The organism is Gilliamella sp. Gris3-2 (assembly GCF_001690345.1).
GTDB lineage: Bacteria > Pseudomonadota > Gammaproteobacteria > Enterobacterales > Orbaceae > Gilliamella > Gilliamella bombi.
The window spans coordinates 1-57,671 of the sequence record NZ_LZHB01000072.1 but is presented as its reverse complement, the minus strand read 5'-3'; the positions used below and the strand labels follow the sequence as shown (position 1 = coordinate 57,671).

Below are 57,671 nucleotides of genomic sequence, written 5' to 3'. Positions count from 1 at the left end.
AGGCATTTTTTATAATACCATCTTCAAGTAACCAGTTTTCATAATAACCAGATAGAAAATACAAATCACCAAAATCAATTTCCCTTGAGCTCAACATATCAAGCAAATGCGAAAGATCTTGTTGGTTTAGATTATTTGGGTTGAGCAGTCGTTCACTCACTTGAGTTACTATCATAAATTCCTTAAATTCTAATTGTTAACAGAAGTTTTTTGATAATCGATTATAACTAGTTGATCATAATAATTATTTAACTTTCATCATTTTTATACTGAAACGTATAGTTACCTGAAACTTTTTTACAAGATATTGCTTCTACATTAATACAACATCATATTGTTCTTGAATATAAAGTGGTTCAACTTTTACTTCAACACGTTTACCCACAAACACCTCAACTTCAGCTAAAGCATGGGACTCATCATTAGTTAAAGCATTAGCCACAGCAGCCGAGGCATAAACCAAAAAGTATTCTGAATGATGCGCTTTATAAACACGAACTATATCACGTAATATTTCGTTGCAAACTGTTTCTACCGATTTGACCATACCACGACCTTTACATGCTGGACATTCTTCACACAGAATATGCCCTATACTTTCACGTGTTCGCTTGCGAGTCATTTCGACTAATCCTAAACTCGAAAATAAATTAACAGTTGTTCTAGCTCTATCTTTAGATAAAGAATCATGCAGCGATTGTAACACCCGTTCACGATGCAAATCTTCTTGCATATCAATAAAATCAATAATAATAATGCCCCCCAAATTACGCAAACGTAATTGACGGGCAATTGCTATTGTTGCCTCAATATTAGTATTAAAAATCGTTTCTTCTAAATTTCGATGACCTACAAATGCACCAGTATTGATATCAATAGTAGTCATGGCTTCGGTTTGATCAATAATTAAATACCCACCAGACTTTAATTTCACTTTACGATCTAATGCTCTTTGAATCTCATTTTCGGTATCATAAAGATCGAAAATAGGAATATTACCACGATAAAGAGATAGTTTATTGGTTACCTCAGGCATAAATTCTTTTGTAAATTCAACCAATAAATCATAAGTTAATTTTGAATCTACTAAAATTCGTTCAATTGGATCACCAACAAAATCGCGCAATACTCGTTGGGATAATGCCAATTCCCCATAAACTAGATTCTTACTTACTGGGCGAGCCATGCGTTCTTGAATTTTAGTCCAAAGTCGTTTTAAAAAATTGGCATCTTGTTCTAACTCATGCGCACTTGCCCCTTCTGCGGCTGTTCTAACAATAAAGCCAGCTTCTGTTGTCACATATTGCTCAACAATATTTTTTAACCTTTCACGTTCTTGTTCACTTTCTATGCGTTGTGATGTGGCAACATGCGCAGAATTTGATCCAGGCATTAATACCAAATAACGTGATGGCAAAGTAATATCGGTTGTAAGCCTAGCTCCTTTAGTTCCCAATGGATCTTTAACCACTTGTACCATTAAGTCCTGTCCTTGGCGGACAAGTTCAGAGATATCTTTTACTTGAAATTGTTCTTGCTCTGTATCTGATACGCACTCAGTATGAGGCATAATATCTGATGCATGCAAAAAGGCAGCTTTATCAAGACCAATATCTACAAAAGCGGCTTGCATACCAGGCAAAATACGAATTATCTTACCTTTATAAATATTTCCAACAATACCGCGTCTAGACTCACGATCAACATGGATTTCTTGCAATACACCATCTTCGATATAAGCAACTCGAGTTTCAGATGGCGTTACATTCATTAATAATTCAACAGACATAGATTTCCTTTTAATTGATAGCAAAGCTTCGTCTTATTAGTCGTAAAAATAAATAGATACCAATCCATAATAGACTATCTATACAGCTTGATATAAAAATCAATGGCGATATTGTTATAGTATGATAAATACAGACTTGAAATAAAAATACCAGTAAATTATAACATATCGATATCCCAAAGATGATAAACGACTGTTGCCATAACGCTAAATTACGTATCAATTGGAATTTAAAAACAAATAAATAAGCAATAAATGAATAAATAAAGGCATGGATTCCTAAAATAGAACCAGTACATAGATCCATTATAGTTCCAAAAACAAATGCAGTACCAATCCCAACTCGATGAGGAAGCGCTATCAACCAATAAGCAAAAATTAAGATCAGTATATGTGGTTTAAATATACTATATGATGGAGACCACGGAATGATTTGTAAACATAAGCCTATTAATAGCGTTATCCAAATAATTATTATTCGATTACGACCCCTCATGTTTTACTCCTTGATTTCCCCACAATAACAATAAATAACGTAAACGCTTCAAATCCGCTGTTGGTGTTGCTGAAATAATTGGGGTTGAATCTGTAATATCAAGTTTTACTGAACTAACTACGGCTACCGGATATCCTTCTGGAAAACGGCCATCAAGCCCTGAAGTAACTAAAACATCGCCGACTTTTACATCAACGTTATTAGGCATAAATTCTAATGTTAAGTCATTACTACACCCGTTTCCCACAGCAATCATACCAATGTCGTTTCTTAATACTTGTACGGGTATCGCATGTTGATAATCGCACAATAAAATTGCACGACTAGTAGATTGGGCTGTTTCATAAATTTGCCCTACAATCCCTTTTTCATCAACAACAGGTTGCCCAACATAAACACCATCTTGTTTACCTTTATTTACAACAAATTGATAGATATAAGGATCAGTGTCTATAAGCAATACTTGTGCAGCCATCTTTTGTTCATCATGCCTTAAAGGTGAACCTAACAATTCGCGAAGTCTATCATTTTCATGTTTTAGATGCTCAAGTAACAATAGATCGTTTTTTTGTTGTAATAAATCTGCATGCAAATTTGCATTTTCATTTATTAATGTTTCTCGTGTTTTGGACATCTCGTAGAGAGAATCAAACGACGACTTTGGTGCATTTGAAACATAATATAGAGGAGAAATAAGGGTATCTAAATAATAACGAATTTCTTTAAATGGACGATAATTGATATCTAATACAATTAGAACCAAGGCTAACGCCAGAGAAGTAAATAATTGTACACTAAGAGGGGAGCGTTTAGAAAAAAGTAATTTCATTGCCGGTACTTACCTGTTTAAAGCTCAAGATCTAATTATTTCAAAATATGACTCCGCCGACACGATTGTCGGCGGGGAAAATATGATATGCATGCTTACTTATTGTTTTATAAAAATAAAACTAATCAACAATAACTTATTAATTACTCTTCACTAAATAGATCACCACCATGCATATCAACCATATCTAGCGCCTTGCCGCCACCTCTGGCAACGCACGTTAATGGATCTTCAGCTACTACTACATGAATACCTGTTTCAGCCGATAATAACTTATCAATATTACGTAATAGAGCACCACCACCGGTTAAAACCATACCATGTTCTGAAATATCAGAAGCAAGCTCAGGAGGGCACTGCTCTAATGCAACTTTTACCGCACTAACAATACCGCTTAATGGTTCTTGTAATGCTTCTAAAATTTCATTAGAGTTTAAAGTAAAGCTACGCGGCACACCTTCAGCAAGATTGCGCCCACGCACTTCAATTTCGAGAACTTCATCACCAGGATAAGCACTACCAATAAAATGTTTGATTTTTTCGGCTGTTGCCTCGCCAATTAAAGCGCCATAATTGCGACGAACGTAGTTAATAATCGCTTCATCAAATCGGTCACCACCAATACGAGCAGATGCAGAATAAACAACACCATTTAGCGAAATGACAGCTACTTCGGTAGTTCCACCACCAATATCAACAACCATTGAACCAGTAGGCGCAGATACAGGTAAATCAGCACCAATAGCTGCTGCCATTGGTTCTTCAATTAAATACACTTCACGAGCACCTGCGCCTAAGGCTGACTCTCGGATAGCTCGACGTTCAACTTGTGTAGCACCTACAGGAACACAAACAAGTACGCGAGGACTTGGTCTTAAAAAACTATGGCTATGAACTTGACGGATAAAGTGCTGCAACATTTCTTCAGTAACAGAAAAATCAGCAATAACGCCATCTTTCATCGGTCTAATGGCTGCTATATTACCTGGTGTTCGCCCTAACATTAGTTTCGCAGCATGCCCAACAGCAGCAACACTTTTTCGAGTACCTGTGCGATGATCTTGGCGAATCGCTACAACAGAAGGTTCGTTTAATACTATACCTTGCCCTTTTACATAAATAAGTGTATTCGCTGTACCTAAATCGATTGATAAATCATTTGAAAACAAGCCACGAACTTTTTTGAACATAATAAAAACTCTTCCTAGAATTAATCTTGTTTAAGTATATTTCAGTATTAAAAACCACCATGGAATCAAAAAATAAATATTTCAAATTTATCAAGGCTAAATGGAGTATTATTTAATCCTTTCAAACCATAGCAAATCTCAATAGTAATTAACGGTCGATATTGTATCGCAATTATAAAATAATACCTAGAAAATAGTATAACAAGTGATTGTAAAGGAGATATATAATGACAAAATCTGTTTTACAGTGTATTCTTCCGCGTTAATGTTGAGTTACAACTTTATTACCGACTAAAAAACAGCTTTAGTCGATAATAAGGATGCATTTAAATAATTGTTACTTATATCAAATAAACACGGTGTAATTCATGGATATACGCAAAATTAAAAAGTTAATTGAATTAGTTGAAGAGTCAGGTATTTCAGAGCTTGAAATTTCTGAAGGTGAGGAATCAGTTCGAATTAGTCGAGCTGCTCCTACTACAAACTATTCTGCGCCAGTACAAAATATTCAAATTCCTCAACCAGCTCCTGTTGTAGTTGCTCCAACCGTTCAAACAGAAGTTGTAACTGATAATGTGGTAACTGATGATACAACAATTAAATCCCCAATGGTTGGAACTTTTTATCGTACACCGAGCCCAGAATCAAAAGCTTTTGTTGAAATTGGCCAAACAGTAAATGTTGGCGATGTGCTTTGCATCGTTGAAGCGATGAAAATGATGAACCAAATTGAGTCAGAAAAAGCTGGTACAATAAAAGCCATATTGGTTGAAAATGGTCAACCAGTTGAATTTGATCAGCCACTATTCATTATTGAATAATCTGAATTTATTATTGACAATACGATTAAGAGATTGAATATGCTTGATAAAATTCTTATTGCGAATCGTGGAGAAATAGCTCTACGTATCTTACGAGCATGTAAAGAACTTGGAATAAAAACTGTCGCTGTTCATTCTACGGCAGATAAAGATTTAAAACATGTATTACTTGCAGACGAAACCGTCTGTATTGGCTCAGCAGCTTCGGTAAAAAGTTACCTTAACGTTCCTGCATTAATTTCAGCTGCGGAAGTAACCGGAGCAGCTGCAATTCATCCTGGTTATGGTTTCTTATCTGAAAATGCAGATTTTGCTGAACAAGTTGAGCGATCTGGATTTATTTTTGTTGGTCCTAAACCAGATACTATTCGCCTTATGGGTGATAAAGTATCAGCAATTCACGCCATGAAAAAAGCAGGTGTTCCTTGTGTACCTGGTTCAGATGGTCCTCTAAGTAGCGATATTGAAATTAATAAACAAATTGCCAAGCAAATTGGCTATCCTGTTATCATTAAAGCTTCTGGCGGCGGTGGCGGTCGTGGTATGCGTATTGTTCGTGAAGAAAAAGATCTTGAACAATCAATTAAAATGACTAAGTTAGAAGCCAAAACTGCTTTCAACAATGATATGGTTTACATGGAAAAATTCCTTGAAAATCCACGTCATATTGAAATTCAGGTACTTTCTGATGGTCAAGGAAATGCTGTGTATTTGGGTGAACGAGACTGCTCAATGCAAAGACGACATCAGAAAGTTGTTGAAGAGGCACCAGCTATTGGTATTACGCCAAAAATGCGCAAATTCATCGGTGAACGTTGCGTTAATGCATGTATCGAGATTGGCTACCGAGGAGCTGGCACATTCGAATTTTTATTTGAAAATGGCGAGTTTTATTTCATTGAAATGAATACCCGTATTCAAGTAGAACATCCTGTTACTGAAATGATAACCGGTGTTGATCTAATTAGGGAACAAATTTTAATTGCAGCTGGCAAACCACTTTCAATTAAACAAAGTGATATTGAAATTAAAGGTCATGCGATTGAATGTAGAATTAATGCTGAAGATCCCAAATCGTTTATGCCATCACCAGGGAAAATCACTCGCTTCCATGCACCAGGTGGCTTCGGCATTCGTTGGGAATCGCATATTTATGCTGGTTATAGTGTCCCACCTTACTATGACTCAATGATTGGTAAATTAATTGCTTATGGTGAAACTCGTGAGGTTGCTATAGCACGTATGAAAAATGCGTTAGCCGAACTGGTTATTGATGGGATCAAAACCAATATTGATCTTCATATTGATATTATGAACGATAAGGGCTTCCAAAAAGGTGGCACAAATATCCATTATTTAGAAAAGAAATTAGGTATTTATGAATAACAAAATAATCCCTATTTATTAGGGATTATTGCTTTATAGTATCAATAAGGTATGGGTAGAAACAAATGAAAAAATGGAAACGAAGTGCTGAAGAAATTTTAACTATGGGACCAGTGGTTCCGGTTATCGTTATTGAACGAATTGGGGATGCTGTACCTCTAGCTAAAGCTCTTATTGCTGGTGGAGTGAAGGTACTAGAAGTAACGTTAAGAACAGCTTGTGCGATTGAAGCAATTAAGAAAATCATCAAAGAGGTTCCTGAAGCAATTGTAGGAGCAGGAACAGTAACTAGTGTTGAACAACTAAAACAGGTTACTGAAGCTGGTGTAGAGTTTGTTATTACACCAGGAATTACCGATGCTATTTTAGAAGCTGCAGTTGCAGGCCCTATTCCTGTTATTCCTGGTATTGCAACTATTTCTGAATTATTAAAAGCCCAAGAATATGGTTTAACGGCATTAAAATTCTTCCCAGCTGAAATCAATGGCGGAGTTGCTGCATTAAAGGCATTTTCTGGCCCTTGCGGATACATGAAGTTTTGCCCTACAGGCGGTGTGAATCCTAAAAACTACCGCGATTATTTGGCACTTAATAATGTACTATGTGTTGGTGGAACTTGGTTTATTCCAACGGATGCCATAGCAAAAGGTGATTTTACTAAAATCACTGAGATGGCTAAGGAAGCTGTTGCTGGTGCACAGTAGTTAATTATTATTCCGCCGATACAATATCGGCGGTTAATTATTATTTCCTAGCTTTAATTAACTTCTCAATCCTAGTCCACTATCAATCAGTCGCCATGCAATTACATAAAGTACAGTTACAAATAAAATAAGCATTGAAAATGTGATCCATAATGGCACATCTGACACTCCCAAAAATCCATAACGAAAACCATTAATCATATAAACAATGGGATTAATTTTCGATACCCATTGCCAAAATGTTGGTAACATAGTAATTGAGTAAAAAACACCACCAAGATAAGTTAATGGTGTTAACACAAATGTTGGAATAATACTTATATCATCAAACGTTTTGGCAAATACTGCATTAAGTAGACCAGCTAATGAAAATAAAATCGAGGTCAATAGCAATGTAAAAATAATAAACAACCAAGAATGTACATCGAAGCGAACAAAGAATAGCGATACAATAGTAACCAAAATACCCGTTAAAATACCGCGCATCACACCACCACCGACATATCCTAGAATAAGAATATTTGTTGATACTGGCGCCACCAATATTTCTTCAATGTTACGTTGAAATTTAGCACTAAAAAAGGATGAACAAACATTGGTATAGGAATTAGTAATTACTGACATCATTATTAAGCCTGGAACAATAAATTCCATATAGCTAAAACCGCCCATATCGCCAACACGAGAGCCAATTAAATTACCAAAGATAATAAAATAAAGCGACATGGTAATAACAGGTGGAATTAAGGTTTGAATCCAAATTCTTAAAAATCGGGTTACTTCTTTACGCCAAATACTTTTTAAGGCAATCCAATATAAATTATTCATTAATGCCACCTTTTTGTTTAGTATCACTATGCAACAGCTCAACAAATAACTCTTCTAATCGATTCGCTTTATTTCGTACGCTGATAACTTTAATATTTTGTTTATTTAATTGTTCAAATAATTGATTTAATCCATTTTGTTTATCTACTTTCACTTCCAACATCCCAGGCTCAACATCGAAATAATTATAGCCATTTAACTCAATCGGCTTAGGCGTCGCCACATAATCAATAACAATTGTTTCAGATTGGCTTTTCGCCAATAGCTCACGCATTGATGAGTTTGCTATCAATTTGCCGCTCTGAATAATACCAATATTTCTACAGAGCATTTCTGCCTCTTCTAAATAATGTGTGGTTAAAATAATTGTGATACCTTGACGATTGATTTCACGTAAAAAATCCCACATAGAACGGCGTAATTCAATATCAACGCCTGCAGTCGGCTCATCAAGAATTAATAATTTAGGTTCATGCACGAGAGCTCTGGCTATCATTAATCGCCTTTTCATTCCACCTGATAGCATGTTAGCTCGACTATGACGTTTATCCCACAAATCTAAAACTCGCAAATATTTTTCGGCTCGCTCTAATGCGATTTTTCGGGGCAATCCATAATAACCACCTTGATTAGTGACTATTTGTAACACTTCTTCAAATTGGTTAAAATTGAATTCTTGCGGTACAATCCCTAATTGTCTTTTAGCATTTACAATATCGGTATCTAAGTCGTAACCAAAGATTTTTACTTGCCCGCAAGTTTTAGTCACTAATGAACTAATAATACCTATTGTTGTTGATTTACCAGCGCCATTTGGTCCCAGCAAAGCATAAAAATCGCCTGCTTGTACAGTTAAATCGATACCTTTTAATGCTTCTACACCGTTTTTATAGATTTTCTTGAGTGAGATTAACTCAAGTGCAGGAATTGATAGCATGAATATATCCTAAGTGAATCAATTGTTATTTTAATAATATGATATCATGTTTAATGAATCGACAATATAATCAATCATTGTAAAGAGCTTTTTAGTTTTATTTATATCAATATAAATAAATTATAATTTCTAAAATAAAACACATATTATTAATTAAATACTAATAACGTATCTTTAATTATCATTCTGCGTCTAAGTTATTGCTTAAGGAATAAGTATCATGTTTAAGATTGGATTAGTTTCAGTGTCAGATAGAGCATCAAGTGGCATTTATCAAGATGAAGGCATACCATCATTAATATCATGGTTGCAAACAGCACTGAAAACACCATTTACAACCGAAAACCATATTATTCCAGATGAACAAGTTGTTATTGAACAAACATTATGTGAACTTGTTGATAGTCAACATTGCCATTTAATTTTAACTACTGGTGGCACAGGCCCTGCGACTAGAGACGTAACGCCTGATGCAACATTAGCAATCGCTGATCGTGTAATGCCCGGTTATGGTGAGCAGATGCGTCAGATCAGTTTACATTTTGTACCAACTGCTATTTTATCTAGGCAAGTTGGTGTTATTCGCAAAAAATGTCTAATCATCAACCTACCTGGAAGGCCAAAATCAATTAAAGAAACACTTGAGGGTGTTAAAGATGATCAAGGTAATGTTATTGTGAGTGGCATATTTGCTAGTATCCCTTATTGTATACAACTACTAGAAGGACCTTATATTGAAACCTATGACCAAATAGTGAAATCTTATAGACCTAAGGATGCAATTAAATCAACGCTTTAATTTTATGCATATTTAACGCATAATTATGTATATAATAATTGCTACTGATACATTAAAATTGGTAGTAGTTGTTTTGGTTTAAATATCAGTTAGACTTTATTATCAGTCTTATAACTACATTTATTAGTAGTAAAGAGTAACAAATTAGAAGCCAAGGAACATTATGAAACAAGCTAATCTCACAAAAACATTTAAAGAGATGCTTCGTCAAGAGAAGTTTAGTTCACAAGTAGAAATCGTACAAGCATTACAAGAACAAGGATTTGATAACATTAATCAATCAAAAGTTTCACGTATGCTAACCAAATTTGGTGCGGTAAGAACCAGAAATGCAAAATCCGAAATGGTCTATTGTTTACCTGCAGAAATAAGCGTACCAACAACTAGTAGCCCATTAAAAAATTTAGTGATTGATATTGATTTCAATAGCTCAATGGTGGTGATACGTACTAGCCCAGGCGCAGCTCAACTCATTGCTCGATTACTAGACTCAATTGGTAAATCGGAAGGTATTTTAGGTTCAATTGCTGGTGATGATACAATCTTTAGTACACCAACTAAAGATTGTACTGTAAAAGAATTATATCAAACCATTATTGAATTGTTTGAACGAGAGCTATAGATCTTTCCATTTTGCCATATTACAACTAAATAATTTTTAACTTTTAACCTATTGACACAATTAATAAAATCGTTAATCCTATATAGTGCTGATTTCGTAACAGAAGTTGCAAAACGAAGAGGCGCATTACTCAGGTAAGTCATTTTAGGGACTGGAACCACTAATAAATGATCGAGGGGACGTAATGCCGAGGTTTGATTACCCATCCAGAAGTAATTAAATCGACTGCAAGGGCTGAATCCCTTGGGTTGTCACCTTAACAGGTGGAGCGCTTCATGGTTTGTACTTTTTAATTGTAAATAGAACATGCCCGCTCTAACTCTGTTAAAAATAAAAATTTTTAATATGAGGAATCCATGGAAACATCATTTGTAATAGCTAAATTTGGTGGTACTAGTGTTGCCGATTATCCAGCAATGGTTAATAGTGCCAATATTGTAATAGCTAACCCTAACGTAAAGGTTGTTGTATTATCAGCCTCCGCTGGCGTAACAAATTTGTTAGTTGCATTAGCAGAAGGACGTGACGCTGAAGTAAGATCTCAACATATTGCGAAAATTCAATCTATCCAATACAACATTCTAGAACAATTACCTGAAAATCCAAAACTACGTGCTGAAATAGACCAAATCATTGCCAATATAGCCTCATTGTCAGAAGCGGCAAGCTTAGCAACATCACCTGCGTTAACCGATGAGCTTGTTAGCCACGGTGAAATTATGTCTTCAAAACTGTTTGTCGAAATATTAAAAGAAAAACAGAAAAAAGCCATGTGGTTTGACGTACGAAAAGTTATGCGCACCAATAATAACTTTGGTAAAGCAACACCTAAAATTGAAGATATTAAACAGCTTTGTTGTGCCCATTTAAAGTCACTAGACAATAGTTGTGTCATTGTAACACAAGGGTTTATTGGCAGTGAAAGTTCTGGAAAAACCACTACTTTAGGACGAGGTGGAAGTGACTATACAGCAGCTTTACTAGGTGAAGCATTGGGTGCAACTCAAATTGATATTTGGACTGATGTTGCTGGAATTTATACTAACGACCCTCGCATTACTCCAGCAGCTAAACGCATTGATGAAATATCTTTTGCGGAGGCGACCGAAATGGCAACGTTTGGAGCAAAAGTACTACACCCAGCAACCCTAGTCCCAGCTGTACGTAGCAATATACCAGTCTTTGTTGGTTCAAGTAAAGCACCACAAGATGGAGGAACTATTGTTTATAGCACTAATAGCATCACATCTAAATTACCTGTTTTCAGAGCATTGGCGTTACGTCGTAAACAAACCTTACTAACACTAACCAGTTTAAATATGCTACATGCACAAGGCTTTCTTGCAAATGTGTTTACGATATTAGCTAAGCATAACATTTCGGTTGATTTAGTAACTACATCAGAAGTAAGTATTGCACTCACTATCGACACTACAGGTACCAATACCAACGGAAACAGTTTATTAACAAAAGAATTATTTGATGAATTATCAACCGTTTGTCATGTCGATATTGAGGAAGATTTAGCTCTCATTGCTATTATTGGTAATAACCTAACCTCAACCAGAGGTATTGCAAAAGAAGTGTTTGGTGTATTAGATGAATTTATTATTAGGCTTTGCTGTTATGGGGCAAGTACTCACAATCTTTGTTTATTAGCAAAAAGCAATGATGCCGAGTCAATTATTAAAATTCTACATAAAACAATTTTCGAACAATAATATATAAAGGGAGATTAAACCTCCCTTTTAATTACGTTTAGTTATCTTCCTATATTCATCAAGTATATGTCCATAGTTGGAAACATGGTCAAATACTTTAATTTTAATTAAAAAAATCATAAGATAACAAATTACCAACAGCATTTACCTACCAAATCCTTATTCATTGATTATTAAAAAATTTACCGTCATTTATTATTTTTAATCAATTGATTAAAACTATTACATTGAGCATCAACATCTGTTAGATTTTTTAATTAATTTGAGTAAACTAAAATTAATTTCAATAAAAGAAGGAAATTATCATGGCTATTATAAGTTGGGTTATTCTAGGATTAATTGCCGGCTGGATTGCAAAGTTTTTTATGCCACTAGGACGTGTAGGGGTTTTTAAAACTATTTTATTAGGCATAGCAGGAGCCTTAGTGGGTGGGTATATTAGCACCTTCTTTGGTTGGGGTAGTGTAACTGGATTTAATTTCCCTAGTTTGTTAATTTCAGTACTTGGGTCGATTATACTCATTTATATCTATCGCCATTTAAAACAATAAGTTATTTTAATTTAAATTGGCGGGTAAACCGCCAATTTAAATTAGATTAAGGTTTATAGTACATCATATTTCTCATCGTCAGTCTTAAAAACATCTATACGAACTCAACAAATTTAATTCAGTTATATTGGTATATACATTTTCTCAATTTTGCTTGCAAAGTTCTCAATAAGTAATTTCGTCATATCCAGAATTTTGTTATATTATCTAGCAAAATCCATCAATTTTACCCTGTAAATTATAATGTTAAAAATATTCAATACATTAACACGCGAAAAAGAAATATTTCAACCAATTACCCCTAATAAAGTTGGACTCTATGTTTGTGGAGTGACAATTTACGATCTTTGTCATATTGGTCACGGACGTACTTTCGTTGCTTTCGATGTTGTCGCACGTTATTTACGTTTTTTAGGTTACGATTTAACTTATGTTCGTAATATTACTGATGTTGATGACAAAATCATTAGACGTGCGTTCGAAAATGGTGAAACCTGTGATCAACTTACAGATAGAATGCTACAAGAAATGTATGCCGATTTTGATGCACTAAATATTCGTCGGCCTGATATAGAGCCTCGTGCAACTCATCATATGCCACAAATTATTAAATTAGTTGAAGAGCTTCTCGAAAAAAAACATGCATATATTGCCAATAATGGTGATGTCATGTTTTCGGTAGACAGCGATCCGAATTACGGTATTTTATCTCGCCAAAATTTAGAACAATTACAAGCTGGTGCTCGAGTTGAAGTTGTTGATGTTAAACAAAATCCAATGGATTTTGTATTATGGAAAATGTCAAAACCTAACGAACCAAGTTGGGATTCACCATGGGGTAAAGGTCGCCCTGGTTGGCACATTGAATGTTCAGCAATGAACAGCTATCAATTAGGCAATCACTTTGATATTCACGGTGGTGGTTCAGATTTAATGTTTCCGCATCATGAAAACGAAATTGCCCAATCAACTTGTGCGCATAACGGTCAATATGTAAATTACTGGATGCACTCTGGTATGGTAATGATCGACCAAGAAAAAATGTCAAAATCACTCAATAATTTTTTCACTATTCGCGATGTATTAAAGCATTATGATGCTGAAACAGTACGTTATTTTTTACTATCCGGTCATTATCGTAGTCAGTTAAATTATAGTGAAGATAATTTAAAACAAGCAAGAATGGCACTTGAGCGACTATATACAGCCTTGCGTGATACTGATGCGAATCATCCACATACGACACCTGACAGTAATTATTATCGCCAGTTTTGTAACGCAATGGATGATGACTTTAATACACCAGAAGCTTATTCAACGCTTTTTGATCTGGCTCGTGAAATAAACAAAGCCAAAGCCGATAATAATATGCAGCTCGCTAATGAATTAGCAGCTGAGTTACGTTATTTATCAGCAGTACTTGGATTATTAGAGCAAGATCCTGTTAAATTTTTACAAGGTAATAAGCAAGATGATGTTGATGTGGCATTAGTCGAAGCATTAATAAAACAACGTAACGAAGCAAGAGCAAGCAAAAATTGGTCTCAGGCCGATGAAGCTCGTGACAAACTAAATGCAATGAATATTGTTCTTGAAGATAGTGCAAACGGCACAACATGGCGCAAAAAAACTAATGGCTAACATACTTAGAATTAATTTTTTGATTAATAGATAAGGTACTATATTAAACAGTATCAACCTTAAAATAGCACCCACAAATCTGTGGGTGTTTCTATTTGACATCAATGTAAAATTTTATTAATCGAAGTTAAAATGCCACGCAAAATATTTAGTTCCTGTTGTTCAATACGTGCACGTGTAAATAATCGACGCAAACGCCCCATAATTTGTCCTGGATGATTGGCATTAATAAAGCCTGTCTGTAATAAAGTTTGTTCTAAATGCTGGTAAAAGCGCTCTATATCAGCATCTATAGGAAACTCAGTTTCAGCCATATTCTCATTTTCCCACCCTGATTGCTTATCTTCAAGATTGAGCATTGACATGCGAATTTCATAACACAAAACCTGTACCGACATAGCAAGATTTAAAGAACTATAACTAGGGTTAGCTGGAATTCCAACATGATAATGGCACTTTTGCAATTCTTCATTAGTTAAACCAACACGCTCACGCCCAAATACCAAAGCGACTTGAGTATGGAGATTTGAGGCTTCTTGAATAATCTTATCGCCACACTTTTTGGGAGTTAAATATGGCCACTGTAAACTACGAGAACGCGCACTAGTACCAATCACTAAAGTACAATCGGCAATGGCTTGTTCAAGTGAAGAAAAGATTTGTGCATTTTTTATAATATCACTGGCACCTGCAGCTAACGAAATCGATTGAGAATCAGGCTTGATGACCGGATTAACTAAACAAAGGTTAGTTAATCCCATGGTTTTCATTGCTCTCGCAGCAGAGCCCATATTGCCTGTATGAGATGTTTCAACCAAAACAATCTTCACATTATCTAAATAACTCACATTGTCCTCATTATTGAAAATTACCTATAACATAGGATAAACTAAATAATTATTAATACAGTATATATTAAATTCATGGTAAAATCAGTGTCAGCCCCTCCACCATGTTATGCAATATTCAGTCAATGGAATTTATTTCAAAATTAAATTAATAAAAATTAGGCAAAACAAAGATCTTATTGACGAGACTAAAATAATTTGCCAATGTAATAACAACATTAAGATTAACTTTGTTGATAAAAAATGAGGAGGTCAATTATGACTTTAAGTATTACCAGTAAACAAATGGAAGTTACCCCTGCTATTCGTAGCTATCTAGAAGATAAATTTTCGAAGTTAGATAAATGGAGAGCACTGTTAATCAACCCTCATTTTATTTTATCGAAAGAACCAGATGGATTTATTGTTGATGCAACAATTGCCACCAAAGGAACTTCATTAGTTGCCTCTGCCAAACATATTGATATGTATGCTGCAATAAATGACCTTATTGATAAGCTTGAAAAACAACTTAATAAACTACAACACAAGAATGAATCTCGGCGTGCGGTTAACAGCATAAAAGACGCAGTATTAGAAGAAGAAATTTAATTTGTTAATTTTCTTGATTGAATAAAAAGGCACTTTGATGGTGCCTTTATTTTTTTGCTTGTTATAATACAAACTATCTTTTTTAAATAACTAATAAAAAATGGCTACAAATCCTTTATTATCTTTGCGAGATAAAATTAATAAATTAGATAAAACATTGTTAGAGCTTATTGCCCAGAGGCGCCAACTTTCAACACAAGTAATTCATACGAAAATTGAAGCAAACATTCCTGTGCGCGACATTGATCGTGAGCGTTCACTTATCAGAGCCTTAATCAATGAAGGCAAAGACTATCATCTTGATGATATTTTCATTAAACGCTTATATCAATTAATTATTGAAGATTCTGTACTATTACAACAAAAAATCTTGCAAGAAAAGCTTAATCTCAGCACAATCATCACAGCCAAAGTTGCCTTTTTAGGCCCCAAAGGATCTTATTCGCATTCTGCTGCCCGCCGTTATGCTAGCGCTCACTTAGATGAAATGATTGAATTAAGCTGTTCAACCTTTAAAGAGATTTTTGAACAAGTCGAAAATGGTGCTGTAGATTATGGAATCTTACCAATAGAAAATTCAAGTTCCGGCTCAATTAATGAAGTTTATGATTTATTGCAAAAAACTAACCTGCATATTATTGGTGAGCTCTCTTTACCTATTGATCATTGTATTCTTGCTATACAAAATTCCCAGCTAGAGCAAATCGATACTATTTATAGCCATCCACAACCATTCCAGCAATGTAGTAACTTCTTAGAGAACTATCCTCATTGGAAAATCATATACTGCGATAGTACTTCATCAGCAATGGAAACTGTAGCTAAATTGAATCAACCTAATGTTGCAGCTATGGGTAATAAAGATGGTGGTGAATTATATGGGCTACAAGTCCTTGAACATAATTTTGCCAATCAAAAAGAAAACATTACTCGTTTTATTGTGTTAGCTCGTCAGCCAATAGAAGTATCTGATCAAATCCCTGCTAAAACCACAATTCTCATGAAAACAGGTCAGCAAGCAGGTGCTTTAGTTGATGCGCTATCGGTATTACGTAACCATAACATTGTTATGACTAAACTTGAATCACGCCCAATTCATGGTACGCCTTGGGAAGAGATGTTTTATATCGATTTGCAAGGTAACATTCATTCTTATGAAATGCAAACAGCTCTCAAAGAATTGGCATCAATGACTTTATATACTAAGGTACTAGGTTGCTATCCTAGTGATTCTATTGTTGCTGCAATGTAATGGCTATGACAATACAATACTTTCCGCAAGCTGTCCTGACGTGGTATGAACAATATGGCAGAAAATCGCTACCATGGCAGGTCGAAAAAAGCTCTTATCATGTTTGGTTGTCTGAAGTGATGCTACAGCAAACCCAAGTTGCAACGGTTATTCCTTACTTTAATCGTTTTATTGAGCACTTCCCACAAATAACAGATTTAGCAAAAGCGCCAATTGATGATGTATTGCATCTTTGGACAGGACTTGGTTATTATGCAAGAGCACGTAATTTACATAAAGCAGCACAATTAATTGTGGATAAATTTAATGGCATGTTCCCTACAAAGTTCGATGATGTCGTCGCACTTCCAGGCATAGGACGCTCAACAGCTGGTGCAATTTTATCTCTTGCACAAAATCAACATTATCCAATTTTAGATGGCAACGTAAAACGTGTTTTAACCCGATATTTTGCTGTTGAAGGTTGGCCTGGTATTAAAACTGTCGAAAATAAACTTTGGCAATTAAGTGAACAAGTCACACCAAAACATAAGGTAGCAAAATTTAATCAAGCTATGATGGATATTGGGGCTATGGTTTGCACACGCACTAAACCTAAATGCTCCTTATGCCCATTGCAAACCCATTGTCTAGCATATAAAACCGAAAGCTGGCAACTCTATCCTACAAAAAAAACTAAAAATGCCATTCCCCAAAAGACAGCCTATTTTTTAATGCTAGAATACGATCATACAATTTGGCTTGAAAAAAGGCCTCCGTCTGGTATTTGGGGAGGATTATATTGTTTTCCTCAATTTTCAAGTAAACAAGCAATAACTGACTGGTTAAAAAAACAAGGTATCGAAACAACAGCACCAAAGCAACTTGTTGCATTTCGCCACACATTTAGTCATTTTCACTTAGATATTTTTCCTATTTATTGTGTCATTACCAAGTATACAAAATGTTTTAATGAACATAGTGGCTATTGGTATAAACTAAAATCTAACAACGCAAAAATAGGTCTTGCTACCCCTGTTTATAACTTATTAAAACAAACAGTTTAATCACGATTTATTATCAATATTGGTGCACTTTTTAGTGCATCATTATTATTCTTGTTTAACTATAATTTGCTAAGCGCATTAGATCATGCGGCTTTAGTTCAGTTTACTTATTTTATGGTTGGATTGTTATTTCTGGAATAGATTCTTAATCTATTAAGTATCATAATTGATTTTTATACTGAAACACATACTTACCTGAAAGTTTTTGACAGACACAATAATAACTAGATATAAGTTTAAATTAAATATGCATAGCATATTTAATCAGTTGCTTTTTTAATAGCTGACTATTATCAATAACATTCATACCAATTGTTCTTAACGTCTTTTTCAACAAATTATCACCATTAAACATATCTTGAATAGTTTGCATGGCCGTGAGCATAACTAACGCATCTTTGCGACGATTAAACTCAAATGATTTTAAATTTTTTACAAGCCCAATATCTTTATTAGTTTCGATTAATTGTTTAATGGTTGAAACTAATAAAGCAGAATCTTGAAAACCTAAATTTACCCCTTGTCCTGCTAAAGGGTGAATAGTATGAGCAGCATCGCCAATAAGTACTAACCGATGCTTAATAAATTGTTTAGCAAATCGCGCTTTTAATGGGAATACCATTCTAGGGTTAATTAACTGGCATTTACCAACTTTATCACCAGTCAACCGAAATAATTCGTTCGAAAATTCTGATTCAGAAAGTGAAGTTAAAGTAGACGCATTATCTGGTTTTGTCGACCAAACTAAACAACTTTTATTTACATTCCAAAGAGGAAGAAAAGCAATAATTCCATTGGGATAAAACACTTGCCTAGCACAGGATTGATGAGGATATTCAGTTTGAACAGTTGTAATCACAGCATGATGAAGATAATCACGCTCAAGAACAGAAATATTTTCACTCCTACGCACCCAAGAATGAGCACCATCAGCCCCTATCATTAATTTAGCTTGTAAAACAGCTTTATTTGCAAGTGTCAAAAAGACAAAATCATCATTAAATGTACAATCAACTGCTTCATGGCTATAAATTTTAATATTCGAACAGTTTAAGGCAAACTGGTAAAGATAATGAGAAATGACATTATTTTCAATTATGTATCCAAGATTAGAATAACCGTAATCTTTGGCTTGGGCAGACAAATGAGCTTGACCATTTTTTTCCCATACACCTATCTCAGTAAATTCCTGTACACGCTTGCTATTGCATAAATCATCCCATATACCAATTTTTGAAAAGTAGCGCTGGCTAGCGCCATTAATAGCAGAAGCTCTAATACTTATTTCAGCATGAGGCAAGAATTCATGCTGACAAAGTTTAGTATCTATAATCGCAATGTTTAAATCACATTGGCTAAGTGCACAAGCAGTGGCTAAACCAACTAATCCACCACCAACAATTACTACGTCAAATTGTAAATTCATACTAAATAAATGCAACTATTTATTATCATCTAACTTATTATCACTTTTTGATTCAACTTCGTCATCATTCATCGCTTTTTTAAAGCCTTTCAACGCTAAACCAAGATCCGAACCTAAATTACGTAACTTCTTAGTGCCAAATAATAAAATCACCACGGCAAGAAACACTAAAAGATGTGGAATGCTAAAAGACATAATCAAATCCTCTCAATAAATACAACGCTCTGTTAGGATAAGCTTTAAAACAGATTATATAGGAAACTGATTATACTCTTTTTGTGAAGGGATTTCATGAATAGTTCAAAAATAAAAAAAGACCTGTATAAAACTATACAGGCCAACATGAAATATAAGGAATATAAGGAAAGAAAACAATGAAAAATCCTTACCCTGCTTATTATCCATTTTTTTTCGCTTTCGTCAACGTTTTTATTTATTTTTTCAATTTAAATTATTTCTACATAAAAAATATAAATCAAATAAAATCATAATAATATAAAAAAGCCACCATTAAGATACCTTTGATAAATATCAAATAAACAATAAAAAAACTTTAATTAACACAGCAATAAATATTTTCACACAAAAATACGCATTCTCGAGCAGAAAAAACAATAAATAACTTTTTTTCCCAAAAAAATCAATAGTCATAAAAAAAATGAAAAAACAAGATAAAAAAACAAGATATAAAATAAAAAAACAAATTAGCATAGGAATAAAGCAAAACTAATAGATTTTCAATGTTATTAACGTATACAAAAACACAAAAAAATACATTATAATTAATAAACTTATGCAAGAAATAATGGTTCAAAGATGAATACAATTAAAAATAATAATATTAAAACTTTTAAAGATAGACTATATAGCTCAATGCAAGGGTTATCTGTATCAGCCTTCGCTAAAAAATGTGATATGTCAGAAACAGTAATCCGAGATTATTTATCAGGTAAAACATATCCATCACTTACACGTTTAGAAGTCATTGCTGAAAAATGTAATGTTTCCTTTAATTGGCTTGCCACTGGACATAAATTAGAAGTATTAGATCCTAAAGACAGTGAAGAAGTCTATAACGAAAATATTTATCGTATCCCTGTATATAAAAAACAGTTACCAACAAAAGAAGAAGCACAAAAAGAGCGTTTTGTTAGAGAAACGCCTCCAGTAATGAATTATCCTATTGTTGAAGGTTGGGTTAAGCATCGAGGTTTGGATGCTAAAAAATTAATTATATACTGGGCTAAAGGCGATTTAATGTCGCCAGAAATCAAAAATAATAACGGATTAATTCTTAATACAGAAATAAATGAGATTATTGATGGTGCAATCTATTTAATTGAATATGAAGATATTACCTTTTTGAGAAAGATTCGTTTAACTCTCAATGGATGGTTGTTAATCTGCAATAATAGCCAATATCCGACTATTGAAGTACCTAAAGTAGACTTTCATAAATATCATATTGTTGGACGCGTTGTACTTATTATAAAAGATATATTTTAAGACCATTAGTATAGTAGCTATATATTGACGTTCAAGATATAATCATAATATGAGGAAATATAAAACATCATATTTCCTCATCAGCTTTTTAATATTTATAATATTATAAATCGCAGATATATCTAAAATTTCATGTAACAATTTAATGCATATATAATTTACATATATTTGCGCTATCCTCGTTTTTTATATCATTGATTGTATTATCAATGGAAAACTCTATTATTTGTCAGGCCGAATATGTATCGATTTTTTGAAAAATTAGTATCACCTTATCCAAAAGTTGAATATCAATGTATGCCTAAAAATTTTTTTAATTTCATATGGCAATCAACTAAAGGAACTCGCTTATTTCTACTATTATTAATTATTCTTAGTGCATTCGCTGGTGCTTTTGAAGCCTTTTTATATGCAACTCTTGGTAGGGTTATTGATTGGCTTGCAGCTGTTGAACCTAGCAAATTTTGGCAACAAGAAAAAACAACATTAGTAATATTAGCTTTAATCATCATAGCAAGTACAATTATTATTGGATTACAAACTATTATTAAACATCAATGCTTAGCCGGCAATTTCCCAATGCGAATGCGCTGGAACCTTCATCGGTTGGTACTCAATCAAAGCATGCGTTTTTTCCAAGATGAATTTGCTGGTAGAATATCCGCCAAAGTCATGCAAACAGCGCTTGCAGTTCGTGATACTTGCTTTTTAGTGACGGAGATTTTTATCTATGTCTTTATTTCGTTTATTACTATGGCAACAATCATCGGGCAATTAGATCTTTGGCTATTAATTCCATTTATAGGCTGGTGTCTAATTTATGGTATTGCTATGTATTATTTTATTCCTCGTCTAAGTAAAGTTGCTAGCATGCAAGCAGATGCTCGTTCTACGATGACAGGAAGAGTTACCGATGCCTATACCAACATCATGACAGTAAAACTTTTTTCTCATGCTGGCAATGAGGCAAAATACGCTAAAGAATCAATGGATGATTTTTTAGTCACTGTCAATAAACAAATGCGCTTAGTCAGTAGCTTTGAAATTGTTAATCATTTAATGTCTATTTTGTTGATACTAAGCACTACAGGTATTGCCTTATGGCTATGGAGTAATCAATTAATTGGTGTTGGTGCAATTGCAACAACAACCGCTGTAGCGCTTCGATTAAACAGTTTTTCACATTGGATCATGTGGGAATTGGCAGCTTTATTTGAGAATATTGGCATAGTTAAAGATGGGATTAATACTTTTTCAGCCACTAAAACAGTTATTGATCAACCTAATGCAACATCACTTCATGTTACCCAAGGGAAAATCGAATTTAAGCACATCCATTTTGCTTATGATAAAAAACAACACAACTCAATTATTGAAGATTTAAATTTAACAATCAAACCTGGTGAAAAGATTGGTTTGGTCGGTCGTTCTGGAGCTGGAAAATCAACGCTTATTAATTTATTACTTCGTTTTTACGATTTACAAAGTGGTAATATTTTTATTGATGGTCAAGATATTACTGCCGTTAATCAAGAAAGCTTACGTTCTAAAATCGGTATGGTGACACAAGATACTTCGTTATTGCATCGCTCAGTACGAGAAAACTTACTTTACGGTAACAAAAATGCTTCTGAAGAGGAAATGATAGATGCCGCCAAAAAGGCTCATGCAGATAAATTTATTCAAACACTCGTTGATACAAGAGGTAAAACAGGATACGACGCTTTTGTTGGTGAACGAGGTATAAAATTATCCGGAGGGCAAAGGCAACGTATTGCCATTGCTCGCGTCATTTTAAAAAATGCCCCTATTTTATTATTAGATGAAGCAACAAGTGCATTAGACTCTGAAATTGAGCAAGCAATTCAAGAAAGTCTATATACTTTAATGGAAGGAAAAACCGTTATTGCTATTGCCCATCGATTATCTACAATTGCGGCAATGGATAAACTAATCGTACTTGATCGAGGTAAAATCATCGAACAAGGAACCCATCAAGAATTATTAAACAAGAATGGTTTATACGCACAGCTTTGGAAACATCAGAGCTGTGGTTTTTTAGCCGATAACTTTTAATTTACAAAGAAGGTCAGGACTTATACTAAATATAAAATATATGTATCCTGACCACACTTTATTAATTAATAAAATTTTTATAGAATTCCGATTCAAATCGCATGACTGCACTATTTTTGGGCTCTCCTTTATTATCAGCTTGGTATCCTGATAATAGCTGCACAAATGCAACATATTCCCCTTCAGACTTTTGGATAAATCCAGCTAAGTTATAGCAACCTTGAATATAACCTGTTTTGGCTCGTATTGTTTCTTTAAAAGGTGCTTGATTAAGACTTTTTCGATTCTGCAAAGTACCATCAACTCCAGCAATTGGTAACATTTCAATAATTCTTAATTTTGTATTATTAGCTGCAATATATTGTAGAATTTCCATTAACTTATCGGCGCTAACCAAGTTTAATCTAGATAATCCAGAACCATCAGCAATAACTAAATTTTCTAAATTTATACCCGCTTTTTTACGTAAAATTTGCTTAACAGCATCACCGCCATTACGCCATGTACCTTGAACATTATAATAATGGGCCCCTAAAGTCCTAAATATAGCATCTGCATACAAATTATTTGATTTTTTAAGCATAACTGTCAACAGTTCAGAAAGTTGAGCTGATTGGCTAGAGGCTAATAATGACAACTGAGCATTAGTCCTTTGATTACGTTCAATAATAGTTCCTGTATACGTTATTTTTTTTTGTTTAAGCTCATTTTTTAAAATTTTCGAAAAATATTCAACACTATCAATTACTGCAAATTTTAACGGTATTTTATCTGAACTTACAGCAATGCATCCTGATAAATGGTAATGGTTTTTATCTGAGTAGTTTACATCTAATTCACAATATTTATCATTTAAATCCTTACTATTAGCAGCAATAGTTCTGACATCACCAGTAAGAATAATAGGAGTATTGGAAGATACCGTAACAGAGGCTTTGGAACCGACCTTACCCGGAATAATGGTTGCATTAAAACAGTTATTATCAATAATAGCTGCAGATGGCGGAGCACTATAACATGCAGTTAAGTTATTCCAGGACCAGCCCGATGCTTTATCATGACTTGTAAAAATTGAAGTATCCAAAATCACATTTCCTGAAATTTTCTCAATACCTTTTTGGCTCAGTGTTGCAATCATGCTTTTTAATCGATCACGAGTAAAAGTTGGATCTCCACTTAATTGAATAATAAGATCACCATTTAACTGTTTATTACTTATTGAGCCATTGGTTTGTATACGAGTTATAAAACGGAAATCATTACCCAGTTCAAGCTGAGCAGCTAACGCAGTTATCACTTTTTGAGTGCTTGCTGGTTGTTTGAATTGATTACTTTTATATTTTGCTAATGTTTTAGGATTACGCCCAACAGATTGAACCAAAATGGATAAATCACTTCCTTTAGGTAAAGAAGATATATAAGGCTCTACTGGTTGTGCATATAATAATCCCGAAATAAAAGGAAGAAGAGTAAGAATAATTATCCTAAATTTTGTCATAAATACTGGCTCAAAATATTATTAAATTAAAACAGTTAAATAAGACTTGCAAATATAACTTTTTTTGATTTAGCTAGCAATATATACTCTATCACTTTTATAATTATATATTACGGTTAAATTAGATAAACCAACTATTCAAATTATCTAAAATCAATTAAAACTAGGTAATATAAATATGATGCAAAGTTCATTAGGATTTCCAATAGAGACCATGTTGGTATTTGTTGTGCTAGCCTTGGCTGCAATTATTGTTGATTTATATGCTCACCATAACGATAAACCTATCAGTTTAAAAAATGCCATTATATGGTCACTTTTTTGGATAATTGTTGCACTGGGGTTTGCACTATTTTTATACATTCATCATGGGAGTACTACTGCTAGCTTATTTGTTGCTGGTTACGTCCTTGAAAAAGCACTATCTGTCGATAATTTGTTTGTCATTATGGCTATTTTTTCTTGGTTTTCAGTACCTAATAATTATCGACATCGCTTACTTTATTGGGGAGTTATTGGCGCTATTATATTCCGCACCATATTTGTTGTAATTGGAACAGGTTTGTTATATTTAGGTCCTTGGATGGAATTAGCTTTTTCAATATTAGTAGCTTGCACTGGAATAATAATGCTAAAAAATCAAGATAATGGTCAAGACATAAAGGATTATTCAAATCACTTAACTTTTCGCATCGCCAAACGTATTTTTCCATCTTACCCCAAAATTGTCGGTCATCACATTTTATTAACCAAAAAACAACTTGATAGAGAACTTGCAAAACCTGAGAATAGCAATTTAGTTGGTAAAATACCTAAAAGTGTTTTTTATGCTACACCGCTGTTTTCATGTATTGTTGTAATTGAGTTAAGTGACGTTATCTTTGCGTTTGATTCTGTTCCTGCCGTGATTGCTGTAAGCCAAGAACCGTTAATTGTCTATAGCTCGATGATTTTTGCTATTTTGGGTCTTAGAACTATGTATTTTATTTTACAAGCCATGAAACAGTATTTAGCTCATCTTGATAAGGCAGTTATCTGTTTACTCTTTTTTATTGCCGGAAAATTGGCTTTAAATGCAAGTAATCATCTATTTGGATACGGTATTGATATAGATCCAATTACCAGTCTTTATATCGTTTTAGGCACACTAGCTTTAGGAATTATTGCTAGCATCATCTGTCCGAAAAAATAAAGTGCGATAATTAGAGTAAAAATATTGGCAGGTTTTCCTGCCATTTTTAGTATAAATTTATTGACGTTTTAAAGATCGAATAAAATAACTTACACCTAAAATAACAAACCAAATAGGTGTTGCCACTAATGCCTGGCGAGTATCAATCTCAAAAGTAAGTAATACAATCACGAAGGCAAAAAAAGCCAAACAGACGCAGCACATAAAAATACCACCTGGCATTTTAAATTGAGATTGTTCATGTAAGTTTATTTTTTTGCGACGATAAGCAATATAAGAAATAAGAATCATCGACCAAATAAACATAAATAAAATAGCCGAAATTGTAGTTACTATAGTAAAAGCTTCCATGACATTAGGCACTAAATAAATCAAAACAACTCCACCAAATAAACATGTGCACGAGAATAATAGCCCATTAGCCGGTACAGAGCGACTCGATAATTTCCCAAACGGTTCTGGAGCATCTTGTTTTTTAGCAAGCCCAAACAGCATTCTGCTTGTTGAGTAAATACCACTATTAGCAGATGATGCTGCTGAAGTTAATACTACAAAATTAATAATACTTGCAGCAGCGGGCAAGCCAATTAGAGTGAATAATTCTACAAAAGGACTTTTGTTTGGAGAAATAAACATCCATGGCGTTACACTCATAATAATGATTAAAGCAAAAACATAGAAAAAGATGATACGCGCAGGCACTGAATTAATTGCACGAGGCAAATTTTTGCAAGGATCAACGGTTTCTGCTGCAGTTGTGCCAACTAACTCAATCCCAACAAAAGCAAAAATAGCAATTTGAAATCCAGCAAAAAAACCCATACTACCATGAGGGAAAAAGCCCCCGTATTCCCACAAATTCGAAAATGCAGCTGTGGTACCCGTTTGTTCGGAATGAAAAGCAGTCAAAATGAGTACGAGTCCAATTCCTATCAATGCTAAAATTGCAATAATCTTAATCATTGAAAACCAAAATTCTGTTTCACCAAACATTTTTACCGTTAATAAGTTTAGTGTTAAAAGTAAGGCAACTGTTAATAACATTGGTATCCATGACTGCAGTTCAGGAAACCAATGTTGCGCATATCCAGCAATTGCAATAACGTCGGCAATCCCTGTAATTACCCAACAAAACCAATATGTCCAACCAGTAAAAAATCCAGCCCAAGGCCCCAAAAGGTCATTGGCAAAATCACTAAAAGATTTGTACTTTAAATTAGAAAGAAGGATTTCCCCCATCGCCCGCATAACAAAAAAAAGGATAAAACCAATAATCATATAAACAAAAATAATAGAAGGACCAGCAAGACTAATTGTCTTTCCTGAACCCATAAATAAACCAGTCCCAATTGCCCCACTGATTGCAATTAATTGAATATGACGGTTAGAAAGATTTCGCTTTAGATCATTTTTTGAGGATGTAATGCTCATCGCTATTATTTCCTTTTATTTTCTATATTTCTCGACTTACTAAGAGTCTAGGACTATAAAGTCTATAGAATAAAATCGCAAGTTGAATTGTTATGAAAACTTTTTATGGATTCATAATAATTATCTGTAGTTTCTTATAATAGAATTGTGTAGCATAACCAGCCATATTGCTTAACTTATTATAATTATTTTCCAAGATGAAAAAAAAAGATCGTTATTATTATTTTTATTTTTTTAGTATTTTACTTGTTTTATCTATTTTTATTGGTAGCCAATACTATTCAAATAAACCAACTAATCAAGGCCAACAATATAAAGATGGGAGATTATCTTTACCACTTAACATTAATCAGCCTCAATTAAGTATTCCTATCAACATATCAGACTACATTATTCAAATAGCTAAAATTAAATCGTCATCGCCTTCTTTATATAAAAAAAATGAACATATTTATAAAGCAATAAATGAGTGGATTAGCCGTTCTTTAATGGTTGATGAATTTTACAAGGTGGGACTTAACAGTTACGAAATGGTTGGACAAGATGGGTATGGCAATGTACATTTAACAGGCTACTACACTCCGATAATCAAAGCAAGGCATCAACCAACAGCAGAATTTAAATACCCTATTTATAAGATGCCTGTTGTTAGTGATGAAGAACAACTACCAAATCGTGAACAAATTTATAATGGAGCTCTTTCTGATAGAGATCTTGAAATTGCATACAGTAATTCCTTAATGGATAACTTTATTATGGAAGTACAAGGTAGTGCCTATATTGATTTTGAAGATGGTTCACCTTTAGTCTTCTTCAGCTATGGAGGTAAAAATAATTATGGCTATTCTAGTATAGGAAGATTATTAGTAGAACAAGGCGAAATAGAAAAAGAAAAAATTTCTATACAATCAATTAAAGATTGGGCAAAAAACAAACCAGAAAATCAAATTAAAGCTTTACTAATTCAAAACCGTTCATTTGTTTTTTTTAATCCACAATATAATGCTGAAGTTACGGGGGCGGCCGAAATACCTTTGGTTGCAAATGCATCAGTCGCATCGGATAAATCAGTCATTCCTTTAGGATCTGTAGTATTAGTTGATGTGCCGCTTCTTGAAGACGATGGGCAATATCGAGGCAGACGAGAAACTCGACTTATGGTTGCACTTGATGTTGGTGGTGCTATAAAAGGTCAACATTTTGACCTTTATCTAGGAATAGGAGATAAAGCAGGAAAATTAGCCGGATACTATAACCATTATGGACGCGCATGGGTACTACAGCCTTAAACTACTAACATCGACGCCATCAAAAGAACCTGTTAGAATAAAGTAATACAAGCTGAATTAAGGATAACTCATGAGATTATGTGACAGAGATATCGAAGCATATTTAAAAAATGGTAAATTAAAAATAACACCGCAGCCTGCAGCAAGCTGTATTAATGGTGCGACTGTTGATGTTAGATTAGGTAATCAATTTCGTACTTTTCGAGAACATACTACACCTTATATAGATTTAAGTGGTCCAAAAGAAGAAGTATCTGCAGTCTTGGAACGAGTGATGAGTGAAGAAATAGTATTACCTGAAGGTGACGCCTTTTACTTACATCCTGGTGAGTTAGCATTAGCTGTAACTTTAGAATCAGTCACTATTCCTGACGATTTAGTTGGCTGGTTAGATGGCCGTTCATCACTTGCTAGATTAGGTCTAATGGTTCACGTTACAGCTCATCGTATCGACCCTGGCTGGCAAGGACAAATTGTATTAGAATTTTATAATTCAGGAAAAATTCCATTAGCACTTAGGCCTGGAATGACAATCGGCGCGCTCAGTTTTGAAACGCTAAGTGGTCCTGCGGCAAGACCATACAATCGGAGGTTAGATGCAAAATATAAAGACCAGTATGGTGCTGTTGCCAGTCGTATTGATAAAGACTGAATAATTGATAACCATAACGAAGGAACATTAATATGATCAAAAAAATATTGGTTATTCTATTTGCCTTAATTCTAGTCATAACAATTAGTATTGTTTCATTGATTGTTTTTGTTGATCCCAACAACTTTCGTGGGTTTATTTCTGATACAGTTAAAGATAAAACAGGATATGAATTATCCATCGATGGAAATTTACGTTGGCATATATGGCCGCAAGTGAGTATTTTAACTGATTCAATTAAGCTAACTGATGCAGGAGCTTCAAAACCCCTTTTAACTGCAGATAATATGAGATTAGACGTTGAGTTACTACCTCTATTCTCCAAAAAATTATCAGTCAAAAATGTTTTTATAAAATCAGCAGTTATCAGTATCACCAATGAAAGTAAAGGCAATATTGCAAAAAATGGTACAAAAACATCATCTAATACGACTACGAATAAACCAACTGATTCTAAAGATCAAGAAATTTCATCTAATTGGAAATTTAGCTTAAATAAATTTGAAGTTAGTGATAGTACTGTGACATTACAACATAATAATGATTTAATTAACTTTAGAAATATTAATCTAGTGTTAGAACAAAATAGTGAAAAAAATATTTCTATCGATTTAAAAGGTAATATAGATAAAAATCAACAAGATTTATCTTATTTGATACATGCATATGTCGATTTAAATCAATTTCCAGAACAAGCGTTAATCGATTTAAAGAAATTAGATTTCATTTATAAAGGTGTAGACAATTCAACAAAAGAGCTAAAAGGTAACATTAGCGGTGTATTTAACTACCAACATCCACAAATGTTACTTAAAAGCCAAAATTTAACTTTTTCAATTAATGAAAATCATTTTACTGCCACAATAAATGCTGATTTAGCAAATAAACCATATATAAATTTGCAGTTAAATTCAGATAAAATCGATCTCACTTCGTTCTTGAAAACAAATCAAAATTCAAATAAAGAAGCAAATCCTCAACAAACTTCACCAGTGGTGTCGAATGTCACAAAAATCAATAATGAATTAAACTTTCTGAATAATTTTAATGCTAAAGCTAAATTAAATATTAAACAGATTAATGCTAACAAAGTAACATTAAATAATATTGACATTGATATGACCAATGAGGAAGGTATTGCAATATTTAAAAAGATTAACTTTGATATTGCTAATGGCCATATAGCTGCAACTGGTTTAGCAAATGGTAAACAAAAAAGTACACTAATGAAGCTTAATACCAAAATATCCAATGTTGATTTAAATACATTTTTTAATCAATTAAATATAGCACATGATCTAGAGGGTTTATTTAACGCTACTGGAGATTTAGAAAGCAACAGCTTATCTGGTTCAAAAATCTTAGCCAACTTGCAAGGAAATTTGAATATAGTAGTAACTAATGCAAGGCTAAATAATTTAAATATTCAAAGAATCATCCAAAATACGGCAACTCAATATTCAAAGGACATCATGACTCCTGAAAATCAAAAAAAATATACTGAATTCCATAAAATTTCAGCTATTGGTAATTTGAGGCAAGGTAATTTGCAATTGTCGACATTAAATGCCAATTCTGAAACTCTTGATGTCATTGATGGATCAGGGCGAGTTGGTTTTTTAAAACAAGATTTGGATGTTAATTTGAATTTAAAAATATTAGGTGGCTGGAACGGTAAAAGTGAAACAATTAGTAAACTGCAAAAGTTAACAATACCACTACGTATTTATGGGCAATTTGCTAATCTTCATTATCAAATAGATATGAGTAAATTAATTACCGATGCACTAAGCGATAAATTACAAGACCGTTTAGACAAACTCCGCGAAAAATTAAAAACTCATGACTCTAAAGATAATTCAAAATCTAAATCAAAAGCTGCAGATATCTTAGGCGAGCTAATAAGAAAGTAACAAGAAAAAAGGTGAAGTTGAGCAAATTCATCTTCACCTCTTTATGTTTAGAAGTTAAACTTTTTATAAAATAAACTTACTTAGATCTTCATCTGCAACAAGCTTATCTAAATGATCGCTTACATATTTAGCATCAATAGTTACAGTTTCTCCACCGAGTTCACTAGCTTCGAATGAAACATCTTCCATCAAGCGTTCCAAAACAGTATGCAACCTGCGGGCACCAATATTTTCATTTTGCTCATTTACTTGCCATGCTGATTCCGCAATTTTACGAATACCATCCGAGGTAAAATCGATGTTAACTCCTTCAGTTGCCATTAGAGCTTTATACTGAACAGTAAGTGAAGCATTTGGTTCGGTTAAAATACGTTCAAAATCTTCACTTGTTAGAGCTTGTAATTCAACCCTAATTGGTAATCTGCCTTGTAATTCAGGAATTAAATCAGATGGATTTGCTGTTTGGAAAGCACCTGATGCAATGAACAAAATATGATCCGTTTTAACAGATCCATGTTTAGTCGACACTGTACAACCTTCAACCAATGGTAAAAGATCTCGTTGTACTCCCTCACGTGAAACATCTGGGCCTGAAGAATTACCACGTTTACAAACTTTATCTATTTCATCAATAAAAACAATTCCATTTTGTTCTACTGCTTCAATCGCCTCATGTTTAAGATCATCAGGATTAACCAATTTAGCAGCTTCTTCTTCAATGAGTTGTTTGAGCGCATCTTTAATCTTCATTTTACGTGATTTTGTTTTTTGTCCACCTAAATTTTGAAACATTGACTGTAATTGATTGGTCATCTCTTCCATACCTGGAGGAGCCATAATTTCAACACCAATATTAACACCAGCTAATTCGATTTCTATCTCTTTGTCATCAAGTGAACCTTCACGTAATTTTTTGCGGAAAGCTTGTCTTGCTGTTGTATTATTATCTTCAACTTGTCCCCACCCATCTTTAGCTGGTGGTACAAGTACATCCAAAATGCGCTCTTCAGCTAATTCTTCCGCTCGATTACGATTGCGTTCAATCGCCTCTTGACGGATCATTTTTACTGCAGAATCAGTTAAATCCCGAATAATTGAATCAACTTCTTTCCCCACATAACCAACTTCGGTAAACTTAGTTGCTTCTACTTTAATAAACGGTGCATGCGCTAATTTGGCTAGACGTCTTGCAATTTCAGTTTTACCAACACCTGTTGGCCCAATCATAAGTATATTTTTTGGTGTAACTTCATGACGTAATGTTTCATCTAGTTGCATACGGCGCCAACGATTACGTAACGCAATTGCAACAGAACGTTTTGCTTTTTCTTGCCCAATAATATGTTGATTTAGTTCGCTTACAATTTCACGAGGAGTCATTTCAGACATAGTTAAATTTCTCTTAAATCAGATTAATAATTAAGTTCTTCAATTGTTTGGAAATTATTGGTATAAACACAAATGTCTCCAGCAATCGATAATGATTTTTGCACAATATCATGTGCAGAAAGTGAGGTATTATCTAGTAGTGCTCGTGCCGCTGCTTGCGCATAAGGGCCTCCAGAACCAATAGCAATTAAGTCATCTTCTGGTTGAATGACATCACCAGTACCTGTAATAATCAATGATGCACTTTCATCAGCAACAGCAAGTAGTGCCTCTAGCTTACGTAGCATTCTATCTGTTCGCCAGTCTTTAGCTAGTTCGACAGCTGCTTTAGTTAAATGTCCTTGATGCATCTCTAGTTTTCTTTCAAACAGTTCAAATAGTGTAAAAGCATCTGCTGTACCGCCAGCAAAACCTGCAATCACTTTGTTATTATATAAACGACGAACTTTACGAGCATTTCCCTTCATAATAATACGCTCGCCGAGCGTAACTTGCCCATCGCCACCTATAACCACTTGACCTTCACGACGGACACTGACAATTGTCGTCATATTCTGCTCCTTCTTTCACTTAAGTAACTTTATTCGGAATGAATAGACTATATATAGGGATGATTAATATAATTTCAACATTTTAATTTGAAGATATTGTTAATTTATTTTAAAAAAATTTCTGGAAATATAGCGTTTGCGAATAAAAACTATTTTGGTTGAAAGTCAATTGTCATTATTTTTACTTGATTATAAAATGTACTCGCAGGTTTTGGAATAATAGCTTGTTTAGTTGCAGAAAGGGCTTCTCGACATAATGCATCATCACCACCTTTTGCACTCACATCAAGCAATAAACCATCGGGTGCAATTTGAATTTCTAATACACAATTTCGGCCACTATATAATTTATTAGGATTAATAAACTTATTACTAATCGCATTTTGAACTAATGATTTGTATTTATTTAGCTCTCCATCAGAAACACCTTTACGACTAGCAGCACCACCTGATGGATTAGATGTGCCTGATGTTAACCCGTTTAGTAAATTATCAAGTTCTTTATCTTTTTTAGCTTGTGCAGCTCGCTTAGCTTTATCGGCAGCAGCTTTTTCAGCGGCTTGCTTTTTTGCTTGCTCTTCTTTCTCTTTAGCTAACTCAGCTTGTTTTTGTTCATTTTCAATTCTCTGCTTTTCTATAATTTCCTGTTCGGCTTTAGCTTTAGCTTCTTGTTCAGCTTTTTGTTTAATTAACTCTTCTTGTTTACGTTGATTTTCCTCACGTTGCTTTTCTAATAGCTCTCGCTCAGCTTTTAATTTAGCTTCTTGCTCAGCTTTTTGTTTAGCTAATTCCGCTTGCTGTTGTTCTAAACGCTGCTTTTCAGCTTGTCTTTGCTGTTCTTCTAGCTGTTCTTTAGCTTTACGTTCATCTTCTTCTTTTTGCCTTGCTACCCGTGCCGCCTGTGCAGCCTCTGCCTCTTTCTTTTGTAGTTCTTCTACTTTTAAGCGCTCTCTTTCTAACTCTTTAAGTCGTTGCTGTTGAGCCAGTTGCTGTTCTTGTAAAGCTTGAGCCTGCTCTTCTATTTGTTGCTGCCTTTGTTGCTCAGCCCGCTTTTGGCTAATCTGTGTTTTTAGTTGTCTTTGGTATTGTTCATTCATTACAGAAGGATCAACCATAATAGCATCGATAGAGTTGCCGTTAAAGCTACCATAATTAACATCATTACTATACATAACTCGGTAACCTAAAATAATAATTAAAATGATATGTAGTATAATAGATATTACAATAGCTATACTTAATTTTGAATTTGACTTATGAGACATTGCTGACATCTTTTATAATATTTAAATTGGTTGAGTCATTAATCCTACAGACTTAACACCTGCTGATTGTAATAAATTCAACGCTTTTATAATTTCTTCATAGGGAACATCTTTAGCTCCACCAACTAAAAACACGGCCTTTTCATTAAGCAACATCTGTTGCTTAACTTCTGCAACAATTTTTTCTTGTGGTAAATTAGCTTGACGGTCCTGCTCAATAATTAGAGCATAAACTCCAACACCTGATACTTCAATAATGATTGGTTTAGTTTCTGATGGTGAAATCGTCTTAGATTCCGATGCTTCAGGTAGATCAACTTCAACACTTTGACTAATAATTGGTGCCGTTGCCATAAAAATAAGCACTAATACTAATAGTACATCAAGTAAAGGTACTATATTGATCTCAGATTTAGTCGAATAACGAGAACGTCTGCTTCTACTCATAATTATTTCCTAACAGCAACTGCTTGGCGTTGTAAAATTGCAGAAAATTCATCAATAAAGTTAAGATAGCTTTGTTCAATTCGACTCACACTCAATGATAAACGATTATAAGCAAGTACGGCAGGAATAGCAGCAAATAGACCAATTGCGGTTGCAATTAATGCTTCAGCAATCCCTGGCGCAACCATCTGTAACGTTGCCTGTTTAACTGCACCTAAAGAAATAAATGCATGCATAATTCCCCAAACAGTACCAAACAAACCAATATATGGACTAATAGAACCTACTGTACCTAGAAAAGGAATGTGTAATTCAAGGATATCAAGTTCACGATTCATAGCTAAACGCATAGAACGTAATGCTCCATCTAAAGCAGATTCTGCCATATTTGGATTAATTTGATAAAGCCGTGAAAACTCCTTAAAACCTGAATAAAAAATATGCTCTGTACCACTAATTTCTTCTTTATAAAATTTCGCTTTATCAAATAAAATATTTAAACCATCAGCACCCCAAAAACTATTATCAAACTCCTCAACTTGTTTTTTAGCTTTTCCTAAAATCTTACTCCGTTGAAATATAATAGCCCATGATATAACAGAAAAAGTAAGTAGCAATAACATAACACATTGTACTAACAAACCCGCTTGCAAAAATAGATTAATAATGTTCAGATTTTCCACTTATATAAACTCCAAAACTAATAACTTAGGAAGCCCGCATGGCTTCATCTTAGCGATATCTACACAGGCAATAAGCACATCTGCTGTGCTGATAACTCGTTCATTTTGATTAACAATAGTCTGTTTGAAAATAATAGATGCTTTGCGAGTTTGATCCACCTTAGTACTAATAGTAAGCATATCATCTAAACGAGCAGGAAAATGGTAGCTAATATCCATTTTTTTAACAACAAACGCAATATTTTCTTGTAATAAGGTCTGTTGGCTAATTCCTAGTTGTCTTAAAATTTCAGTCCTTGCTCTTTCAAAAAATGCTAGATATCTAGCATGATAAACTACACCGCCTGCATCTGTGTCTTCATAATAAACTCTTGCATTCCAATTGAATTGTTTCATATCCAAATCACACTAATCAAATTTGGTGTTATTATATCTGAATATAAACTTCGCTGCACTATGATATAAAAAACAGCAAATGAAAACAATTATCATTTTCCTTTATTACTAATATTTTACTTACTAATTAAAAAGGTGACTATTTGTCACCTTTTTATTAATTTATACTTGATATTATTTGTTATTAGTTTCTTTTTCGCTACCCCTTTCAACTAACAAACCTGTAACAGCCGATAGCATACATGCAGCAATAATTCCTATAAACCACAAAATGTAATACATAATAGTTCCTTAATAAAGAGAATGTTTATTATTTTCAATATGATTTTTATCTAGTCTTCCAAACATTTTGATATATGACCAAATAGTGTATATAAGGACAATAGGTAAAAATATAAGAACCACAATAAACATAATATTAAGTGTTAATTGGCTTGATGATGCATCCCATATTGTTAAACTTGCATTTGGCATAATGCTTGAAGGCATAATAAATGGAAAAGTTGCAATACCATAGGTAAATAAAACACAGGCAATTGTTAATACTGATGAAATAAATACTAATGCATTTTTGTTTAGACTAGAAAAAAGAATAGTAAGCAGTGGTAACACCATACCTAAAACAGGGACTATCCATAAAACTGGATAATTCAGATAGTTATCTAACCATGAAGCATCAGTAGCAACTGTTTTAGTCAATGGATTAGATGCTGCATTATAATCAATCACACTGGTAACTTCATAACCATGAATGCCAAATGCAACCCAAACTCCAGCCAAAACAAATGCAATTAACATTACTAAGCTAGCAATTTGTGTAGCCTTTCTGGCTCTTAAATAAAGTTCCCCTGATGTTTTCATTTGTAACCAAGCACCACCATGAGCAACAAATAACATTAAGCTAACAACGCCAGTCAACAATGCAAAAGGATTAAGCAAACCAAAGAAGTTACCATCATAAAATACACGATAAGAGTTATCAAATCGGAAAGGAACACCTTCTAATAAGTTACCAAAAGCAACACCAAAAACTAATGCTGGCACAAAGCTACCTGCAAAAATACCAGCATCCCATAAATTACGCCATTTTGAATTTTCTAGTTTACTACGATAATCAAAACCAATTGGTCTAAAAAATAACGCACAAAGAACTAAAATCATTGCAATATAAAAACCAGAAAACGACGCAGCGTATACCATTGGCCAAGCAGCAAATATTCCTGCACCAGCAGTAATTAACCATACTTGGTTACCATCCCAATGAGGAGCAATTGCATTAATCATAATGCGACGTTCTGTATCAGTCTTACCAATAAATGGTAATAAAATACCGACGCCCATATCAAACCCATCTGTTACAACAAAACCGATTAAAACAACACTAATCAGCACCCACCAGATGACGCGTACAATCTCGTAATCAATCATTGTGTATACTCCCTATGACCTATCTGTTACTGGTTGTGTTTTTTCGTAATGATAATTGCCTGTACCTAAAGAACTTGGTCCTAAGCGAGCAAACTTAAACATTAAGAATAATTCAGCAATTAAGAATAGTGTATAAAGTCCACAAATAAGAACCATAGTGAATAACACTTCACCAGCTGTTAATGATGAATTTGCTACTCCAGTCGGTAAGATGTCTTGAATTGCCCAAGGTTGACGTCCATACTCGGCAACAAACCAACCTGACTCACATGCCAGCCAAGGGAACGGTAAAAAAAGAATTAATATGCGGTGTAACCAACGCTTTTCACCAATTTTATTTTTATAAGTGGTCCATAAAGAAAACCCAGTCCCCAAAATCATTAATACACCAAGGCCAACCATAACTCTGAAAGCCCAGAATAGAGGCCAAACTGTAGGAATTGAGTCTTCTGCCGCAGCCTTTATATGCTCTTCAGTAGCCTGAGGTATAGCCAAATTATCACGATCAGTAAAACGCTTGACTAAATAACCATAACCTAAATCAGACTTATTATCTTCAAAAGCTTTCAGTACATTAGGGTCTTGATTACCCTGATGGATCTTCTCCAAATTGCTATAGGCTAATATCCCATTGCGAATTCTTTTTTCATTATTTGCTAAAATATCTTTTAATCCTGTTACTTGAGTATCAAGTGAACGAGTGGTCATTATTCCCATAACATATGGGATCTCTATTGCAAACAAATTTTCTTTATTGCTTTGTGATGGAAAAGCAATAACATTAAATGATGCTGGAGCAAGTTGAGTTTCCCATTCTGCTTCAATTGCTGCAAGTTTAGCTGGCTGAACAGTTGTCATCTCATGACCAGCTTCATCACCCATAATCGCCACAACGATTGACATAATAAATCCAAATGTGGCTGCAACAGCGAAAGATCGTTTGGCAAAGGCAACATCACGTTTTTTTAACAAATAGTAAGAGCTAATACTTAAAATAAAAATAGCACCTGTTAAATAACCTGCTGCAACAGTATGAACAAATTTATATTGAGCAACTGTATTAGTAATTAACTCATAGAAATTAGCCATTTCCATGCGTGAATTAATAGGGTTAAATTCAGAACCTATTGGAAATTGCATCCAACCATTAGCTACTAAAATCCAAAGAGCTGAAAGGTTAGAGCCAAATGCGACACACCAAGTTACCATTAAATGTTTACCACGGCTTAATCTATCCCAACCAAAGAAAAATAAACCTACCATGGTTGATTCTAAAAAGAATGCCATTAAACCTTCAATAGCTAACGGTGCACCAAAAATATCTCCCACATAATGCGAATAATAAGACCAGTTAGTACCAAATTGAAATTCCATGGTTAAACCTGTTGCGACACCTACTGCAAAGTTGATACCAAACAGTTTACCCCAGAATTTTGTCATATCTTTCCAGACTTGCTTACCACTAACAACGTATACCGTTTCCATAATTGCTAGCATAAACGCTAATCCTAGCGTTAATGGAACAAAAATAAAATGATACATTGCAGTAAGAGCAAACTGGAGCCGTGAAAGTTCTACTATATCTAGCATAAACGCTCCCTAATCCTTAAATGCTCACAAATTTTTACGTTATTGCCTAGCATTATACACCGATAATCACAGAATAAAATTGATATACATCAAAAAATTTATATTTTGAGTTGTTTTTTTACTGCATCACCTATATCGGTAAGGCTTGTTACAACTGTAATACCTGCAGATTGCAATGCTTTAGATTTTTCTACCGCTGTTCCTTTCTTTCCTGAAATAATTGCACCTGCATGCCCCATACGTTTCCCTGATGGAGCTGAAACACCAGCAATATAAGCTATAACAGGTTTAGTCACATGTTTTTTAACATATTCAGCTGCTTCTTCTTCAGCACTACCACCGATTTCACCTATCATTACAATAACTTCAGTTTTAGGATCTTGCTCAAGCAATGCTAAAATAGAAATAAAATCACTACCAGGTATAGGGTCACCTCCTATACCTATACATACGGATTGCCCTAAACCAATATCCGTTGTTTGTTTAACCGCTTCATAAGTTAACGTTCCAGAACGCGAAACAATGCCAACCTTTCCTGCACGATGAATATGTCCAGGCATAATACCAATTTTACATTCATCAGGAACAATAATACCCGGGCAATTTGGTCCAATCATTACAACATTATTTTGTTGTAATTTTGCCTTAACAACAAGCATATCTAGAGTTGGAATACCTTCAGTAATACAGACTATTAGTTTAATGCCTGCATCAATCGCTTCCAAAATAGAATCCTTACCAAATGCTGCTGGCACATAAATAACACTAGCTGTTGCACCAGTTGCAATAACCGCTTCTTTAACAGTATTAAAAACTGGTAAACCTAAGTGGGTTGTTCCACCTTTACCTGGTGTCACACCACCAACTAACTTAGTACCATAGGCAAGCGCTTGTTCAGAATGAAAAGTTCCCTGACTACCAGTAAATCCTTGACAGATAACTTTTGTTTCTTTATTAACTAAAATTGACATAATAACTATTCTCCATGCGTCCTATTATTTGGCAACAGCAACAATTTTTTGGGCCGCATCTAGTAAACTTTCGGCAGTAATAACATTTAATTTACTTTTAGCTAAAATTTCTCGAGCAAGCTGTGCATTGTTACCTTCAAGGCGAACAACAACAGGAACAGTAAGACCTATTTCTTTAATTGCACTAATAATTCCATCGGCAATTAAATCGCAACGAACAATACCACCAAAAATATTAACTAAAATCGCTTTCACGTTTTTGTCAGATAATATCAACTTAAATGCTTCAGCAACACGCTCTTTCGTTGTGCCACCACCAACGTCCAAAAAGTTAGCTGGCGAACCACCATGTAGTTTAATAATATCCATAGTTGCCATCGCAAGACCTGCACCATTAACCATACAACCAATATTGCCATTTAATGATACATAGCTAATACCTTGTTTTGCGGCAATTGACTCACGTTCATCTTCTTGAGTTGTGTCCCTTAAAATATTTAAATTAGGATGTCTAAAAATGGCATTATCATCTAACACAACTTTTGCGTCCAAACAAATTAGCTCATCGGAATCAGTAATCACTAATGGATTAACTTCAGCTAATGAAACATCATTTTCTAAAAATAGTTTTGCAAAATTAACAAATAACTTTGTAAATTGATTAATTAATTTACCTGTTAATCCCAATTTGAACGCAAGTTCACGCCCTTGGTAAGCACAAGGGCCAGTTAACGGGTCAAGTGAAGTTTTATAAATTAAATATGGTGTTTTTTCAGCAACGCTTTCAATATCAACACCACCTTCTGTCGAAGCCATAATTACTACACGCTTGGAACTACGATCGACCACTGCTCCTAAATAAAGTTCTTTCTGAATATTAGACGCTTTTTCAATTAAAATCTTATTAACTGGTTGACCTTTATCGGTGGTTTGATAAGTAACTAGATTTTGCCCTAACCATTTTTCAGCAAATTGCATTATTTCACTATAGTTTTGAGTACAAATAACACCACCAGCTTTACCCCTTCCCCCTGCATGAACTTGACATTTAGCAACCCAAGCTCCTAAATTTGTCCCTGAAGATAATTCAGCTAATGTATCTTGTATTTCACCGATTGAGTTACAAACATACCCTTCAGGTACAGGCAAATTATATTGTTTAAAAAGATATTTAGATTGATACTCATGCAAATTCATAATGAAATTCCACAGCCTAATTTAATATAAAAAATAGGCAATAATTTTAATGCAAGATAAATAAATTGTATAGCACATAATAACTTATGTTCTGTGTAATTTAGAATTATTGCTGATAATAAGTGACAATGATATACTCCTAAAATATTTTAATATCATAGATAGTAAAGGTACAAATATGAAACAAGTTGGTATTTTTTTTGGTAGTGATACAGGTAATACAGAAAATGTAGCAAAGCAAATCCAACTCATTTTAGGTAGTGACAAAGCTGATCTTTTCGACATTGCAAAAGCCACTAAAGAAAACATTGAACAATACGATTACCTATTTTTCGGTATTCCAACTTGGTACTATGGTGAATCTCAAGCTGACTGGGATGACTTTTTTCCCAATTTAGAAAAAATTGATTTTAGTGGTAAAACAGTGGCTATCTTTGGTTGTGGCGATCAAGAAGACTATGCAGAATATTTCTGTGATGCTATGGGAACACTCCGCGATATTATTGAACCTAAAGGAGCAAAAATTGTTGGACACTGGTCAACCGAAGGTTATAGTTTCGAAGCATCTAAAAGCTTAATTGATGACACTCATTTCATTGGTTTAGCCATTGATGAAGATCGTCAACCAGAATTAACTGAAGAACGTATTAACAATTGGGTAAATCAAGTCAAAACAGAAATGAAAATTTAGTCTATTGAATTGATTTCTTTTATTTACCGTACATAGTTCCTATAATGAATTATGATCAATAAATTAATTGGGAAGTAATATGACAAATCATGATAATGATAATAACGAAGCACTCAAAAGTGCTGGTTTAAAGGTTACGTTACCACGATTAAAGATTTTAGAATTATTACGAGATCCTTCATGCCAACACATTACTGTAGAAGATCTTTACAAAAAACTACTTAATATGGGGGAAGAAATTGGACTTGCAACAGTTTACCGTGTTTTGAATCAATTTGATGATGCTGGAATTGTTACTCGTCATAACTTTGAGGGTGGCAAGGCAGTATTTGAACTAGCAACACAACAACATCATAATCATTTAATTTGTTTAGATTGTGGCGAAGTGTTTGAGTTTCGTGATGATATTATCAATGCTAGACAAAAAGAGATTGCCGAACAATATGGTGTTAATTTAACTTTTCACAGTTTATATCTATATGGCCATTGCCAGTCGGGTGATTGCAAAGCCCATCCCGAACTTCATCACAAAAAATAAGCCTATTCCAATAGGCTTTTTATTTAAAATATATCAATTCATCTTTAGTGCTAGGACAATAATTGAATGAAACAACTTTTAAATTTTATTCCTCTTGTATTCTTTTTTGTATTTCTAACCAAGTATGATATTTTTGTTGGCGTTCAAGCATTAATGATTGCTGCTACCTTGTGTTTTCTTCTTGTTCTAATTTTATATAGAAAATTAGATAAAGTAGAGCTAATTTCTTATCTGATGGTTATGGTTTTTGGTGGATTCACACTTTATATGCGTGATCCTAATATCATTAAATGGAAAGTAACTATTATTAATTTCTTATTTGCCTCAGCCCTATTAGTTAGCCAATTTTTTTTCAAAAAAAACTTACTTCAAACAATGTTAGGTAAAGAAATACAACTAGAGACCAACATATGGAATAAATTAAATTTATTATGGATCTTCTTTTTTATATTATGTGGCACCATTAGTTTAGGTGCGACCTATTACGTGACAGATGATTTCTTTTGGATATTTAAAGTATTTATTTTACCTAGTGCATCCTTACTATTATCGTTGATATCAGGTATCTATATCTATAAAAATATGAATAAAGATACAGAAAATAAATAAATTGTACATACGGAGTATTCTAGCATGACACAAAATATAGCCCCTAAAGGTCAATTGGTACTTAGAACGCTAGCGATGCCGGCTGACACTAATCCGCATGGACACATTTTTGGTGGATGGATAATGTCTCAAATGGATCTTGCCGGTGGTATTTTATCAAAAGAAATAGCCAGAAATCGGGTTGTAACCGTTAATGCTAGTAGTATTACATTTTACAAGCCCGCAATGGTAGGGGATGTTGTTTGTTGTTATGCTCATTGCATCAAAACTGGAAAAACCTCTATCACAATTGGTATTGAAGTTTGGGTTAAAAAAGTCATAGATACATCGGATTCGACACAACGGTTTTGCATAACAGATGCCGTATTCACATATGTTTCAGTAGATAAACATAATAATCCAAAACCATTACCTGAAGTATTTCAAAATTATGATTGTACTAAAGATCCAATAACCAAGTTAAACCTAACTGATAGCTAATTAAATATGCAATTTACCTCATTTCATGCATTAATTAGTACTTTGATCTTCCTTATTTATTGGCTGATCATTGTTTCAACAACTTTACGGATTGTCTTTAAGCGAAGACCGACAACTTATGTTATTGCATGGATGCTGGTTATTTATATTTTACCGCTTGTCGGTGTGATTCTTTATTTTTCACTGGGCGAAGCTCACTTAGGTCAGCAACGAGTTAAACGCGCACAAAAAATGCGCCCGACTATTTCCAAGTTTATTAACCAACTAAGTGACTTTCCTGACATATTCACCAACAAAGTTAGCCAAGTCAGCAAACCGATTTTTCAACTTTGTAAACATCAAACTGGTCTTGATGGAATTAATGGCAATCATATTGAGTTACTGAGTGAAACAAACATAATTTTTAACCGTTTAATTGATGATATAAATCATGCGACATCAAATATTGAAATGGTATTTTATATATGGAATGAAGGTGGTCGTGCTGATGATGTCGAGCAAGCACTTATTCAAGCAACTAAACGAGGTGTAACTTGCCGATTAATGGTTGATTCTGCTGGTAGCAGACATTTTATTAAAAGTAATGCTAGTAAAAGAATGCGTACTGCAGGCATCATCATTGTCGAAGCCTTACAAGTAAATTTACTTCGATTTATGTTTAGGCGGTTAGATTTACGTCAACACCGCAAAGTAGCTATTATCGATAACTATATATCTTATACTGGTAGTATGAATATTGTCGATCCGCGTTTCTTCAAACAAAATAAACATGTTGGCAAATGGGTTGATATCATGGTCAGAATGAATGGCCCTGTTACAACACTCATGGGTGCCTTATATGCCAGTGATTGGGAATTAGAAACTGGCAAATATTTATCACTACCGAAAATCACTGATTTCGCTGAACCACCTGAAGATAATAAACACATTATGCAATTAATAGCATCGGGTCCGGGTTATATGGAAAACATGATCCACCAAGTATTATTAACAGCAATTTATTCGGCACAAGAACAAATTATTTTCACTACACCTTATTTAGTACCAAGTGATGATATTTTACATGCTGTATGCACAGCTGCACAGCGAGGTGTTGAAGTCATCATCATCATTCCTAAAAATAATGACTCATTAATGGTAAAATGGGCAAGTCGAGCATTCTTTTCTGAATTATTAAACGGCGGAGTAAAACTCTATCAATTCAATGATAATTTGCTACATACCAAAAGTGTTTTAATTGACAATCAATTAAGTCTTGTCGGTACTGTCAATTTAGATATGCGCAGTTTATGGCTTAATTTTGAAATTACAACTGTGATTGATGATGCAGAGTTCGCTAAATCTTTATCAAATCTTTTACAAAAATATTTATCTAATTCAGATGAAATAAACACCAAAGAGTGGAATCAACGCCCTATTTGGCAACGCATAGTCGAGCGGCTTTTTTACTTTTTCGCACCTTTGTTGTAATTATTAACCTACTTTAAACTTATTATAATTACTAACTACTAATAACCATTTTGAGAAACATCTGGCAAAAACTGATTATCCTTTAATCGATAAACATCACTATCAATAGAACCATCAATATTAAGTGTGATTTCTCGCCAACCCGGTGCATCGTCACTTGATAATTGAAAATCATAACATTCAGGTTTAAATTGAAAGCAAGTTGAAGGAGTTGAAAATGCCTTACAATTATGCCACACATAATCTTGTTTTTGATGAATGTGTCCCCACCCAATTCCTTTTACATTGGGATGTTTTTGAATAATTTTCTCTAACTGGTCACTATTTTTTAAAATATGATGATCTAACCAATAGCAACCAGAATTAACTGGATGGTGGTGTAAAAAAACTAATGCGTCTCTATATGGATGTTCAGTTAAAACATTATGTAAAAACTTGAGTTCAGATTCAGGTAAAAAACCATAAGCCTGACCAGAAACTTGGCTATTCAATAAAATAATCAGCCACTTATCTCCTAACAAAACTGCTTTATTGTCAGCAAAATGATAATTTGCAAACACATCTTGCATATACGCATAATTATCATGATTGCCAGCCAACCACACACAAGGAGTATCAAACTTAATTATTTGTTCGGCAAAACGCGCATAAGCTTTTTTAGAACCATCTTGTACAAAGTCACCCGTTGCGACAATTAAATCAAACTTTTTATTACTACGTTCAACTTCATTTATAACCGCTAGAAAGCTTGCATTAGAATTAACACCAAGCAATGAAGCATTGTCATCAGCAAAAAGATGAGTATCAGTTATATGTAATATTTTACCGTAATTTTTATTACAGATTGGAAGTTTTAGAAATGACTCCAAAATTCACCCCAATTGTCTATTAATCTATAATCATGGTTAATAATGTCAACAACACAATAGACATTGTGACTGAAAAAACAGTTTATTATAAATCCTAGCATTCTATTAAAGTGTAAAATAGTTCTCACATTTATGAAAGAAATAATTAAAAATGATGCCTAAAAAGTTATTTCCACTCTTTTCTTAAGAGCTCATGATTAAGTTCTAACCACTGAAGCGCAATAATTGATGCAGCATTGTTAATCACTCCATCTTTAACCCATTGATAAGCTTGAGTTCGACTTACTACATGAACTTTAATATCTTCACTTTCTTCGTCAAGACCATGAATGCCTTCAGCGGTTGATGAGTCAACTTCACCCACCAAAATGTGCAATTGTTCAGTTAAACCTCCAGGAGATGCTAAATAACTGATGATGGGTTTACATCGACCAATAACAACTCCCGCCTCCTCCATTGCTTCACGTCTTGCTACTTCTTCAAATGATTCATTCTCATGATCCATCATACCGGCAATAAGTTCTAGTATCCAAGGACTATCTTGGGTTTCAATCGCAGCAATCCGGATTTGCTCAATTAGCACAACTTCATCACGTTTTACATCATATGCTAAAAGTACAACCGCTTGCCCACGCTCTAAAATTTCACGAGTTACAATCTCACTAATTGAACCATCAAATTTTCGATATTGAAAACGATATTCAAGCAAAGAAAAAAAACCTTTGTACAAGATTCGTTTTGTTAAATTAAACACATCATTTTTGTCAAAATTTACCAGACTGTTTTTAATTTTCATAAAAGTTCCCGAATTTAAACTGAATTTGAATAAAAAGTGCGAATGACACACAAACTATACTTACTATATACTAATTATCTGTTAAAATTACGCCATTAAAAATACTACTATATTTTAATGATTTTTAAAGAGAAGATTGATGAAAAAAACCTTAACCTTTTTAATTGGCTTAGCGTTAAGCCAATCTGTCTTTGCTGAAAATTTGATACAAGTTTATGAACAAGCAAAAGAAACTAACCCAGATCTACGCAGTTCATTAGCTGAAAAAAATAAAGCATACGCAGCAATTTCAGGTTCTCGAGCAAGTTTACTACCACAAGTTGGTTTAAGTGCTTCCTATGGTGTTACTCATGGTCGACGTGATACAAGTGGAGTAAAATCTAAAAGTGGCAACTTATACCAAATCGCATTATCTCAAAGCATTTTTAATTTCTCAAATTGGAAAGCCTTAGATATTACTAAAAAACAAGCAAGTATTGCCGATATTGCCTATCAATACCAAGGTCAAACATTAATCTTAAATACTTCTGTCGCTTATTTTAATGTATTAAAAGCACTTGATGCATTAAGCTTTATTGATGCACAGAAAAAAGCAATTGGCCGTCAGTTAGAACAAACGCGTCAACAACATCAAGTTGGTTTAGTTGCAATCACTGATGTACAAAACGCTCAAGCTAACTATGACTTAACTGTTGCACAACAAGTTAATGCATTAAATGATCTAAATAATGCCATTGAAGCACTGCGCCAAGTAAGTGGTCGTTTTTATTCAAGTTTAGCAAGTGTCAATACCAATACATTTAAAACAGAATCACCAGCACAAATCAGCGCACTGTTAAAACAATCTGAAAAATCTAATCTTAATTTATTAACAATGAGGTTAAATCAAGACATAGCGCGTGAACAAATCAAACTCTCACAGGCCGGACATTTACCTACAGCAAGTTTAGATGCATCAACTAATTTGAATAAAACTGATAGATACGGTAATAGCGTAGGGACTGGCGCTCATGGTAAATCTTATTCAGGGAATAACTATGTTGGCGTCAGTGTAAACCTACCTATCTTTTCAGGTGGTGCAACAATGTCTAAAGTTGAGCAAGCACAACAAAATTACGTGAGTTTTAGCGAAAAATTAGAAAGTACCAATCGAGGTGTAATTAATCAAGTTCGCTCATCATACAATAATATTTCATCATCAATAAGTGCCATCAAAGCTTATCAACAAGCGGTAGTTTCTGCACAAAGTTCATTAGAAGCAACCAATTCTGGTTATCAAGTAGGAACAAGAACAATTGTCGACGTATTAACTGCAACAACTCAACTATACAGTTCTAAACGAAATTTATCAGATGCAAAATATAACTATTTAACCAGTTTACTACAATTAAAATATGCAGTAGGAACCTTAACTGCCAACGATTTAGTTTATTTAAACAATATGTTAGGTAAAGAAGTGAGCACTTTAGTGACAATAAAATAACTATTGGTTCTTTTATGACAACTGTTAAAAAAGGCGAGCAAATCGCCTTTTTTATTATGTATAAAAAACACACCTATTACGATATTGCATTCAACACAAATTCAATAAATGCTTTTAGTTTTGGTGGTTGCTGACGATCAGCAGCACAAATCATATTAAGCGGCTTGGCAGGTGGTAAAAATTTTTGTAATATGGGAAATAATTTTTTCTGCTTAATTGGTTCTTGTAACATAGATTTTGGCAACATGGTGATACCTAGTCCTTCAATCGCAGCTATCGCTAACGCTGAAGTCTGATTACTTTGAAATGTCCCTGATATAGGAATATTAACTATTTCACCATTAATCATAAACGACCAAACATGATCTTTTTTATTCTGATTCACATATTGGTAAATCAAGCATTGATGTTTTTGCAAAACGAAATAAAAACCTTATTGTTATTGCAAGAAGACAAGAAAATTTGGAACTTTTACAACAAGAAATTGCAAAATTGCCCCAGCATTAGACGTAATTATAAAACTTTGTGATTTATCACAACCAACCAACGCTTATTCCCTTTTTAATGATTTAGACAGCTATTTATTGAAACATGGATTAATAATGCCGGTTTTGGTCATTACGGCAGTGTTAGTGATCAAGATTTAGTAAAAATAGAATCAATGCTTCATTTAAATATTGAAACCCTAACGATTTTTTTCAACACTGTATGTACGTAAATATCAAAATGAACCCGAAACACAACTAATAAACATCTCCTCCCGAGGCGTGTATACTCTCGTTCCTAATGCGGTAACTTATTGCGCAACAAAATTCTATGTCAATGCTTTTACTGAAGGGCTAGCACAGGAATTAAAGCAAGCTAACGCACAATTAACCGCAAAGGTATTGGCTCCCGCTGCAACAAAAACAGAATTTGGTGAAAAAGCCAATAATGTTAGTGAATACAACTACGATGCAACTTTTACCAAGAACCATACAGCAAAGCAAATGGCCGAATTTTTACTGGCTTTATACGATAGCAACAAAGTTATTGGTGAGATTAATACTAAAGATTTCTCTTTTTCACTAAAAGACAGTATATTTCCCTATTCAGGAAATCCGTCAGAAAATCAAAAGTAAGAAAATAATGAATTTACAAGTAATGTTAAATCGAACAGCAAAATATGATTTTTAGCAAAATTGAACTTTGGCAGTCGTTATTTTGATTGCCAAATTTCAGGATAAAAAGAGAAACATAGCATATTGATTTAAAGTGAAGTTTTATTTACTTCGATCAAAAAATGGCGTTTAAGTGAAATTGGGCGCCAGATATGAAATAGGTTTCTAAGTGTAAACGGAAAGGTTTTTATAGGCTTTTTAAAAAGTTTAAGCAACCAACCATCAGTCCCCTCAACGACATAAATTCAAAACTTGAATGGCAACACATTTATAATAAAAAAAACAGCCCCAAAAAAACTAACGCTACAATTATTTATCAAATAAGCAAATTTTATACTGAAACGCATAGTTTCCTGAAACATCTTAACAAATATATTAACTTGTTAAGATGCAGTTTTTATAATAAAGATATCAATTACGAAATTCGCATTCCTGGTTTAGCACCACTATCTGGTGATAGTAGGTACACACCTTCATCATCACCTTTACCACTCGCACAAAGCACCATACCTTCAGAAATACCAAAGCGCATTTTACGAGGAGCTAAGTTAGCAATCATAATAGTTAAACGCCCAATTAACACCTCTGGGTCAGGATAAAACTGCTTGATACCTGAAAACACATTACGGGTTTCGTCACCAATATCAAGCGTTAATTGAAGTAATTTATCGGATCCTTCAACAAAGCAAGCATGTTTAATTAAAGCAACGCGCATATCGACTTTAGCAAAATCATCAAAATTAATCGTGTCAGCGATAGGCTCTGCAACTTTAGGTTTTGCCGGTTGGGCTAATGCAGCTTGTTGTTTTGTTTCTTCAATCATGTTTGTAATTTTATCCATATCAATACGATTAAATAAAGCTTGAAACTGATTAATTTTATGACTTGTTAAAGCATTATCAATTTCATTCCATTCTAATTTGCTATTTAAAAATGCTTCTGTACGTTCAGCCAATGAAGGCACAATTGGTTTTAAATAGGTCATTAAGATGCGGAATAAGTGAATTCCCATTGAGCAAATATCTTGCAATACTTGATCTTGCCCTTCTTGTTTAGCAACCACCCATGGCGCTTTTTCATCAATATAACGATTAGCTTCGTCAGCAAGTGCCATAATTTCACGAATTGCCTTGCCGGATTCGCGTTGTTCAAAGTAGTCAGCAATCACTTCTGCTTTTTCAACAAACAAGGAATACAGTTCAGGCTCTGCCACTTTATCTGATAATTTGCCGTCAAAGCGTTTATAAATAAATCCAGCTGAACGTGAAGCAATATTAACGACCTTGTTGACTAAATCACTGTTTACACGCTGAACAAAGTCTTCTAAATTTAAATCAATATCATCGATGTGTGATGATAGTTTAGCGGCATAATAATAACGCAAACAATCAGGATCTAAATGTTTTAGATAGGTACTTGCTTGAATAAAAGTACCGCGTGATTTAGACATTTTTGCACCATCAACAGTCACATAACCATGTACAAAAATATTGGAAGGCTTGCGATATTCGCTACCTTCAAGCATTGCTGGCCAAAATAAGCTGTGGAAATAAACAATATCTTTACCAATGAAGTGATACAGTTCTGTATTTGAATTTTTGTCCCAAAACTCATCAAAAATTGGTTTATTTTGTTTATTACAGTAATTTAAGAAAGATCCCATATAACCAATTGGCGCATCTAACCAAACATAAAAATACTTACCTGGCGCATCGGGGATCTCAAATCCAAAATAAGGTGCATCACGGCTAATATCCCACGGTTGTAGGCCTGATTCGAACCATTCTTGCATTTTATTAGCAACTTGATCTTGTAATGTTCCTGAGCGAATCCACTCTTGTAACATATTTGAAAAAGCGGGTAGATCAAAAAAGAAGTGTTCAGAATCTTTCATAACAGGTGTGGCACCAGATACTACTGATTGGGGATTAATTAAATCAATTGGATTATAAGTTGCCCCGCAAACTTCACAGTTATCACCATACTGATCAGGCGCTTTACAGCGTGGACAAGTACCTTTTACAAAACGGTCAGGTAAAAACATCTGTTTTTCAGGATCGAATAGCTGTGAAATAACTTTAGTTTTAATATAACCATTCGCTTTCAAACGCTTATAAATTTGCTCTGATATCTCACGATTTTCTGGGCTATGGGTTGAATGGTAATTATCATAACTAATATTAAAGCCAGAAAAATCACGTAGATGTTCGGTTTTGACTTCACTAATCATCTGCTCTGGAGTAATTCCCAATTGCTGAGCCTTTAGCATAATTGGCGTGCCATGGGCATCGTCAGCACAAATAAAATAGATCTCATTACCACGCATACGTTGATAGCGTACCCATACATCAGCTTGAATGTGTTCTAGCATATGACCTAAGTGAATGGCACCATTGGCATAAGGAAGTGCACAAGTCACCAATATTTTGCGTTGAGTTGTCATGTTGATTTATTACCCTTTTTTACATAATGGCAGAAATAGTACATCAATCGTGGGATTATCGCTAGATTTATGCCATAATTTGATAAAATTTATATACTCAATTTACTTTTCAAACAGCAAATAATCATTTTTTAGGGAGGTAAACCAATTTACTGTTTACCGCTTTATTATTTAAGGTATTTTACGCTTTTAATGCAAAATAATTGGAAATAAAACGAGTATAAATACTAAGGCATAAAGAGATAACCACAATGAACACTGAAGTAAAAAAAATTCTTGAAAATTTTACTCATTCAACTCTACAAAAAAATTTACTTGAACTTGGAGCAATAAAAAAATACGAAATAGTTAATCACCACTTAACTATAAATTTAACAATGCCTTTCGCTTGGCAATCTACTTTTGAAGAATTGAAAAAAATAACCACTCCAAAATTGCTTAAACTTAACAGCGTTAATGAAGTTGACTGGCATATTGAATATAAAATTGCTACTTTAAAACGTGCTAATAACCAAAATGCCATTAATAATATAAAAAACATTATCGCGATAAGCTCAGGAAAAGGCGGTGTGGGCAAATCATCAACAGCGGTCAATCTTGCGCTAGCTTTACAAAAACAAGGCGCTAAAGTGGGGATCTTAGATGCAGATATTTATGGTCCCTCAATCCCAACCATGCTAGGTACAGAAAACCAGCAACCATTAACACCCGATAATAAACATATGACACCAATCATGGCATATGGGCTTGCTAGTAATTCCATTGGTTATTTGGTTGATCCTAATGGTGCTATGGTATGGCGTGGACCTATGGCAAGTAAAGCACTATTACAGATTTTACAAGATACGCTTTGGCCAGAACTCGACTATCTTGTCATTGATATGCCTCCAGGCACAGGGGATATCCAATTAACCCTAGCGCAAAACATTCCAGTTACTGCTGCTGTGATTATCACAACTCCTCAAGATATTGCTTTAATCGATGCAAAAAAAGGTATTACCATGTTTAATAAAGTAAACATCCCAACACTAGGAATTATTGAAAACATGAGTTACCACATTTGCGAACATTGTGGACATCATGAGGCCATCTTTGGTGAAGGTGGTGCAAAACATTTAGCTGAGCAATATCAAACCAAATTGCTAGGGCAAATTCCACTTCAAAAAATGTTACGCCAAGATCTTGATACAGGAAAGCCCACTGTCATTAACCACCATGATAGCGAATTTAGCCAACTTTATTATCAAATTGCAGGAAGTATTGCTAGTGAGTTATATTGGCAAGGTGAAGCTATTTTGCCTGATATTGCTTTTAAGACATTGTAACTTAAAAATCCAACTATTGGCTGTAAAAACAGCCAATACTAATTACATATCATTTCTATTAATTCAATAACTACTCAAATTTATTCATCATTTTGAACAATAACATTATTAACGATAATAGAAATCGGCTAATTCATCACTTAAAACAAGTTCGAGCTATTGTTCAGAAGTTGTTTTAGTTCTATATTGGATCAGCTCTAAATCTATTTATCCCTAACAAGTGCAACAACTTCAATTCATTGGAAGGCATTACACTGTCAACAACGTTATTAGTTACAACACTAAGGAAACTGTTATGCAAAAAAGAGTTAATGAAATCACCATGCGCGGAGCACCTATTACTTTGTTAGGCACACAAATTAAAGTTGGCGACACAGCGCCCAATTTTATCGTGCAAAATTTAAAAATGGAGCCCATTAAATTGTCCGATTTTAAGGGTAAAATCAGAATTATTAATTCGGTTCCATCCATTGACACCTCAGTATGTAGTGCTCAAGTGCATCGCTTTAACGTCGAAGCGGCAAAATTAAAAGACACAGTGATATTTTCAATTAGCGTCGATTTACCTTTTGCCTTAAATCGCTACTGTGCTGCTGAAGGTATTGATGCAGTTAAAGTCACCTCAGATCATAAAGAACTCAACTTTGGTTTAAAATATGGAGTTGTTATTGAAGAGTTGCGATTACTTTCCCGAGCTGTATTTGTCATTGATAAAAACGACAAAATTGTTTATGTGGAATATGTCAAAGAAACCTCTTCTGAACCTGATTATGACAAAGTCCTAGCTGCAGCTAAAGCACTAGAATAAATCGCTATAATGAAACATCGCCCTCAAATACTAATATTGGTGGCGATTAAGTTTAAGATTTATTCTTAGCAACTATTTAATAGACAAACATATTCAGTTATAATCAAAAGTAATCTAATATTCCCTCCAAAATCTTAATCATGAATAATAGTATTAACCGATCTCGGGTTTGGTCATCAATTCTTTGCCTTGCATTTGCGGCATTTATTTTTAATACAACGGAATTTGTACCTGTCGGGCTATTACCCAATATTGCTGAAAGCTTTTCAATGGACGTAGCTCATGCTGGATTATTACTCACCATTTATGCCTGGGCTGTTTCGTTATTATCATTGCCACTCACAGTATTAACATCAAAAATGGAACGAAGGAAGCTACTTATCCTTTTATTTTGTCTATTTATAGGTAGTCATATTTTAGCTGGAGTCGCATGGAATTTTTACAGCTTAATGATAGCAAGAATTGGTATTGCTTGTGCACATGCGGTATTTTGGGCAATTACAACACCACTTGCAGTTCGGTTAGCGCCCAATGGTAAAAAAGCTAAAGCAATGGGCTTTATTGTTATTGGCGTATCGATGGCAACCATTCTAGGTATTCCAATTGGCACCATCATAGGACAACTCGTTGGCTGGCGCGTGACTTTTTTATGTATTGCTGGTATCGCTTTTTGCGTGATGATATTACTACTCCGCTTATTGCCTACTGTACCAAGCATGGATATTATCTCTATCAAAGATATTCCAATGGTATTAAAACGCCCAATACTGCTAAACATTTATTTATTAATTGCCATTATTATTGCGGGTCACTTTACTGCCTATACCTATATTACGCCATTCATGAAAAATATTGGTGGATTTAACCAAAATGTTATCGTCCTTTTATTATTAGTTGTAGGTTTTTCTGGAATGATTGGTAGCGTTATTTTTGCAAAATATGCTGAAAAAAATCCAACCGCAATTTTCATCATCCCTATGCTATTACTGATTACTTGCTTATTATCGCTTTATGTATGTTCATTCACGCTTTATACTGCAATCATTCAATGTTTAATTTGGGGGCTTTCCATTACAATTATTGGAATGGTTATGCAAAGCAAAGTAATTGATGCCGCACCCGATGCCACAGATATAGCCACTTCAGTCTATTCTGGTATTTTCAATATTGGAATAGGAGGCGGTGCTTTTATAGGCAGTAAGGTATTAATTTTACTTTCAATTGATTACATTGGTTATGTTGGTGCGTGTTTTGTCATCATCGCACTATTATTATTCTACTTTTTATCTAGAAAATTATGGAATAATAAAACGGTTATTTAAAAAAGGGTTATGTAAAAAATATTATATAAAAACCTTAGGGTAAGGAAACAGCATTATTTATTTTATAACACAAATAAATAATGCTGAACAATACTAACATTTACCTTATGATTTACTTAAAGACTCTAACTGTTCCCATCTTTCAAAAACAGCTTCTAATTCAGCCTCTTTATCTGCCAAAGATTGTAAAATTAGACTAGTAATTTCATGAGTTTGATTAAAAAAGTCACTTTGACCAATTTGTGCTTGTAAATCAGTAATCTCTAATTCTAATTGTTCTATTTTGCTTGGTAATTGTGCCAATTCTCGTTGTTCATTATAACTCAGTTTAACTTTCTTTTTAGCGGTTCGCTCACTACTTTGATTATTAGTAGCGCCTAATTCTTTTTTAGGTTGCTCAAGTTTATTAACTGTCGTTACTTTAATTGGTTGTGCCTGCTGCTGTTGTTGCAGAGCATCGGCATAACCACCAGCATAAACACCAATATGGCCTTTTTCTTCAAAAAACCAACATTGAGTGACCACATTATCAACAAATTGCCGATCATGACTAACCAACAAGACAGTTCCTTGATAATCATTCACTAACTCTTCTAGCAATTCTAATGTTTCAATATCAAGATCATTGGTCGGTTCATCAAGTATTAATAAATTGCTAGGTTTTAAAAATAGTTTAGCCAGCAATAAACGATTACGCTCCCCACCAGACAGTGCTCGTACAGGTGTTCTGGCACGTTTAGGCGGAAATAAAAAGTCCTGTAAATAACCAAGTACATGGCGTGAACGACCATTTACCATTACCTCTTGTTTACCTTCGGCTAAATTGTCCATCACTGTTTTTTCAGGATCGAGCTCTAACCGATACTGGTCAAAATAAGCCACTTCAAGCTTAGTGCCACAATGCACATTACCTGATGTTGGCTCTAAATTACCTAACATCAATTTAAGTAAAGTTGTTTTACCAATTCCATTAGGGCCAATCAGTGCTATCTTATCACCACGCAATACTTGCACACTAAAATCATTCACGAGTAACTTATCTTCAACTTGATAAGTTACATTATCAAGTTCAAAAACAATTTTTCCTGAACGTAATGCCTCCTCGATTTGCATTTTAGCACTACCCATAACTTGGCGACGCTCATTATATTCTTGGCGCATTGCTTTTAATGCCCGAACTCGCCCTTCATTACGAGTACGACGAGCTTTAATACCTTGCCGAATCCAGACCTCTTCTTGGGCAAGTTTTTTATCGAATTCTGCATTTTGCAACGCTTCAACACGCAATGCTTCTTCTTTACCAAGCAAATAGTTATCATAATTCCCACTCCAAGACGCAATTTTACCTCGATCCAGATCAATAATACGCGTTGCCATTTGACGAATAAACGAACGATCATGGGAAATGAACACAATACTGCCATTAAAACTTTTCAAAAAATCTTCCAACCATTTAATGGTTTGAATATCCAAATGATTGGTTGGTTCATCAAGCAATAAAACTGTTGGCTGACAAACCAACGCTTTGGCTAATGCGGCTTTACGCAACCACCCACCCGATAACGAAGACAACAACGCATCACCATCAAGCGATAATGAAGAAATAACATTACGAATACGGCTATCTAATTGCCAACCATTTTGATGATCTAACTGTTCTTGCATTTTAGCTAATTTATCTAAATTACTTTCGCAAGGATCGTGCTCAACACGATGAGCTAAATCATAGTAATCTCGTAATAACTGTGCTTGTTCGTGTAATCCTTCTGCCACAAAATCAAACACACTACCTTGCACATCACGAGGAGGATCTTGTTGCAATCGTGAAACAATCACATTATTTTCATAAATAATTTGCCCTTCGTCTAATGGCACTTCTTTATTTAAAACTTTAAGTAAAGTCGATTTTCCAGCACCGTTACGACCAACAAGACAAACACGCTCATTTGGCTCAATAGACATATCGATATGATCAAGCAAGGGCGCATCACTAAATGAAAGATAAGCATTGGTAAGATTAATTAATGACATAGTTATTGGTGGTTTTTATTTAGATATTAAGTAATAAAGCATTATTCTATCATAAAGTGACCAAAGGCAACTAAAGCAAATACAAAAGATAAACCAATATATAAGAATTACTGGCATTATTTATACTTTCATTGTAACTACCTCAAACTTAGTACACAACTGACGTAGAAAATTAAGCTGCCTGTTTTAATGTTTTATATTTGAACAGTGTCATGTTATTTAATGCCTCATGCGGTCTTTCGGTGTTATACTTCGGTTATTTGCCTTGCTTGCGCTAAGTTGTTAAAAAGATATAAATCGAGTACTTCAGTACGATAGGTACGATTAAATCGTTCAATATAGCCATTTTGGTAAGGGCTACCGAGCTCCATATAATCAATGGCTATATCATGTGGATCGACTACACTAATTCATACAACTTTTTTAATGAGTAAGGTAAATTTATCAGTAAAGGAACATGCTAGATGACACGATTAAAAAAAAATATCGATATTTTGAATATTCTTACTTATAAAATTAAAAGTTGGGATAGAGAAAATGATCTTATAGAACTATCAGAGCTAATATCTGATTTAGAAAAATTTAGTAGAAAAGAAAGATCTTTGTACTATAAAGAGTTTTTTTCCGATGTTGCATTAGCTGAAAAATTAATATACTTGTATAAAAATGAAAATTTAACCAAAGAAACTACT

General features: G+C 34.0%; 54 protein-coding genes, 2 pseudogenes and 1 riboswitch (1 of these 57 running past the window's edge). Of the genes and pseudogenes, 28 read left to right on the top strand and 28 right to left on the bottom strand.

Annotated elements, in window-relative coordinates; genetic code table 11:
* The 5 genes from tldD to A9G32_RS10610 all read right to left on the bottom strand — a co-directional run.
* Positions 1 to 175: the 5' portion of a metalloprotease TldD gene (gene tldD / locus A9G32_RS10630; RefSeq protein ID WP_065589541.1), read on the bottom strand. The gene continues 1,283 nt to the left of window position 1, outside the view; only the first 175 of its 1,458 coding nucleotides appear in the window; it begins with the start codon at positions 173 to 175; the stop codon falls past the left edge of the window.
* A gap of 138 nt (positions 176 to 313) precedes the next feature.
* Positions 314 to 1,789 carry a ribonuclease G gene (gene rng / locus A9G32_RS10625; RefSeq protein ID WP_034909694.1) on the bottom strand — a complete coding sequence of 492 codons (1,476 nt, stop codon included), beginning with the start codon at positions 1,787 to 1,789 and terminating at the stop codon, positions 314 to 316.
* Positions 1,790 to 1,799: 10 nt separating this feature from the next.
* The gene (mreD, locus tag A9G32_RS10620; protein ID WP_034909696.1) at positions 1,800 to 2,285 is read right to left on the bottom strand and encodes a rod shape-determining protein MreD; all 486 of its coding nucleotides are present in this window, start codon (positions 2,283 to 2,285) and stop codon (positions 1,800 to 1,802) included.
* A complete protein-coding gene (gene mreC, locus A9G32_RS10615; protein ID WP_065589540.1) occupies positions 2,272 to 3,114 on the bottom strand; it encodes a rod shape-determining protein MreC in 843 nt (280 codons plus the stop codon). The genes mreD and mreC overlap by 14 nt, the downstream gene beginning before the upstream one ends.
* A gap of 143 nt (positions 3,115 to 3,257) precedes the next feature.
* Positions 3,258 to 4,304 (bottom strand): rod shape-determining protein, encoded by a 1,047-nt coding sequence (locus tag A9G32_RS10610; RefSeq protein WP_065574434.1) that lies wholly within the window; start codon positions 4,302 to 4,304, stop codon positions 3,258 to 3,260.
* Between the two features lie 368 nt (positions 4,305 to 4,672).
* Between A9G32_RS10610 and accB the strand changes: the two genes are divergently transcribed.
* From accB to A9G32_RS10595, 3 genes are all read left to right on the top strand, one after another.
* Positions 4,673 to 5,128 carry an acetyl-CoA carboxylase biotin carboxyl carrier protein gene (gene accB / locus A9G32_RS10605; RefSeq protein ID WP_065589539.1) on the top strand — a complete coding sequence of 152 codons (456 nt, stop codon included), beginning with the start codon at positions 4,673 to 4,675 and terminating at the stop codon, positions 5,126 to 5,128.
* A gap of 39 nt (positions 5,129 to 5,167) precedes the next feature.
* Entirely contained in the window at positions 5,168 to 6,514 is a 1,347-nt protein-coding gene (gene accC / locus A9G32_RS10600; protein ID WP_065589538.1) for an acetyl-CoA carboxylase biotin carboxylase subunit, read from the top strand.
* A 65-nt stretch (positions 6,515 to 6,579) separates the two neighbouring features.
* Positions 6,580 to 7,218, top strand: coding sequence for a bifunctional 4-hydroxy-2-oxoglutarate aldolase/2-dehydro-3-deoxy-phosphogluconate aldolase (locus A9G32_RS10595; RefSeq protein ID WP_065589537.1), 639 nt, complete (start codon positions 6,580 to 6,582; stop codon positions 7,216 to 7,218).
* A 57-nt stretch (positions 7,219 to 7,275) separates the two neighbouring features.
* On the opposite strand, the gene A9G32_RS10590 is transcribed toward A9G32_RS10595, so the two are convergent.
* Together A9G32_RS10590 and A9G32_RS10585 are read right to left on the bottom strand one after the other, a co-directional pair.
* Positions 7,276 to 8,046, bottom strand: coding sequence for an ABC transporter permease (locus A9G32_RS10590; RefSeq protein ID WP_065589536.1), 771 nt, complete (start codon positions 8,044 to 8,046; stop codon positions 7,276 to 7,278).
* Positions 8,039 to 8,983 (bottom strand): ABC transporter ATP-binding protein, encoded by a 945-nt coding sequence (locus A9G32_RS10585; protein WP_065589535.1) that lies wholly within the window; start codon positions 8,981 to 8,983, stop codon positions 8,039 to 8,041. The genes A9G32_RS10590 and A9G32_RS10585 overlap by 8 nt, the downstream gene beginning before the upstream one ends.
* Before the next feature lie 220 nt (positions 8,984 to 9,203).
* On the opposite strand from A9G32_RS10585, the gene mog reads away from it, so the two are divergent.
* The 5 genes from mog (at position 9,204) to cysS (ending at position 14,317) form a co-directional block, all read left to right on the top strand.
* Complete coding sequence (mog, locus tag A9G32_RS10580; RefSeq protein ID WP_065589534.1) at positions 9,204 to 9,782, top strand: molybdopterin adenylyltransferase; 579 nt, start codon at positions 9,204 to 9,206, stop codon at positions 9,780 to 9,782.
* Between the two features lie 163 nt (positions 9,783 to 9,945).
* Positions 9,946 to 10,404, top strand: coding sequence for a transcriptional regulator ArgR (gene argR / locus A9G32_RS10575; protein WP_065589533.1), 459 nt, complete (start codon positions 9,946 to 9,948; stop codon positions 10,402 to 10,404).
* Between the two features lie 108 nt (positions 10,405 to 10,512).
* A riboswitch (Lysine riboswitch) is annotated at positions 10,513 to 10,686 on the top strand.
* A 74-nt stretch (positions 10,687 to 10,760) separates the two neighbouring features.
* Positions 10,761 to 12,125, top strand: a complete 1,365-nt coding sequence (gene lysC / locus A9G32_RS10570; protein WP_065589532.1) for a lysine-sensitive aspartokinase 3 — start codon at positions 10,761 to 10,763, stop codon at positions 12,123 to 12,125.
* A 305-nt stretch (positions 12,126 to 12,430) separates the two neighbouring features.
* Positions 12,431 to 12,676, top strand: coding sequence for a GlsB/YeaQ/YmgE family stress response membrane protein (locus A9G32_RS10565; RefSeq protein ID WP_065589531.1), 246 nt, complete (start codon positions 12,431 to 12,433; stop codon positions 12,674 to 12,676).
* Between the two features lie 243 nt (positions 12,677 to 12,919).
* Positions 12,920 to 14,317: a cysteine--tRNA ligase gene (gene cysS, locus A9G32_RS10560; protein ID WP_065589530.1), complete on the top strand. Its 1,398-nt coding sequence runs from the start codon at positions 12,920 to 12,922 to the stop codon at positions 14,315 to 14,317.
* A 101-nt stretch (positions 14,318 to 14,418) separates the two neighbouring features.
* Here cysS and trmJ read toward each other — a convergent pair whose 3' ends face one another.
* The gene (trmJ, locus tag A9G32_RS10555) at positions 14,419 to 15,108 is read right to left on the bottom strand and encodes a tRNA (cytosine(32)/uridine(32)-2'-O)-methyltransferase TrmJ (protein WP_065589581.1); all 690 of its coding nucleotides are present in this window, start codon (positions 15,106 to 15,108) and stop codon (positions 14,419 to 14,421) included.
* 315 nt (positions 15,109 to 15,423) lie between these two features.
* Between trmJ and raiA the strand changes: the two genes are divergently transcribed.
* The 3 genes from raiA (at position 15,424) to mutY (ending at position 18,054) form a co-directional block, all read left to right on the top strand.
* Positions 15,424 to 15,756 carry a ribosome-associated translation inhibitor RaiA gene (raiA, locus tag A9G32_RS10550; RefSeq protein WP_065589529.1) on the top strand — a complete coding sequence of 111 codons (333 nt, stop codon included), beginning with the start codon at positions 15,424 to 15,426 and terminating at the stop codon, positions 15,754 to 15,756.
* Between the two features lie 100 nt (positions 15,757 to 15,856).
* Positions 15,857 to 17,008, top strand: coding sequence for a bifunctional chorismate mutase/prephenate dehydratase (pheA, locus tag A9G32_RS10545; RefSeq protein WP_065589528.1), 1,152 nt, complete (start codon positions 15,857 to 15,859; stop codon positions 17,006 to 17,008).
* Positions 17,009 to 17,013: 5 nt separating this feature from the next.
* On the top strand, positions 17,014 to 18,054 hold the full coding sequence (gene mutY / locus A9G32_RS10540; RefSeq protein WP_065589580.1) for an A/G-specific adenine glycosylase: 1,041 nt from the start codon (positions 17,014 to 17,016) through the stop codon (positions 18,052 to 18,054).
* 241 nt (positions 18,055 to 18,295) lie between these two features.
* On the opposite strand, the gene A9G32_RS10535 is transcribed toward mutY, so the two are convergent.
* On the bottom strand, positions 18,296 to 19,480 hold the full coding sequence (locus A9G32_RS10535) for an FAD-dependent monooxygenase (protein ID WP_034909725.1): 1,185 nt from the start codon (positions 19,478 to 19,480) through the stop codon (positions 18,296 to 18,298).
* Positions 19,481 to 19,495: 15 nt separating this feature from the next.
* Positions 19,496 to 19,675 (bottom strand): Sec-independent protein translocase subunit TatA, encoded by a 180-nt coding sequence (locus tag A9G32_RS10530; protein ID WP_034909727.1) that lies wholly within the window; start codon positions 19,673 to 19,675, stop codon positions 19,496 to 19,498.
* Positions 19,676 to 20,296: 621 nt separating this feature from the next.
* Between A9G32_RS10530 and A9G32_RS10525 the strand changes: the two genes are divergently transcribed.
* Both A9G32_RS10525 and A9G32_RS10520 read left to right on the top strand, forming a co-directional pair.
* On the top strand, positions 20,297 to 20,986 hold the full coding sequence (locus A9G32_RS10525) for a LexA family transcriptional regulator (RefSeq protein WP_034909729.1): 690 nt from the start codon (positions 20,297 to 20,299) through the stop codon (positions 20,984 to 20,986).
* A gap of 240 nt (positions 20,987 to 21,226) precedes the next feature.
* On the top strand, positions 21,227 to 23,062 hold the full coding sequence (locus A9G32_RS10520) for an ABC transporter ATP-binding protein (RefSeq protein WP_065589527.1): 1,836 nt from the start codon (positions 21,227 to 21,229) through the stop codon (positions 23,060 to 23,062).
* A 61-nt stretch (positions 23,063 to 23,123) separates the two neighbouring features.
* Here A9G32_RS10520 and dacB read toward each other — a convergent pair whose 3' ends face one another.
* Entirely contained in the window at positions 23,124 to 24,560 is a 1,437-nt protein-coding gene (gene dacB, locus A9G32_RS10515; RefSeq protein WP_065589526.1) for a serine-type D-Ala-D-Ala carboxypeptidase, read from the bottom strand.
* Positions 24,561 to 24,738: 178 nt separating this feature from the next.
* Between dacB and A9G32_RS10510 the strand changes: the two genes are divergently transcribed.
* On the top strand, positions 24,739 to 25,752 hold the full coding sequence (locus A9G32_RS10510; RefSeq protein WP_065589525.1) for a TerC/Alx family metal homeostasis membrane protein: 1,014 nt from the start codon (positions 24,739 to 24,741) through the stop codon (positions 25,750 to 25,752).
* Between the two features lie 57 nt (positions 25,753 to 25,809).
* Here the strand turns inward: A9G32_RS10510 and cycA are convergent, their stop codons facing one another.
* The gene (gene cycA / locus A9G32_RS10505; protein ID WP_065589524.1) at positions 25,810 to 27,183 is read right to left on the bottom strand and encodes a D-serine/D-alanine/glycine transporter; all 1,374 of its coding nucleotides are present in this window, start codon (positions 27,181 to 27,183) and stop codon (positions 25,810 to 25,812) included.
* Between the two features lie 197 nt (positions 27,184 to 27,380).
* Here cycA and mltA point away from each other — a divergent pair, with 197 nt between their 5' ends.
* The 3 genes from mltA to asmA all read left to right on the top strand — a co-directional run bounded on the left by mltA (position 27,381) and on the right by asmA (position 31,037).
* On the top strand, positions 27,381 to 28,472 hold the full coding sequence (mltA, locus tag A9G32_RS10500; protein ID WP_081296825.1) for a murein transglycosylase A: 1,092 nt from the start codon (positions 27,381 to 27,383) through the stop codon (positions 28,470 to 28,472).
* Positions 28,473 to 28,542: 70 nt separating this feature from the next.
* The gene (gene dcd / locus A9G32_RS10495) at positions 28,543 to 29,124 is read left to right on the top strand and encodes a dCTP deaminase (RefSeq protein ID WP_065589523.1); all 582 of its coding nucleotides are present in this window, start codon (positions 28,543 to 28,545) and stop codon (positions 29,122 to 29,124) included.
* A gap of 32 nt (positions 29,125 to 29,156) precedes the next feature.
* Positions 29,157 to 31,037: an outer membrane assembly protein AsmA gene (gene asmA, locus A9G32_RS10490; RefSeq protein WP_065589522.1), complete on the top strand. Its 1,881-nt coding sequence runs from the start codon at positions 29,157 to 29,159 to the stop codon at positions 31,035 to 31,037.
* 63 nt (positions 31,038 to 31,100) lie between these two features.
* Here the strand turns inward: asmA and hslU are convergent, their stop codons facing one another.
* From hslU to sucC, 10 genes are all read right to left on the bottom strand, one after another.
* Positions 31,101 to 32,426 carry an HslU--HslV peptidase ATPase subunit gene (hslU, locus tag A9G32_RS10485; RefSeq protein WP_065589521.1) on the bottom strand — a complete coding sequence of 442 codons (1,326 nt, stop codon included), beginning with the start codon at positions 32,424 to 32,426 and terminating at the stop codon, positions 31,101 to 31,103.
* Between the two features lie 23 nt (positions 32,427 to 32,449).
* On the bottom strand, positions 32,450 to 32,977 hold the full coding sequence (gene hslV / locus A9G32_RS10480; RefSeq protein WP_025316169.1) for an ATP-dependent protease subunit HslV: 528 nt from the start codon (positions 32,975 to 32,977) through the stop codon (positions 32,450 to 32,452).
* A gap of 149 nt (positions 32,978 to 33,126) precedes the next feature.
* Positions 33,127 to 34,242 carry a cell envelope integrity protein TolA gene (tolA, locus tag A9G32_RS10475; RefSeq protein ID WP_065589578.1) on the bottom strand — a complete coding sequence of 372 codons (1,116 nt, stop codon included), beginning with the start codon at positions 34,240 to 34,242 and terminating at the stop codon, positions 33,127 to 33,129.
* 21 nt (positions 34,243 to 34,263) lie between these two features.
* Positions 34,264 to 34,689: a colicin uptake protein TolR gene (tolR, locus tag A9G32_RS10470; RefSeq protein WP_065574447.1), complete on the bottom strand. Its 426-nt coding sequence runs from the start codon at positions 34,687 to 34,689 to the stop codon at positions 34,264 to 34,266.
* 2 nt (positions 34,690 to 34,691) lie between these two features.
* Positions 34,692 to 35,372 carry a protein TolQ gene (tolQ, locus tag A9G32_RS10465; protein ID WP_065589520.1) on the bottom strand — a complete coding sequence of 227 codons (681 nt, stop codon included), beginning with the start codon at positions 35,370 to 35,372 and terminating at the stop codon, positions 34,692 to 34,694.
* Positions 35,373 to 35,768 (bottom strand): tol-pal system-associated acyl-CoA thioesterase, encoded by a 396-nt coding sequence (gene ybgC / locus A9G32_RS10460; RefSeq protein ID WP_141671007.1) that lies wholly within the window; start codon positions 35,766 to 35,768, stop codon positions 35,373 to 35,375.
* Positions 35,769 to 36,059: 291 nt separating this feature from the next.
* Positions 36,060 to 37,196 carry a cytochrome d ubiquinol oxidase subunit II gene (gene cydB, locus A9G32_RS10455; RefSeq protein ID WP_065589519.1) on the bottom strand — a complete coding sequence of 379 codons (1,137 nt, stop codon included), beginning with the start codon at positions 37,194 to 37,196 and terminating at the stop codon, positions 36,060 to 36,062.
* Positions 37,197 to 37,208: 12 nt separating this feature from the next.
* Positions 37,209 to 38,786 carry a cytochrome ubiquinol oxidase subunit I gene (locus A9G32_RS10450; RefSeq protein WP_065589518.1) on the bottom strand — a complete coding sequence of 526 codons (1,578 nt, stop codon included), beginning with the start codon at positions 38,784 to 38,786 and terminating at the stop codon, positions 37,209 to 37,211.
* Positions 38,787 to 38,884: 98 nt separating this feature from the next.
* Positions 38,885 to 39,757: a succinate--CoA ligase subunit alpha gene (gene sucD, locus A9G32_RS10445; RefSeq protein WP_065589517.1), complete on the bottom strand. Its 873-nt coding sequence runs from the start codon at positions 39,755 to 39,757 to the stop codon at positions 38,885 to 38,887.
* 24 nt (positions 39,758 to 39,781) lie between these two features.
* Positions 39,782 to 40,954 carry an ADP-forming succinate--CoA ligase subunit beta gene (gene sucC, locus A9G32_RS10440; protein ID WP_034909752.1) on the bottom strand — a complete coding sequence of 391 codons (1,173 nt, stop codon included), beginning with the start codon at positions 40,952 to 40,954 and terminating at the stop codon, positions 39,782 to 39,784.
* Between the two features lie 178 nt (positions 40,955 to 41,132).
* On the opposite strand from sucC, the gene fldA reads away from it, so the two are divergent.
* The 5 genes from fldA to cls all read left to right on the top strand — a co-directional run bounded on the left by fldA (position 41,133) and on the right by cls (position 44,742).
* The gene (gene fldA, locus A9G32_RS10435; RefSeq protein ID WP_034909753.1) at positions 41,133 to 41,645 is read left to right on the top strand and encodes a flavodoxin FldA; all 513 of its coding nucleotides are present in this window, start codon (positions 41,133 to 41,135) and stop codon (positions 41,643 to 41,645) included.
* 79 nt (positions 41,646 to 41,724) lie between these two features.
* Complete coding sequence (gene fur, locus A9G32_RS10430; protein ID WP_034909755.1) at positions 41,725 to 42,183, top strand: ferric iron uptake transcriptional regulator; 459 nt, start codon at positions 41,725 to 41,727, stop codon at positions 42,181 to 42,183.
* A 66-nt stretch (positions 42,184 to 42,249) separates the two neighbouring features.
* Positions 42,250 to 42,792: an inner membrane-spanning protein YciB gene (locus tag A9G32_RS10425; protein ID WP_065589516.1), complete on the top strand. Its 543-nt coding sequence runs from the start codon at positions 42,250 to 42,252 to the stop codon at positions 42,790 to 42,792.
* Between the two features lie 24 nt (positions 42,793 to 42,816).
* Positions 42,817 to 43,272 (top strand): acyl-CoA thioester hydrolase YciA, encoded by a 456-nt coding sequence (gene yciA, locus A9G32_RS10420; RefSeq protein ID WP_065560601.1) that lies wholly within the window; start codon positions 42,817 to 42,819, stop codon positions 43,270 to 43,272.
* Between the two features lie 6 nt (positions 43,273 to 43,278).
* Positions 43,279 to 44,742, top strand: coding sequence for a cardiolipin synthase (gene cls / locus A9G32_RS10415; protein ID WP_065589515.1), 1,464 nt, complete (start codon positions 43,279 to 43,281; stop codon positions 44,740 to 44,742).
* Positions 44,743 to 44,780: 38 nt separating this feature from the next.
* Here cls and cpdA read toward each other — a convergent pair whose 3' ends face one another.
* Both cpdA and nudF read right to left on the bottom strand, forming a co-directional pair.
* Positions 44,781 to 45,611, bottom strand: coding sequence for a 3',5'-cyclic-AMP phosphodiesterase (gene cpdA / locus A9G32_RS10410; RefSeq protein ID WP_034909761.1), 831 nt, complete (start codon positions 45,609 to 45,611; stop codon positions 44,781 to 44,783).
* Between the two features lie 166 nt (positions 45,612 to 45,777).
* On the bottom strand, positions 45,778 to 46,407 hold the full coding sequence (gene nudF, locus A9G32_RS10405) for an ADP-ribose diphosphatase (protein ID WP_065589514.1): 630 nt from the start codon (positions 46,405 to 46,407) through the stop codon (positions 45,778 to 45,780).
* A gap of 139 nt (positions 46,408 to 46,546) precedes the next feature.
* On the opposite strand from nudF, the gene tolC reads away from it, so the two are divergent.
* Positions 46,547 to 47,890 (top strand): outer membrane channel protein TolC, encoded by a 1,344-nt coding sequence (gene tolC / locus A9G32_RS10400; protein WP_065589513.1) that lies wholly within the window; start codon positions 46,547 to 46,549, stop codon positions 47,888 to 47,890.
* A gap of 76 nt (positions 47,891 to 47,966) precedes the next feature.
* Here the strand turns inward: tolC and A9G32_RS10395 are convergent, their stop codons facing one another.
* Positions 47,967 to 48,308, bottom strand: coding sequence for a LysR substrate-binding domain-containing protein (locus tag A9G32_RS10395; RefSeq protein ID WP_065589512.1), 342 nt, complete (start codon positions 48,306 to 48,308; stop codon positions 47,967 to 47,969).
* Here A9G32_RS10395 and A9G32_RS13715 point away from each other — a divergent pair.
* A pseudogene (locus A9G32_RS13715) lies at positions 48,278 to 49,011 on the top strand (SDR family NAD(P)-dependent oxidoreductase). The gene A9G32_RS10395 and the pseudogene A9G32_RS13715 sit on opposite strands and share 31 nt — an antisense overlap.
* A gap of 454 nt (positions 49,012 to 49,465) precedes the next feature.
* Here A9G32_RS13715 and metG read toward each other — a convergent pair.
* On the bottom strand, positions 49,466 to 51,493 hold the full coding sequence (gene metG / locus A9G32_RS10385) for a methionine--tRNA ligase (protein WP_065589511.1): 2,028 nt from the start codon (positions 51,491 to 51,493) through the stop codon (positions 49,466 to 49,468).
* Between the two features lie 251 nt (positions 51,494 to 51,744).
* On the opposite strand from metG, the gene apbC reads away from it, so the two are divergent.
* The 3 genes from apbC to A9G32_RS10370 all read left to right on the top strand — a co-directional run bounded on the left by apbC (position 51,745) and on the right by A9G32_RS10370 (position 54,948).
* Entirely contained in the window at positions 51,745 to 52,818 is a 1,074-nt protein-coding gene (apbC, locus tag A9G32_RS10380; protein WP_065589510.1) for an iron-sulfur cluster carrier protein ApbC, read from the top strand.
* A 295-nt stretch (positions 52,819 to 53,113) separates the two neighbouring features.
* Positions 53,114 to 53,626 (top strand): thiol peroxidase, encoded by a 513-nt coding sequence (tpx, locus tag A9G32_RS10375; RefSeq protein ID WP_065589509.1) that lies wholly within the window; start codon positions 53,114 to 53,116, stop codon positions 53,624 to 53,626.
* Between the two features lie 140 nt (positions 53,627 to 53,766).
* A complete protein-coding gene (locus tag A9G32_RS10370) occupies positions 53,767 to 54,948 on the top strand; it encodes a sugar transporter (RefSeq protein WP_065589508.1) in 1,182 nt (393 codons plus the stop codon).
* A gap of 105 nt (positions 54,949 to 55,053) precedes the next feature.
* Here A9G32_RS10370 and A9G32_RS10365 read toward each other — a convergent pair whose 3' ends face one another.
* Positions 55,054 to 56,979: an ABC transporter ATP-binding protein gene (locus A9G32_RS10365; RefSeq protein WP_065589507.1), complete on the bottom strand. Its 1,926-nt coding sequence runs from the start codon at positions 56,977 to 56,979 to the stop codon at positions 55,054 to 55,056.
* A 172-nt stretch (positions 56,980 to 57,151) separates the two neighbouring features.
* Positions 57,152 to 57,365: pseudogene (locus A9G32_RS13435) on the bottom strand (integrase core domain-containing protein); the annotation flags it as partial.
* Between the two features lie 78 nt (positions 57,366 to 57,443).
* On the opposite strand from A9G32_RS13435, the gene A9G32_RS10360 reads away from it, so the two are divergent.
* The coding region (locus A9G32_RS10360; protein WP_141672904.1) for a hypothetical protein at positions 57,444 to 57,671 on the top strand (228 nt) is incomplete at its 3' end.

Excerpts from the sequence above, each read along its gene's own strand:
- rng (WP_034909694.1), bottom strand. The coding sequence starts at position 1,789 with ATGTCTGTTGAATTATTAATGAATGTAACGCCATCTGAAACTCGAGTT.
- mreD (WP_034909696.1), bottom strand. The coding sequence starts at position 2,285 with ATGAGGGGTCGTAATCGAATAATAATTATTTGGATAACGCTATTAATA.
- mreC (WP_065589540.1), bottom strand. The coding sequence starts at position 3,114 with ATGAAATTACTTTTTTCTAAACGCTCCCCTCTTAGTGTACAATTATTT.
- A9G32_RS10610 (WP_065574434.1), bottom strand. The coding sequence starts at position 4,304 with ATGTTCAAAAAAGTTCGTGGCTTGTTTTCAAATGATTTATCAATCGAT.
- accB (WP_065589539.1), top strand. The coding sequence starts at position 4,673 with ATGGATATACGCAAAATTAAAAAGTTAATTGAATTAGTTGAAGAGTCA.
- accC (WP_065589538.1), top strand. The coding sequence starts at position 5,168 with ATGCTTGATAAAATTCTTATTGCGAATCGTGGAGAAATAGCTCTACGT.
- A9G32_RS10595 (WP_065589537.1), top strand. The coding sequence starts at position 6,580 with ATGAAAAAATGGAAACGAAGTGCTGAAGAAATTTTAACTATGGGACCA.
- A9G32_RS10590 (WP_065589536.1), bottom strand. The coding sequence starts at position 8,046 with ATGAATAATTTATATTGGATTGCCTTAAAAAGTATTTGGCGTAAAGAA.
- A9G32_RS10585 (WP_065589535.1), bottom strand. The coding sequence starts at position 8,983 with ATGCTATCAATTCCTGCACTTGAGTTAATCTCACTCAAGAAAATCTAT.
- mog (WP_065589534.1), top strand. The coding sequence starts at position 9,204 with ATGTTTAAGATTGGATTAGTTTCAGTGTCAGATAGAGCATCAAGTGGC.
- argR (WP_065589533.1), top strand. The coding sequence starts at position 9,946 with ATGAAACAAGCTAATCTCACAAAAACATTTAAAGAGATGCTTCGTCAA.
- lysC (WP_065589532.1), top strand. The coding sequence starts at position 10,761 with ATGGAAACATCATTTGTAATAGCTAAATTTGGTGGTACTAGTGTTGCC.
- A9G32_RS10565 (WP_065589531.1), top strand. The coding sequence starts at position 12,431 with ATGGCTATTATAAGTTGGGTTATTCTAGGATTAATTGCCGGCTGGATT.
- cysS (WP_065589530.1), top strand. The coding sequence starts at position 12,920 with ATGTTAAAAATATTCAATACATTAACACGCGAAAAAGAAATATTTCAA.
- trmJ (WP_065589581.1), bottom strand. The coding sequence starts at position 15,108 with ATGGGCTCTGCTGCGAGAGCAATGAAAACCATGGGATTAACTAACCTT.
- raiA (WP_065589529.1), top strand. The coding sequence starts at position 15,424 with ATGACTTTAAGTATTACCAGTAAACAAATGGAAGTTACCCCTGCTATT.
- pheA (WP_065589528.1), top strand. The coding sequence starts at position 15,857 with ATGGCTACAAATCCTTTATTATCTTTGCGAGATAAAATTAATAAATTA.
- mutY (WP_065589580.1), top strand. The coding sequence starts at position 17,014 with ATGACAATACAATACTTTCCGCAAGCTGTCCTGACGTGGTATGAACAA.
- A9G32_RS10535 (WP_034909725.1), bottom strand. The coding sequence starts at position 19,480 with ATGAATTTACAATTTGACGTAGTAATTGTTGGTGGTGGATTAGTTGGT.
- A9G32_RS10530 (WP_034909727.1), bottom strand. The coding sequence starts at position 19,675 with ATGTCTTTTAGCATTCCACATCTTTTAGTGTTTCTTGCCGTGGTGATT.
- A9G32_RS10525 (WP_034909729.1), top strand. The coding sequence starts at position 20,297 with ATGAATACAATTAAAAATAATAATATTAAAACTTTTAAAGATAGACTA.
- A9G32_RS10520 (WP_065589527.1), top strand. The coding sequence starts at position 21,227 with ATGTATCGATTTTTTGAAAAATTAGTATCACCTTATCCAAAAGTTGAA.
- dacB (WP_065589526.1), bottom strand. The coding sequence starts at position 24,560 with ATGACAAAATTTAGGATAATTATTCTTACTCTTCTTCCTTTTATTTCG.
- A9G32_RS10510 (WP_065589525.1), top strand. The coding sequence starts at position 24,739 with ATGATGCAAAGTTCATTAGGATTTCCAATAGAGACCATGTTGGTATTT.
- cycA (WP_065589524.1), bottom strand. The coding sequence starts at position 27,183 with ATGAGCATTACATCCTCAAAAAATGATCTAAAGCGAAATCTTTCTAAC.
- mltA (WP_081296825.1), top strand. The coding sequence starts at position 27,381 with ATGAAAAAAAAAGATCGTTATTATTATTTTTATTTTTTTAGTATTTTA.
- dcd (WP_065589523.1), top strand. The coding sequence starts at position 28,543 with ATGAGATTATGTGACAGAGATATCGAAGCATATTTAAAAAATGGTAAA.
- asmA (WP_065589522.1), top strand. The coding sequence starts at position 29,157 with ATGATCAAAAAAATATTGGTTATTCTATTTGCCTTAATTCTAGTCATA.
- hslU (WP_065589521.1), bottom strand. The coding sequence starts at position 32,426 with ATGTCTGAAATGACTCCTCGTGAAATTGTAAGCGAACTAAATCAACAT.
- hslV (WP_025316169.1), bottom strand. The coding sequence starts at position 32,977 with ATGACGACAATTGTCAGTGTCCGTCGTGAAGGTCAAGTGGTTATAGGT.
- tolA (WP_065589578.1), bottom strand. The coding sequence starts at position 34,242 with ATGTCTCATAAGTCAAATTCAAAATTAAGTATAGCTATTGTAATATCT.
- tolR (WP_065574447.1), bottom strand. The coding sequence starts at position 34,689 with ATGAGTAGAAGCAGACGTTCTCGTTATTCGACTAAATCTGAGATCAAT.
- ybgC (WP_141671007.1), bottom strand. The coding sequence starts at position 35,768 with ATGAAACAATTCAATTGGAATGCAAGAGTTTATTATGAAGACACAGAT.
- cydB (WP_065589519.1), bottom strand. The coding sequence starts at position 37,196 with ATGATTGATTACGAGATTGTACGCGTCATCTGGTGGGTGCTGATTAGT.
- A9G32_RS10450 (WP_065589518.1), bottom strand. The coding sequence starts at position 38,786 with ATGCTAGATATAGTAGAACTTTCACGGCTCCAGTTTGCTCTTACTGCA.
- sucD (WP_065589517.1), bottom strand. The coding sequence starts at position 39,757 with ATGTCAATTTTAGTTAATAAAGAAACAAAAGTTATCTGTCAAGGATTT.
- sucC (WP_034909752.1), bottom strand. The coding sequence starts at position 40,954 with ATGAATTTGCATGAGTATCAATCTAAATATCTTTTTAAACAATATAAT.
- fldA (WP_034909753.1), top strand. The coding sequence starts at position 41,133 with ATGAAACAAGTTGGTATTTTTTTTGGTAGTGATACAGGTAATACAGAA.
- fur (WP_034909755.1), top strand. The coding sequence starts at position 41,725 with ATGACAAATCATGATAATGATAATAACGAAGCACTCAAAAGTGCTGGT.
- A9G32_RS10425 (WP_065589516.1), top strand. The coding sequence starts at position 42,250 with ATGAAACAACTTTTAAATTTTATTCCTCTTGTATTCTTTTTTGTATTT.
- yciA (WP_065560601.1), top strand. The coding sequence starts at position 42,817 with ATGACACAAAATATAGCCCCTAAAGGTCAATTGGTACTTAGAACGCTA.
- cls (WP_065589515.1), top strand. The coding sequence starts at position 43,279 with ATGCAATTTACCTCATTTCATGCATTAATTAGTACTTTGATCTTCCTT.
- nudF (WP_065589514.1), bottom strand. The coding sequence starts at position 46,407 with ATGAAAATTAAAAACAGTCTGGTAAATTTTGACAAAAATGATGTGTTT.
- tolC (WP_065589513.1), top strand. The coding sequence starts at position 46,547 with ATGAAAAAAACCTTAACCTTTTTAATTGGCTTAGCGTTAAGCCAATCT.
- metG (WP_065589511.1), bottom strand. The coding sequence starts at position 51,493 with ATGACAACTCAACGCAAAATATTGGTGACTTGTGCACTTCCTTATGCC.
- apbC (WP_065589510.1), top strand. The coding sequence starts at position 51,745 with ATGAACACTGAAGTAAAAAAAATTCTTGAAAATTTTACTCATTCAACT.
- tpx (WP_065589509.1), top strand. The coding sequence starts at position 53,114 with ATGCAAAAAAGAGTTAATGAAATCACCATGCGCGGAGCACCTATTACT.
- A9G32_RS10370 (WP_065589508.1), top strand. The coding sequence starts at position 53,767 with ATGAATAATAGTATTAACCGATCTCGGGTTTGGTCATCAATTCTTTGC.
- A9G32_RS10365 (WP_065589507.1), bottom strand. The coding sequence starts at position 56,979 with ATGTCATTAATTAATCTTACCAATGCTTATCTTTCATTTAGTGATGCG.